The sequence below is a fragment of the Neptuniibacter pectenicola genome (assembly GCF_001597735.1).
Lineage (GTDB): Bacteria > Pseudomonadota > Gammaproteobacteria > Pseudomonadales > Balneatricaceae > Neptuniibacter > Neptuniibacter pectenicola.
The window spans coordinates 115,038-170,862 of record NZ_LUTS01000003.1; the positions used below are offsets into that span (position 1 = coordinate 115,038).

General features: G+C 46.8%; 63 protein-coding genes (2 of these 63 only partly in view). 59 read left to right on the top strand and 4 right to left on the bottom strand.

The annotated features are described in order from the left end of the window. The 38 genes from rplK to rplQ form a co-directional block, all read left to right on the top strand. Positions 1-122, top strand: the 3' end of a protein-coding gene (rplK, locus tag A3773_RS05135) for a 50S ribosomal protein L11 (protein ID WP_067862909.1). The gene continues 313 nt to the left of window position 1, outside the view; 122 of the gene's 435 nt are visible here — the last part of the coding sequence; the start codon falls outside the window, past its left edge; it ends in the stop codon at positions 120-122. Further along, a complete protein-coding gene (gene rplA / locus A3773_RS05140; RefSeq protein ID WP_067983776.1) occupies positions 122-817 on the top strand; it encodes a 50S ribosomal protein L1 in 696 nt (231 codons plus the stop codon). The genes rplK and rplA overlap by 1 nt, the downstream gene beginning before the upstream one ends. Before the next feature lie 210 nt (positions 818-1,027). Continuing rightward, positions 1,028-1,522, top strand: coding sequence for a 50S ribosomal protein L10 (gene rplJ, locus A3773_RS05145; RefSeq protein ID WP_067983778.1), 495 nt, complete (start codon positions 1,028-1,030; stop codon positions 1,520-1,522). Positions 1,523-1,590: 68 nt separating this feature from the next. Beyond that, entirely contained in the window at positions 1,591-1,965 is a 375-nt protein-coding gene (gene rplL / locus A3773_RS05150) for a 50S ribosomal protein L7/L12 (protein WP_067862899.1), read from the top strand. A gap of 168 nt (positions 1,966-2,133) precedes the next feature. After that, positions 2,134-6,234, top strand: coding sequence for a DNA-directed RNA polymerase subunit beta (rpoB, locus tag A3773_RS05155; protein WP_067983780.1), 4,101 nt, complete (start codon positions 2,134-2,136; stop codon positions 6,232-6,234). A 76-nt stretch (positions 6,235-6,310) separates the two neighbouring features. Further along, positions 6,311-10,537 carry a DNA-directed RNA polymerase subunit beta' gene (gene rpoC, locus A3773_RS05160; protein ID WP_067983782.1) on the top strand — a complete coding sequence of 1,409 codons (4,227 nt, stop codon included), beginning with the start codon at positions 6,311-6,313 and terminating at the stop codon, positions 10,535-10,537. A 143-nt stretch (positions 10,538-10,680) separates the two neighbouring features. Then, positions 10,681-11,055 (top strand): 30S ribosomal protein S12, encoded by a 375-nt coding sequence (gene rpsL / locus A3773_RS05165; protein WP_067862891.1) that lies wholly within the window; start codon positions 10,681-10,683, stop codon positions 11,053-11,055. Between the two features lie 124 nt (positions 11,056-11,179). Beyond that, positions 11,180-11,650: a 30S ribosomal protein S7 gene (rpsG, locus tag A3773_RS05170; RefSeq protein WP_067983784.1), complete on the top strand. Its 471-nt coding sequence runs from the start codon at positions 11,180-11,182 to the stop codon at positions 11,648-11,650. Positions 11,651-11,668: 18 nt separating this feature from the next. Continuing rightward, entirely contained in the window at positions 11,669-13,762 is a 2,094-nt protein-coding gene (fusA, locus tag A3773_RS05175) for an elongation factor G (protein ID WP_067983786.1), read from the top strand. A gap of 39 nt (positions 13,763-13,801) precedes the next feature. Then, positions 13,802-15,025, top strand: a complete 1,224-nt coding sequence (gene tuf, locus A3773_RS05180; RefSeq protein WP_067983773.1) for an elongation factor Tu — start codon at positions 13,802-13,804, stop codon at positions 15,023-15,025. 218 nt (positions 15,026-15,243) lie between these two features. Beyond that, positions 15,244-15,555, top strand: a complete 312-nt coding sequence (rpsJ, locus tag A3773_RS05185) for a 30S ribosomal protein S10 (RefSeq protein WP_067984205.1) — start codon at positions 15,244-15,246, stop codon at positions 15,553-15,555. A gap of 119 nt (positions 15,556-15,674) precedes the next feature. Next, positions 15,675-16,313 (top strand): 50S ribosomal protein L3, encoded by a 639-nt coding sequence (rplC, locus tag A3773_RS05190; RefSeq protein WP_067983789.1) that lies wholly within the window; start codon positions 15,675-15,677, stop codon positions 16,311-16,313. An 11-nt stretch (positions 16,314-16,324) separates the two neighbouring features. Further along, on the top strand, positions 16,325-16,930 hold the full coding sequence (rplD, locus tag A3773_RS05195; RefSeq protein ID WP_067983791.1) for a 50S ribosomal protein L4: 606 nt from the start codon (positions 16,325-16,327) through the stop codon (positions 16,928-16,930). Beyond that, a complete protein-coding gene (gene rplW / locus A3773_RS05200; protein WP_067862875.1) occupies positions 16,927-17,223 on the top strand; it encodes a 50S ribosomal protein L23 in 297 nt (98 codons plus the stop codon). The genes rplD and rplW overlap by 4 nt, the downstream gene beginning before the upstream one ends. 15 nt (positions 17,224-17,238) lie before the next feature. Beyond that, the gene (gene rplB / locus A3773_RS05205) at positions 17,239-18,066 is read left to right on the top strand and encodes a 50S ribosomal protein L2 (protein WP_067983793.1); all 828 of its coding nucleotides are present in this window, start codon (positions 17,239-17,241) and stop codon (positions 18,064-18,066) included. 12 nt (positions 18,067-18,078) lie between these two features. Beyond that, positions 18,079-18,354, top strand: a complete 276-nt coding sequence (gene rpsS, locus A3773_RS05210; protein ID WP_067862871.1) for a 30S ribosomal protein S19 — start codon at positions 18,079-18,081, stop codon at positions 18,352-18,354. 8 nt (positions 18,355-18,362) lie between these two features. Continuing rightward, the gene (gene rplV, locus A3773_RS05215) at positions 18,363-18,695 is read left to right on the top strand and encodes a 50S ribosomal protein L22 (protein ID WP_425461972.1); all 333 of its coding nucleotides are present in this window, start codon (positions 18,363-18,365) and stop codon (positions 18,693-18,695) included. A gap of 23 nt (positions 18,696-18,718) precedes the next feature. Beyond that, on the top strand, positions 18,719-19,399 hold the full coding sequence (gene rpsC, locus A3773_RS05220) for a 30S ribosomal protein S3 (RefSeq protein WP_067983795.1): 681 nt from the start codon (positions 18,719-18,721) through the stop codon (positions 19,397-19,399). Positions 19,400-19,410: 11 nt separating this feature from the next. Then, positions 19,411-19,824: a 50S ribosomal protein L16 gene (rplP, locus tag A3773_RS05225; protein ID WP_067862864.1), complete on the top strand. Its 414-nt coding sequence runs from the start codon at positions 19,411-19,413 to the stop codon at positions 19,822-19,824. After that, positions 19,824-20,015 (top strand): 50S ribosomal protein L29, encoded by a 192-nt coding sequence (rpmC, locus tag A3773_RS05230; RefSeq protein ID WP_067862863.1) that lies wholly within the window; start codon positions 19,824-19,826, stop codon positions 20,013-20,015. The genes rplP and rpmC overlap by 1 nt, the downstream gene beginning before the upstream one ends. Positions 20,016-20,017: 2 nt before the next feature. Next, positions 20,018-20,281, top strand: a complete 264-nt coding sequence (gene rpsQ / locus A3773_RS05235; RefSeq protein ID WP_067862856.1) for a 30S ribosomal protein S17 — start codon at positions 20,018-20,020, stop codon at positions 20,279-20,281. A 74-nt stretch (positions 20,282-20,355) separates the two neighbouring features. Beyond that, positions 20,356-20,724, top strand: a complete 369-nt coding sequence (gene rplN / locus A3773_RS05240; RefSeq protein WP_067983797.1) for a 50S ribosomal protein L14 — start codon at positions 20,356-20,358, stop codon at positions 20,722-20,724. A 102-nt stretch (positions 20,725-20,826) separates the two neighbouring features. Next, positions 20,827-21,141 (top strand): 50S ribosomal protein L24, encoded by a 315-nt coding sequence (gene rplX, locus A3773_RS05245; protein ID WP_067862852.1) that lies wholly within the window; start codon positions 20,827-20,829, stop codon positions 21,139-21,141. A gap of 14 nt (positions 21,142-21,155) precedes the next feature. After that, positions 21,156-21,695, top strand: a complete 540-nt coding sequence (gene rplE / locus A3773_RS05250; protein WP_067983799.1) for a 50S ribosomal protein L5 — start codon at positions 21,156-21,158, stop codon at positions 21,693-21,695. Between the two features lie 12 nt (positions 21,696-21,707). After that, positions 21,708-22,013 (top strand): 30S ribosomal protein S14, encoded by a 306-nt coding sequence (gene rpsN / locus A3773_RS05255; protein WP_067983802.1) that lies wholly within the window; start codon positions 21,708-21,710, stop codon positions 22,011-22,013. A gap of 83 nt (positions 22,014-22,096) precedes the next feature. Continuing rightward, positions 22,097-22,489, top strand: a complete 393-nt coding sequence (rpsH, locus tag A3773_RS05260) for a 30S ribosomal protein S8 (RefSeq protein ID WP_067983804.1) — start codon at positions 22,097-22,099, stop codon at positions 22,487-22,489. 11 nt (positions 22,490-22,500) lie between these two features. Beyond that, complete coding sequence (gene rplF / locus A3773_RS05265) at positions 22,501-23,034, top strand: 50S ribosomal protein L6 (RefSeq protein ID WP_067983806.1); 534 nt, start codon at positions 22,501-22,503, stop codon at positions 23,032-23,034. 13 nt (positions 23,035-23,047) lie between these two features. After that, complete coding sequence (rplR, locus tag A3773_RS05270; RefSeq protein ID WP_067983808.1) at positions 23,048-23,398, top strand: 50S ribosomal protein L18; 351 nt, start codon at positions 23,048-23,050, stop codon at positions 23,396-23,398. Between the two features lie 11 nt (positions 23,399-23,409). Then, on the top strand, positions 23,410-23,910 hold the full coding sequence (rpsE, locus tag A3773_RS05275) for a 30S ribosomal protein S5 (protein ID WP_067983810.1): 501 nt from the start codon (positions 23,410-23,412) through the stop codon (positions 23,908-23,910). Positions 23,911-23,916: 6 nt separating this feature from the next. Beyond that, positions 23,917-24,096, top strand: a complete 180-nt coding sequence (rpmD, locus tag A3773_RS05280) for a 50S ribosomal protein L30 (RefSeq protein WP_067983812.1) — start codon at positions 23,917-23,919, stop codon at positions 24,094-24,096. 16 nt (positions 24,097-24,112) lie between these two features. Further along, positions 24,113-24,547 (top strand): 50S ribosomal protein L15, encoded by a 435-nt coding sequence (gene rplO, locus A3773_RS05285; RefSeq protein WP_067983814.1) that lies wholly within the window; start codon positions 24,113-24,115, stop codon positions 24,545-24,547. Further along, entirely contained in the window at positions 24,548-25,876 is a 1,329-nt protein-coding gene (gene secY, locus A3773_RS05290) for a preprotein translocase subunit SecY (protein ID WP_067983816.1), read from the top strand. It begins immediately after the preceding gene. A 21-nt stretch (positions 25,877-25,897) separates the two neighbouring features. Next, on the top strand, positions 25,898-26,014 hold the full coding sequence (rpmJ, locus tag A3773_RS17525) for a 50S ribosomal protein L36 (RefSeq protein ID WP_007021200.1): 117 nt from the start codon (positions 25,898-25,900) through the stop codon (positions 26,012-26,014). Between the two features lie 155 nt (positions 26,015-26,169). After that, positions 26,170-26,526: a 30S ribosomal protein S13 gene (rpsM, locus tag A3773_RS05295; protein WP_067862833.1), complete on the top strand. Its 357-nt coding sequence runs from the start codon at positions 26,170-26,172 to the stop codon at positions 26,524-26,526. A gap of 25 nt (positions 26,527-26,551) precedes the next feature. Next, the gene (gene rpsK, locus A3773_RS05300; RefSeq protein ID WP_067862832.1) at positions 26,552-26,941 is read left to right on the top strand and encodes a 30S ribosomal protein S11; all 390 of its coding nucleotides are present in this window, start codon (positions 26,552-26,554) and stop codon (positions 26,939-26,941) included. A 15-nt stretch (positions 26,942-26,956) separates the two neighbouring features. After that, positions 26,957-27,577 carry a 30S ribosomal protein S4 gene (rpsD, locus tag A3773_RS05305; RefSeq protein ID WP_067862831.1) on the top strand — a complete coding sequence of 207 codons (621 nt, stop codon included), beginning with the start codon at positions 26,957-26,959 and terminating at the stop codon, positions 27,575-27,577. Between the two features lie 24 nt (positions 27,578-27,601). Beyond that, positions 27,602-28,606, top strand: a complete 1,005-nt coding sequence (locus A3773_RS05310; RefSeq protein WP_067983818.1) for a DNA-directed RNA polymerase subunit alpha — start codon at positions 27,602-27,604, stop codon at positions 28,604-28,606. Positions 28,607-28,644: 38 nt separating this feature from the next. Further along, entirely contained in the window at positions 28,645-29,028 is a 384-nt protein-coding gene (gene rplQ, locus A3773_RS05315) for a 50S ribosomal protein L17 (protein WP_067983819.1), read from the top strand. A 130-nt stretch (positions 29,029-29,158) separates the two neighbouring features. On the opposite strand, the gene uvrA is transcribed toward rplQ, so the two are convergent. Continuing rightward, entirely contained in the window at positions 29,159-31,981 is a 2,823-nt protein-coding gene (gene uvrA, locus A3773_RS05320; RefSeq protein ID WP_067983821.1) for an excinuclease ABC subunit UvrA, read from the bottom strand. Positions 31,982-32,273: 292 nt separating this feature from the next. On the opposite strand from uvrA, the gene ssb reads away from it, so the two are divergent. The 13 genes from ssb (at position 32,274) to rfbD (ending at position 47,159) form a co-directional block, all read left to right on the top strand. Then, positions 32,274-32,819, top strand: a complete 546-nt coding sequence (ssb, locus tag A3773_RS05325; RefSeq protein WP_067983823.1) for a single-stranded DNA-binding protein — start codon at positions 32,274-32,276, stop codon at positions 32,817-32,819. A gap of 462 nt (positions 32,820-33,281) precedes the next feature. Then, entirely contained in the window at positions 33,282-35,024 is a 1,743-nt protein-coding gene (locus tag A3773_RS05330) for a sensor histidine kinase (RefSeq protein ID WP_067983825.1), read from the top strand. Positions 35,025-35,030: 6 nt separating this feature from the next. Further along, positions 35,031-36,386, top strand: a complete 1,356-nt coding sequence (locus A3773_RS05335) for a sigma-54-dependent transcriptional regulator (protein ID WP_067983826.1) — start codon at positions 35,031-35,033, stop codon at positions 36,384-36,386. Then, the gene (locus tag A3773_RS05340) at positions 36,383-37,621 is read left to right on the top strand and encodes an ABC transporter substrate-binding protein (protein ID WP_067983828.1); all 1,239 of its coding nucleotides are present in this window, start codon (positions 36,383-36,385) and stop codon (positions 37,619-37,621) included. The genes A3773_RS05335 and A3773_RS05340 overlap by 4 nt, the downstream gene beginning before the upstream one ends. Positions 37,622-37,954: 333 nt before the next feature. Next, the gene (locus A3773_RS05345; RefSeq protein WP_067983830.1) at positions 37,955-39,244 is read left to right on the top strand and encodes an ABC transporter substrate-binding protein; all 1,290 of its coding nucleotides are present in this window, start codon (positions 37,955-37,957) and stop codon (positions 39,242-39,244) included. Between the two features lie 76 nt (positions 39,245-39,320). Then, positions 39,321-40,217: a branched-chain amino acid ABC transporter permease gene (locus A3773_RS05350; protein WP_067983832.1), complete on the top strand. Its 897-nt coding sequence runs from the start codon at positions 39,321-39,323 to the stop codon at positions 40,215-40,217. Position 40,218: 1 nt separating this feature from the next. Then, complete coding sequence (locus tag A3773_RS05355; protein ID WP_067983834.1) at positions 40,219-41,157, top strand: branched-chain amino acid ABC transporter permease; 939 nt, start codon at positions 40,219-40,221, stop codon at positions 41,155-41,157. After that, a complete protein-coding gene (locus tag A3773_RS05360; protein ID WP_067983836.1) occupies positions 41,154-41,936 on the top strand; it encodes an ABC transporter ATP-binding protein in 783 nt (260 codons plus the stop codon). The genes A3773_RS05355 and A3773_RS05360 overlap by 4 nt, the downstream gene beginning before the upstream one ends. Further along, entirely contained in the window at positions 41,929-42,588 is a 660-nt protein-coding gene (locus A3773_RS05365; RefSeq protein ID WP_067983838.1) for an ATP-binding cassette domain-containing protein, read from the top strand. Before A3773_RS05360 ends, A3773_RS05365 begins: the two co-directional genes overlap by 8 nt. Beyond that, entirely contained in the window at positions 42,585-43,745 is a 1,161-nt protein-coding gene (locus tag A3773_RS05370) for an iron-containing alcohol dehydrogenase (protein ID WP_067983840.1), read from the top strand. Before A3773_RS05365 ends, A3773_RS05370 begins: the two co-directional genes overlap by 4 nt. A 7-nt stretch (positions 43,746-43,752) precedes the next feature. After that, complete coding sequence (locus A3773_RS05375) at positions 43,753-44,190, top strand: acyl-CoA thioesterase (protein ID WP_067983842.1); 438 nt, start codon at positions 43,753-43,755, stop codon at positions 44,188-44,190. A gap of 10 nt (positions 44,191-44,200) precedes the next feature. Further along, a complete protein-coding gene (locus tag A3773_RS05380) occupies positions 44,201-45,655 on the top strand; it encodes an NAD-dependent succinate-semialdehyde dehydrogenase (RefSeq protein WP_067983844.1) in 1,455 nt (484 codons plus the stop codon). 586 nt (positions 45,656-46,241) lie between these two features. Beyond that, positions 46,242-47,159 (top strand): dTDP-4-dehydrorhamnose reductase, encoded by a 918-nt coding sequence (gene rfbD / locus A3773_RS05385; protein WP_067983846.1) that lies wholly within the window; start codon positions 46,242-46,244, stop codon positions 47,157-47,159. A 3-nt stretch (positions 47,160-47,162) separates the two neighbouring features. On the opposite strand, the gene A3773_RS05390 is transcribed toward rfbD, so the two are convergent. Beyond that, a complete protein-coding gene (locus tag A3773_RS05390; protein WP_067983848.1) occupies positions 47,163-47,540 on the bottom strand; it encodes a SirB2 family protein in 378 nt (125 codons plus the stop codon). A gap of 176 nt (positions 47,541-47,716) precedes the next feature. On the opposite strand from A3773_RS05390, the gene moaA reads away from it, so the two are divergent. The 7 genes from moaA (at position 47,717) to A3773_RS05425 (ending at position 53,210) form a co-directional block, all read left to right on the top strand. Continuing rightward, the gene (moaA, locus tag A3773_RS05395) at positions 47,717-48,721 is read left to right on the top strand and encodes a GTP 3',8-cyclase MoaA (RefSeq protein WP_067983850.1); all 1,005 of its coding nucleotides are present in this window, start codon (positions 47,717-47,719) and stop codon (positions 48,719-48,721) included. Positions 48,722-48,764: 43 nt separating this feature from the next. Continuing rightward, entirely contained in the window at positions 48,765-49,307 is a 543-nt protein-coding gene (gene moaB / locus A3773_RS05400; RefSeq protein ID WP_067983853.1) for a molybdenum cofactor biosynthesis protein B, read from the top strand. Between the two features lie 8 nt (positions 49,308-49,315). Then, positions 49,316-50,533, top strand: a complete 1,218-nt coding sequence (locus tag A3773_RS05405; RefSeq protein ID WP_067983855.1) for a molybdopterin molybdotransferase MoeA — start codon at positions 49,316-49,318, stop codon at positions 50,531-50,533. Positions 50,534-50,622: 89 nt separating this feature from the next. Next, positions 50,623-51,732 (top strand): 1-acyl-sn-glycerol-3-phosphate acyltransferase, encoded by a 1,110-nt coding sequence (locus A3773_RS05410; RefSeq protein ID WP_067983857.1) that lies wholly within the window; start codon positions 50,623-50,625, stop codon positions 51,730-51,732. Positions 51,733-51,734: 2 nt separating this feature from the next. Continuing rightward, positions 51,735-52,223: a cyclic pyranopterin monophosphate synthase MoaC gene (gene moaC / locus A3773_RS05415; RefSeq protein WP_067983859.1), complete on the top strand. Its 489-nt coding sequence runs from the start codon at positions 51,735-51,737 to the stop codon at positions 52,221-52,223. Then, positions 52,217-52,468 carry a molybdopterin converting factor subunit 1 gene (gene moaD / locus A3773_RS05420; protein WP_067983861.1) on the top strand — a complete coding sequence of 84 codons (252 nt, stop codon included), beginning with the start codon at positions 52,217-52,219 and terminating at the stop codon, positions 52,466-52,468. The genes moaC and moaD overlap by 7 nt, the downstream gene beginning before the upstream one ends. A gap of 1 nt (position 52,469) precedes the next feature. Then, on the top strand, positions 52,470-53,210 hold the full coding sequence (locus A3773_RS05425; protein WP_067983863.1) for a lysophospholipid acyltransferase family protein: 741 nt from the start codon (positions 52,470-52,472) through the stop codon (positions 53,208-53,210). A 67-nt stretch (positions 53,211-53,277) separates the two neighbouring features. Here A3773_RS05425 and fabB read toward each other — a convergent pair whose 3' ends face one another. Continuing rightward, positions 53,278-54,495, bottom strand: a complete 1,218-nt coding sequence (fabB, locus tag A3773_RS05430) for a beta-ketoacyl-ACP synthase I (RefSeq protein WP_067983865.1) — start codon at positions 54,493-54,495, stop codon at positions 53,278-53,280. Positions 54,496-54,623: 128 nt separating this feature from the next. Next, positions 54,624-55,139 (bottom strand): 3-hydroxyacyl-[acyl-carrier-protein] dehydratase FabA, encoded by a 516-nt coding sequence (gene fabA / locus A3773_RS05435; RefSeq protein WP_067983867.1) that lies wholly within the window; start codon positions 55,137-55,139, stop codon positions 54,624-54,626. Positions 55,140-55,268: 129 nt separating this feature from the next. On the opposite strand from fabA, the gene A3773_RS05440 reads away from it, so the two are divergent. Continuing rightward, a protein-coding gene (locus tag A3773_RS05440; RefSeq protein WP_067983868.1) for a thiopurine S-methyltransferase crosses the window boundary here: on the top strand, positions 55,269-55,825 show its 5' portion. The gene runs 82 nt beyond the window's last position; 557 of the gene's 639 nt are visible here — the first part of the coding sequence; it begins with the start codon at positions 55,269-55,271; its stop codon lies off the right edge, out of view.

A 55,825-nucleotide genomic window follows, 5' to 3' on the forward strand; every position in this document is an offset into this window, starting at 1 on the left:
AGTTGGAAGAGATCGCTACTGTTAAAATGCCAGACCTTACAGCTGCAGATATGGATGCGGCTTGCCGTACTATTGCTGGTACAGCGCGTAGCATGGGTCTACTTACAGAGGTGGATGAGTAATGGCTAAGCTAACTAAACGTCAAAAGCTAATCGCTGAGAAAGTAGAAGCGGGTAAAGCGTACTCTATCGAAGACGCTGTTTCTCTATTGTCTGAACTATCTACTGTAAAGTTCAAAGAAACGGTTGATATCGCTGTAAACCTAGGCGTTGATCCACGTAAATCTGATCAGGTTGTTCGTGGCTCAACTGTATTGCCAAATGGTACAGGTAATGATGTTCGCGTTGCAGTATTTGCTCAAGGTGAAAATGCTGAGAAAGCAAAAGAAGCCGGTGCAGATGTTGTTGGTTTTGAAGATCTTGCTGAAAGAATTAAAGGCGGCGATCTTGATTTTGGTGTTGTTATTGCGACACCTGATGCGATGCGTGTTGTTGGTCAGCTTGGACAGGTTCTTGGTCCTCGTGGCCTAATGCCTAACCCGAAAGTTGGCACAGTAACACCTGATGTTGCGACAGCAGTTAAAAATGCTAAAGCAGGTCAAGTTCGTTTCCGTACTGATAAAAACGGTATCATCCATGCTGGCGTTGGTAAGGCTGATTTTGAAGCCGCTTCTATCAAGCAAAACGTTGAAGCATTGATTGCAGATTTGAAGAAGCTGAAACCTTCTGCTGCAAAAGGTGTATATCTTAAGAAAGTAGTCCTGTCCACTACAATGGGTCCAGGCTTACTTGTTGATCAGACTTCTTTAGAAGTTTAATCAATGAAAGGTTTTTTGAGGGTCTTCTGTGGCTGTAATGCAGAGACGAAGGCCGTCAAAGACCGCAGGTGATGAAGGTAACTTTATCTTAATGGGCTAACCAGCCTGCGCAGACGGTGAGATTCTGAATTTGAATCAAACCACCGTACTCGGAATCCCCATTATTTGGGGGGTTGGTAACAAGTCGAAAGACTACTCCAGGAGTAAATCGTGGCATTAGGACTCGAAGATAAAAAAGCGATCGTCGCTGAAGTCCAAGAAGCTGCTAACAATGCTTTGTCTGCTGTTGTTGCGGATTCCCGCGGCGTTGAAGTGGGCGATATGACTGCATTGCGTAAAGAAGCGCGTGAAAATGGCGTATGGCTTAAAGTCGTACGTAACACGCTTGCTAGACGCGCAGTTGAAGGCACTGATTACGCATGCTTGCAGGACACGTTTAAAGGTCCAAGTATTCTTGCTTTTTCTACAGAGCATCCGGGCGCTGGCGCTCGTATTCTGCAGAACTTTGCTAAAGGCAATGATAACTTTGAACTGAAAGCGGCTGCATTTGAAGGTGAAGTAGTAGATATCGCAATGTTGGCAAGCTTGCCTACATATGACGAAGCTATTGCTAAGTTGATGATGTGCATGAAAGAAGCTGCTGCTGGCAAACTTGTCCGCACTATTGCAGCTGTTCGCGACCAGAAAGAAGAACAGGCAGCGTAAGTTTATACGTCTCCTTTTCATACAAGTTTTAATGGGCCTATGGGCTTACAAATATCAGGAATTAGAAAATGTCTCTGACTAACGAAGATATCCTAAACGCAATTGCTGAAATGTCTGTTAAAGATGTTGTTGTTCTTATCGAAGCAATGGAAGAAAAATTCGGTGTAACTGCAGCTGCTGCTGTTGTTGCGGGTGGTGCTGCAGGCGGTGACGCTGGCGCTGCTGAAGAGAAAACTGAATTTGATGTTATCCTAACTGCTGTTGGCGATAAGAAAGTTAACGTAATCAAAGCAGTTCGTGCTGCTACAGGTCTTGGCTTGAAAGAAGCTAAAGGCATCGTTGATGGCGCTCCTGCTGCTGTTAAAGAAGGCGTTAGCAAAGAAGAAGCTGAAGAACTTCAGAAAGCACTGGAAGAAGCTGGCGCTTCTGTTGAAGTTAAGTAATTACTTCAATGCTAATTCGAGCAGTTTTCTGTTCGAGGTGCTGATGGCTGGTGGCAAAATGCCACCGGCCTTTTTCCGTTATTTATAGACAGCAAATAAATAGCGGTAACACAGTCCGAAACGGGTTTCGGTCTGCTTATAATTTGGTGCACTTGCTGGGGAACACTGATGGCTTATTCATACACTGAAAAGAAACGCATCCGTAAGGACTTCGGTAAATTACCGCAAGTAATGGATGTGCCTTACTTGCTAGCAATACAGCTCGACTCCTATAAAAAGTTTTTGCAGACAGGAGTTGAAGCAGCGGATCGTTTGGATGCTGGTCTGCATGCAGCATTTAACTCTGTCTTCCCAATCGTGTCCTATTCTGGAAATGCATCTCTAGAATATGTGGGCTACCGTCTGGGTGAGCCTGTATTTGACGTTAAAGAGTGTCAAATACGCGGTATTACGTATGCAGCTCCACTGCGCGTTAAAGTTCGCTTGGTTATTTATGATCGCGAATCCAGCAATAAAGCTGTAAAAGATATTAAAGAGCAAGAAGTCTACATGGGCGAAATGCCTTTGATGACAGATAACGGTACATTTGTTGTAAACGGGACTGAGCGAGTAATCGTTTCACAGCTTCACCGTTCACCGGGTGTATTCTTTGATCATGATAAAGGTAAGACTCACTCTTCTGGGAAGCTGCTTTATTCTGCGCGTATTATTCCTTACCGTGGTTCATGGTTAGATTTTGAATTTGATCCAAAAGATAGCTTATTTGTTCGTATTGACCGTCGCCGTAAATTACCAGCAACTATTTTGTTGCGTGCGTTAGGCTACCAGACTGAAGAAATCCTTGATATTTTCTTCGAAAATACGACGTGGTCACTAGACAGCGAAACAATCAAAATGCATTTGATTGCCGACCGTCTACGTGGTGAGACGCTTTCTTTTGAAGTAAAAGATGCGAAAGGCAATGTTGTTGTTGAAGCCGGCCGCCGTATTACGCCACGTCACATTCGTCAGATGGCGAAAGTGGGCATGGAACAGCTTGAAGTACCTATGGAGTATCTTGTAGGTAAAGCGATTGCACGCGATGTTGTTGATCCTACAACCGGTGAGTTGATCTGTGGTAGTAATGCTGAGATTACAGAGGAATTGGTTGAGCAACTGCGCGCTGCTAATATCACTACCTTTGAAACGTTATACACCAACGAACTGGATTGTGGTCCGTTTGTTTCTGATACGCTACGTAATGATCCGACACGTAACCAGTTAGAAGCTCTGGTAGAAATCTACCGTATGATGCGTCCTGGTGAGCCGCCAACAAAAGAATCGGCTGAAGCGTTATTTGAAAACTTATTCTTCAGCGAAGATCGTTATGATCTATCTGCTGTAGGTCGTATGAAGTTCAACCGTCGTCTCGGTCGTGATGAGGTTGAAGGTTCTGGTGTCTTAGATAAAGAAGATATCCTTGAGGTGATGAAAACCTTAATCGATATCCGTAATGGTAAAGGCACGGTAGATGATATCGATCATCTAGGTAATCGCCGTATTCGTTCTGTCGGTGAGATGGCAGAGAACCAGTTCCGTGTTGGTCTTGTTCGTGTAGAACGTGCCGTTCGTGAACGTTTAAGCATGGCTGAATCCGATAACCTAATGCCACAAGATCTAATTAATGCTAAGCCTGTGGCTGCAGCGATTAAAGAGTTCTTTGGTTCTTCTCAGTTATCGCAGTTTATGGATCAGAACAACCCGTTGTCTGAAGTTACCCATAAGCGCCGTGTTTCTGCATTAGGTCCAGGTGGTCTAACACGTGAGCGTGCTGGCTTTGAAGTACGTGACGTACATCCGACACATTATGGTCGTGTATGTCCGATCGAAACACCAGAGGGTCCAAACATCGGTTTGATCAACTCTTTGGCAACGTTTGCGCGTACCAATGATTACGGTTTCCTTGAAACACCGTACCGTCGTGTTATTGACAGTAAAGTAACCGATGAGCTGGATTACCTATCTGCGATTGAAGAGAACACCTTCGTTATCGCACAGGCATCCGCAACTATGGATGAAGAGGGTCGCTTACTTGATGAGTTGGTTACTGTTCGTCACTTGAACGAAACAACGGTTATGCAGCCAGAAAAAGTACAGTACATGGACGTGTCACCACGTCAGGTTGTATCTGTGGCGGCTTCATTGATTCCGTTCCTTGAACACGATGATGCTAACCGTGCCTTGATGGGTTCGAACATGCAACGTCAGGCAGTACCAACGCTACGTGCGGATAAGCCGCTTGTAGGTACAGGTATTGAACGTAACGTTGCACAGGACTCTGGTGTTTGTGTTGTTGCGCGTCGTGGTGGTGTTATTGAGTCTGTTGATGCGAGCCGTATTGTGGTGCGTGTTAATGATGATGAAGTGACCGCTGGTGATGCAGGTGTAGATATCTACAACCTGACCAAATATACCCGCTCAAACCAAAATACATGTATCAATCAGCGTTCTATCGTGAGCCCTGGTGATCAGGTTGCTATTGGCGATGTTATGGCTGATGGTCCATCTGTAGATATGGGTGAGCTGGCGTTAGGTCAGAACATGCGCATCGCATTTATGCCTTGGAATGGTTATAACTTCGAGGATTCCATCCTCATCTCTGAACGTGTTGTTCAGGAAGATCGTTTTACAACGATCCATATTCAAGAACTTACCTGTGTTGCTCGTGACACTAAGTTGGGTTCTGAAGAGATTACATCGGATATCCCTAACGTAGGTGAATCTGCGCTGGCTAAGCTTGATGAAGCGGGTATCGTTCATATCGGTGCTGAAGTAGGCCCAGGTGATATTCTTGTTGGTAAAGTAACGCCGAAAGGTGAAAGCCAGCTGACACCAGAAGAGAAGCTACTAAGAGCGATCTTCGGTGAGAAAGCGTCCGATGTTAAAGATACATCTCTACGTGTTAAGACGGGTACGGTTGGTAAAGTTATCGACGTACAAGTATTTACACGTGATGGCGTTCAAAAGGATGAGCGTGCACTAGCGATTGAAAAATCTGAGCTAGATGCCATCCGTAAAGACCTTTATGAAGAGCTACGTATTGTTGAGCAAGCAACCTTTGAGCGTTTAGGTAAAGTGCTTATTGGGTTGAAAGCTGACGGTGGCGCAGGCCTTCAGAAGGGTGAAGAGATTACGGCTGAATTCTTAGCGGGCTTGTCGAAATCAGATTGGTTCAATATCCGCGTTTCAGATGAAGCTGCAGCTGAACAGATTGAATTGGCTGAGAAGCAGTTAGAAGAGCGTAAAGAGTCGCTAGACAAGCGCTTTGAAGACAAAAAGAACAAGCTACAGACAGGCGATGATCTTGCGCCGGGTGTCCTGAAAATTGTTAAGGTTTATGTGGCAACTAAGCGCCGCGTACAGCCAGGTGACAAGATGGCAGGGCGTCATGGTAACAAGGGTGTAATCTCTGTAATCATGCCTGTTGAAGATATGCCTTATGATGAAAACGGCGAGCCAGTCGATATCGTACTGAACCCGCTAGGTGTACCGTCACGTATGAACGTTGGTCAGGTACTAGAGACGCATATGGGTATGGCTGCTAAAGGTCTGGGTCGTCGCATCAATGAGATGCTAGATCAAGAGCGTGAGCGTGCTGAAACGGTTAAAGAGATTCGTGAGTTCTTACATAAGATCTATAACGCTGATTTAGGTGCGGGCATTAACAGCCGTACTGAAGATCTAGATAGCTTTACGGATGAAGAGATCCTTGAACTGGCTAAAAACCTTTGCGGTGGTGTTCCACTGGCAACGCCTGCATTTGATGGCGCTAAAGAGGTTGAGCTTAAGTCGTTGCTACGTTTAGCGGGCTTAAGTGATACAGGTCAGACAACATTGTTTGATGGCCGTACAGGTAATCAGTTTGATCGCCCTGTAACCGTTGGTTACATGTATATGCTGAAATTGAACCATTTGGTTGATGATAAGATGCATGCGCGTTCAACTGGCTCCTATAGCCTTGTTACTCAGCAGCCGCTGGGTGGTAAAGCTCAGTTCGGTGGTCAGCGATTCGGTGAGATGGAGGTGTGGGCACTGGAAGCTTATGGTGCTGCATATACGCTTCAAGAGATGCTCACAGTTAAGTCCGATGACGTGAATGGTCGTACCAAAATGTATAAAAACATTGTGGATGGCGATCATCGTATGGAGCCGGGTATGCCGGAGTCCTTCAACGTACTTATTAAAGAGATTCGCTCTCTGGGTATCGACATCGAGCTCGAATCCGAATAAGCACAAAACTGTACACCAGGCGGGGGTCGCTCATTAGAGCGGCCTTAAGCAAGAACTCCGTTAGGAGCTTGAAAGAATGAAAGATCTGCTGAATCTGCTTAAAACACAGGGTCAATCTGAAGAGTTTGACTCGATCAAGATCACTCTGGCTTCCCCTGAGATGATCCGTTCATGGTCTTATGGTGAAGTTAAAAAGCCGGAAACCATTAACTACCGTACCTTCAAGCCTGAGCGCGAAGGTTTGTTCTGTGCCAAAATTTTTGGTCCAGTAAAAGATTACGAATGCTTATGCGGCAAGTACAAGCGCATGAAGCACCGTGGTGTTATCTGTGAGAAGTGTGGCGTAGAAGTTACACTGGCTAAAGTTCGTCGTGAGCGTATGGCACACATCGAATTAGCTTCTCCTGTTGCCCACATTTGGTTCCTTAAATCACTTCCGTCCCGTATCGGCCTGATGCTTGATATGACGCTACGTGATATTGAACGTGTTCTATACTTCGAGTCTTTCGTTGTTATCGATCCAGGTATGACTACGCTTGAGCGTGGCCAGATGTTGAACGATGAGCAATATTTTGAAGCACTTGAAGAGTTTGGCGATGACTTTGATGCCCGTATGGGTGCTGAGGCGGTACGTGAATTACTTTCTTCAATCGAACTGAAAGAAGAAGTTGAACGTCTACGCGAAGAGTTGCCGCAGACAAGCTCTGAAACAAAAATTAAGAAGCTGTCTAAGCGTCTTAAATTGTTAGAAGCGTTTTACAAATCAGGTAACAAACCTGAGTGGATGATTCTTGAAGTACTGCCGGTTCTTCCGCCAGATCTTCGTCCATTGGTACCACTAGATGGTGGCCGTTTTGCAACGTCCGATCTAAACGATCTATACCGTCGTGTTATCAACCGTAACAACCGTCTTAAGCGTCTATTAGATCTGAATGCTCCAGATATCATCGTGCGTAACGAAAAACGTATGTTGCAAGAATCTGTTGATGCGTTACTTGATAACGGTCGTCGCGGTCGTGCTATTACCGGTTCTAACAAACGTCCTCTTAAATCTTTGGCTGATATGATCAAAGGTAAGCAGGGTCGTTTCCGTCAGAACCTATTGGGTAAACGTGTCGATTACTCTGGCCGTTCTGTAATCGTGGTAGGTCCATACCTGCGTTTGCATCAGTGTGGTCTTCCTAAGAAGATGGCACTTGAGCTATTTAAGCCTTTCATCTTCTCTAAATTAGAGCTTCGTGGTCATGCAACAACGATCAAAGCTGCTAAGAAGATGGTTGAGCGCGAAGAAGCTTTGGTATGGGATATCTTGGATGAAGTTATCCGTGAGCATCCAGTACTGCTTAACCGTGCACCAACACTTCACCGTTTGGGTATTCAGGCGTTTGAACCTGTACTGATCGAAGGTAAAGCGATACAGCTGCATCCATTAGTATGTGCGGCTTACAACGCCGACTTCGATGGTGACCAGATGGCGGTACACGTACCGTTAACAATTGAAGCACAACTAGAAGCACGTGCTTTAATGATGTCTACCAATAACGTGTTATCTCCAGCTAACGGCGAGCCGATTATTGTACCATCGCAGGACGTTGTATTGGGTCTGTACTACATGACTCGTGAACGTGTTAATGCGAAAGGCGAAGGCATGGTTTTCGCTGATATTGATGAGATCGCGCGTGCTCAAGGCGCAGGTGAACTTGACCTTCAAGCGGGCATTAAAGTCCGTATTACGGAAACGATCCGTGATATCGAAGGTAACGTTGAAGTTATCACTGAAATAAAAGAGACAACCGCTGGTCGAGCGTTATTATTTGCCATCGTTCCAGACGGCCTTCCGTATGAGCTGGTTAACCAGCCAATGAAGAAGAAAGCAATATCGCGCCTATTGAACGAAGCGTATCGTCGCTGTGGTCTAAAAGATACGGTTATCTTTGCTGACCAATTGATGTACATGGGCTTCCGTCAAGCAACCATGTCTGGCGTATCAATCGGTGTAAACGATTTCGAAATCCCTGCAGAAAAAGCGCTTATTATCGAAGAAGCGGAAGCAGAAGTTGTTGATATTGAACGTCAGTTCGCTGATGGTTTGGTAACGCAGGGCGAGAAATACAACAAAGTTATCGATATCTGGTCTCGTGCTAACGAATTGTTGGCTAAGAAGATGATGGATAACTTGAAGACTGAGCCTGTTATTACTAAAGATGGCGAAGAGTCAGAGCAAGAGTCATTTAACTCTGTTTATATGATGGCCGACTCCGGTGCCCGTGGTAGTGCAGCTCAGATTCGTCAGCTAGCAGGTATGCGTGGTTTGATGGCTAAGCCAGATGGCTCCATCATCGAAACGCCGATCACTGCGAACTTCCGTGAAGGTTTGAACGTACTTCAGTACTTCATCTCAACCCATGGTGCGCGTAAAGGTCTAGCGGATACAGCACTGAAAACAGCAAACTCGGGTTACTTGACACGTCGTTTGGTTGACGTTGCTCAGGATGTGGTCATCACAGAAGCTGATTGTGGCACAGAGGAAGGTGTTTCTATGATTCCTCTGATCGAAGGCGGCGACGTTGTTGTTGCGCTGGCTGATCGTGTGTTGGGTCGTGTTGTTGCTAAAGATGTACTTGATCCAGCGGGTAAGGATGTTCTTATCGAAGCGGGCACGTTGATTGATGAAGCGTGGAAGCATCGTTTAGAGAATGAAGATATCTATTCATCTATTGATGAGATTATCGTACGTAGTGCGATCTCGTGTCGTACACGTCACGGTATCTGTGCCAGCTGTTATGGTCGTGACCTTGGTCGTGGTCACTTGGTTAATCCAGGTGAAGCGGTTGGTGTTATTGCGGCACAATCCATTGGTGAGCCGGGTACACAGCTTACCATGCGTACGTTCCATATCGGTGGTGCGGCATCTCGAGCTGCAGCAGTCGATAGCATCCAAGTTAAGAACGGCGGTGAAATTCGTCTACATGACCTTAAGTTTGTTGAACGTCCAGATGGCGCTTTAGTTGCAACATCACGTTCTGGTGAACTAGGTGTGACTGATGAGCACGGTCGTGAGCGTGAGCGTTACAAGCTTCCATACGGTTCTGTTATCAAAGTTAAAGATGGCAGCAAAGTTGAAGCAGGCGATATCGTTGCTAACTGGGATCCACATACTCACCCAATTGTCTCTGAAGTAGCTGGTCGTGTTGAGCTATCAGGTATGGATGACGGTATTACTGTTAAGAGTCAGACTGATGAATTAACCGGTTTGTCTACAACAGAGGTACTGGATAACAAAGATCGCCCAGCGGCAGGTAAAGATATCCGCCCAATGATCAAGTTATTGGATGCTAAAGGTAATGATGTAATGCACCCGGGTACAGATTCTGCTGCGCAGTATCTATTACCCGCGAAAGCGATCATGAACTTAAGCAATGGTTCTGAGGTTCAGGTAGGTGATGTACTGGCTCGTATCCCGCAGGAAGGTTCTGTGAACAAGGATATCACCGGTGGTCTACCACGTGTTGCTGACTTATTTGAAGCACGTAAGCCAAAAGAATCCTCTATCTTAGCTGAAGTATCAGGTATCATCGGCTTCGGTAAAGAAACTAAAGGCAAAAAGCGTTTAGTTATCTCGCCAAGCGATGCTGAGCCACACGAAACAATGATCCAGAAATGGCGTAATTTGAACGTCTTCGAGGGTGAGCAAGTGAATAAAGGTGAGGTTATCTCTGATGGCCCATCTAATCCACATGACATCTTGCGTATTCTGGGTGTTGAAGAGCTGGCTAAATACATCACCAGCGAGATTCAAGATGTATACCGTCTGCAGGGTGTAGGTATCAACGATAAGCACATCGAAGTTATTGTTCGTCAGATGTTGCGTAAAGTTGAAATCGTCTCCTCAGGTGACTCAAGCTTTATTACAGGTGATCAGGTTGAATACCAAGCGGTATTGGCTGAGAACGAAGAGCTTGAAGCAGCAGGTAAGATTCCTGCTAAGTATGACCGTGTGTTGCTAGGTATTACTAAAGCATCACTGGCTACTGAATCCTTCATCTCTGCCGCGTCCTTCCAGGAAACAACGCGTGTATTGACTGAGGGTGCAGTAACAGGCAAGCAAGACTTCTTGCGCGGCCTGAAAGAAAACGTCGTAGTAGGTCGTCTGATCCCAGCGGGTTCAGGTTTGGCTTACCACGAAGAACGCAAACGCAAACGTGCTCAGCCTGCTGAAGGTGAAAGTACGACTGTGAGCGCAGAAGAGGTGCAACAAGCACTAACTGAAGCGCTAAATGCGTCAATGCCAGACGCTGAATAACTATTTTTTCATTTTTATTGAATAAATAGTACTCAGTGTTTGACTGTTGGGGCCGGAATTTATTAAAATTCCGGCCCCTTTGTGGTTGGATTGAAAAATATCCAATTTTTATGGTGTTAAATCAAAACGTGGAGTTTGCTTAAATGGCAACGATTAACCAGTTGGTACGTAAACCGCGTAAACGCAAAGTTCAGCCTAGCGATGTTCGCGCATTGCAGGCTTGTCCTCAGCGTCGTGGCGTATGTACCCGTGTTTACACCACTACTCCGAAAAAACCGAACTCAGCATTACGTAAAGTATGTCGTGTTCGTTTGACCAACGGCTTCGAGGTTGCTTCCTACATTGGTGGTGAAGGTCACAACCTGCAGGAGCATAGTGTTGTTCTAATTCGTGGTGGTCGTGTTAAGGACCTTCCAGGTGTTCGCTACCATACGGTACGTGGTGCACTGGACTGCTCAGGTGTTAGTGAGCGTAAGCAAGGCCGTTCTAAGTACGGTGCTAAGCGTCCGAAATCTTAATCGTAGTCCCTGCGGCGCAGCTTTCTTGTAAGACTAAGAAGCTAAACCGGATACACGGTAAGAGTAAGGCCAAGTTTACATACTTGGAAAACCTGAAGACCTTTTAATGAATTGAGGGCTTATCATGCCTAGAAGACGCGTCGCTGCAAAGCGCGAAATACTACCGGATCCTAAGTTCGGTAACATTGTTCTTGCTAAATTTATCAACCATGTAATGGTTAGCGGTAAGAAATCTGTTGCTGAGAAAATTGTTTACGGTGCATTGGATAAAATCCAAGAGCGCACGGACAAGGATCCATTGGAAATTTTTGAAAAAGCACTGGAAGCGATCCAGCCATCGGTTGAGGTTAAATCTCGCCGTGTAGGTGGTGCAACTTACCAGGTGCCTGTAGAAGTGCGTCCTGCTCGTCGTATGGCGCTTGCTATGCGTTGGGCGGTTGACTCTGCACGTGGTCGTGGTGAGAAATCCATGGCACTGCGTTTGGCAGGTGAGCTTGTTGATGCTTCTGAAGGTCGCGGTGCGGCTGTTAAGAAACGTGAAGACGTGCATCGCATGGCTGAAGCGAACAAAGCGTTCGCTCACTACCGCTTCTAAAAAACTGAGGACTAAGTTGTGGCTCGTAAGACTCCAATATCACGTTATCGCAACATCGGTATCTGCGCACATGTGGATGCCGGTAAAACGACGACTACGGAGCGTGTTCTGTTTTACACCGGTCTTTCTCATAAGATTGGTGAGGTGCATGACGGTGCTGCAACTATGGACTGGATGGAGCAGGAGCAGGAGCGTGGTATTACTATCACGTCTGCTGCAACGACTTGCTTCTGGAAGGGCATGAGCCAGCAATTCGAAGATCATCGAATTAACATCATTGATACGCCGGGACACGTTGACTTCACGATTGAAGTTGAGCGTTCGTTGCGCGTATTGGATGGTGCTGTTGTTGTGCTTTGTGCCTCTTCCGGTGTTCAGCCTCAAACCGAGACGGTTTGGCGTCAGGCCAATAAGTATGAAGTGCCACGTATGGTGTTCGTCAACAAGATGGATCGCCTAGGTGCAGATTTCTTTATGGTGGTTGATCAGCTAAAGGAACGTCTTGGGGCTAACGCTATACCTATCAATATTCCGATCGGTACGGAAGAAGATTTTGTTGGTGTAGTCGATCTGATTCGCATGAAAGCCATCATGTGGAATGAAGCAGATCAAGGTATGACCTATGAGCTGGAAGATATCCCAGCGAATATGCAAGAAACGGCTGATAAGCTTCATGAACAGCTAGTAGAAGCTGCTGCAGAAGCAAATGAAGAATTAATGGATAAATACCTTGAAGATGGTGATTTATCTCTGGACGAATTAAAGCAGGGTTTACGCTCACGTACGCTTGATAACGATATTGTTCTTATGTTGGCAGGTTCAGCATTTAAGAATAAGGGCGTTCAGGCGATGTTAGATGCGGTCATTGAGTTCATGCCATCTCCAATCGAAGTTAAAGCGATTGAGGGTGTATTGGATGATAAAGATGAAACTCCTGCTGCACGTCATGCTGACGATGATGCGCCTTTCTCGGCCTTGGCTTTTAAAATTGCCACTGACCCGTTTGTAGGTACGTTGACATTTGTTCGTGTGTATTCGGGTGTTCTTAAGTCAGGTGACGGGGTTTATAACTCAGTCAAAGGCAAAAAAGAGCGCGTGGGTCGTATGGTACAGATGCATGCCAACAACCGTGAAGAGATTAAAGAGGTGCGTGCGGGTGATATCGCCGCGCTTATCGGCATGAAAGATGTTACAACAGGCGATACTTTATGTGACGGCGATAATCGTATTATCCTCGAACGTATGGAGTTTCCTGCGCCGGTTATTTCGGTTGCAGTTGAGCCTAGGTCTCAAGCTGACCAAGAGAAGATGGGTGTTGCCTTAGGTAAATTGGCGCAAGAAGACCCTTCTTTTAAAGTTGAGACGGATAAAGAAACTGGCCAGACCATTATTTCAGGTATGGGCGAGTTGCATCTTGATATTCTTGTGGATCGAATGAAGCGAGAGTTTAAAGTTGAAGCGAATATCGGTAAGCCTCAAGTGGCCTACCGTGAGAAGATTCGTAAGTCGGTTGATGCGAACCATAAGTTTATTCGTCAATCGGGCGGACGTGGTCAATACGGTCATGTAGTGGTTGAGTTTAGCCCTTCTGAGAATGAAGGTTTAGAGTTTATCAATGAGATCGTGGGTGGCGCGATCCCAAGAGAATTTATACCGGCAATAGAGAAAGGTATTGAAGAGCAGATGCATAATGGTGTCATTGCTGGATATCCTTTGATGGGGCTTAAGGCTCGACTCTATGATGGTTCATTTCATGATGTTGACTCTAACGAGATGGCGTTTAAAATTGCGGCCTCTCAGGCGTTGAAAAAGTTTGCACAGGAAGCCGATCCTTGCTTGCTAGAGCCTGTTATGAAAGTAGAAGTAGTAACCCCTGAAGATTATATGGGTGACGTGATGGGCGATCTTAATCGTCGTCGTGGCCTAGTTCAGGGTATGGAAGATAGTTCTTCGGGTAAGATTGTTAATGCGCTTGTGCCGTTGGGTGAAATGTTTGGTTATGCAACCGACCTTCGTTCAGCAACACAAGGTCGTGCAACTTACTCGATGGAGTTTTACGAATATGGTGAGGCGCCCAAAAAGGTCGCTGATGCTGTAATTAACTTTACTTAATTATTTATTTGCCAATGATGGCTTATAGAGGAAATAGACGTGGCTAAAGAACAATTTGAACGTTCAAAACCGCATGTTAACGTTGGTACAATCGGCCACGTTGACCACGGTAAAACTACACTTACTGCTGCTCTAACTCGCGTATGCGCTGAGGTTTGGGGTGGTGCTGCTGTTGCTTTTGATGGTATCGATAATGCTCCAGAAGAGCGTGAGCGTGGTATCACAATTGCGACTTCACACGTAGAGTATGATTCTCCAGCGCGTCATTACGCACACGTTGACTGCCCAGGACACGCGGATTATGTGAAAAACATGATCACAGGTGCGGCGCAGATGGATGGTGCTATCTTGGTATGTGGCGCGACTGATGGCCCTATGCCACAGACACGTGAGCACATCCTACTATCTCGTCAGGTAGGTGTACCTTTCATCGTAGTATTCTTGAACAAAGCTGACCTTCTTGCAGAAGATTGTGGCGGTGCTGATTCTGAAGAATACGAAGAGATGCTTGAATTGGTTGAAATGGAGCTACGTGAGCTTCTAGACCAGTACGACTTCCCAGGTGATGACACACCAATCATCGCGGGTTCTGCGCTAATGGCATTGAACGGCGAAGATGAAAACGAACTAGGCACAACAGCGGTTAAGAAACTAGTTGAAACACTAGACTCTTACATCCCTGAGCCAGAGCGTGCAATCGACGGTGCATTCATCATGCCTATCGAGGACGTATTCTCTATCCAGGGTCGTGGTACTGTAGTAACAGGTCGTGTAGAGCGCGGTATTATCAACACAGGTTCTGAAGTTGAGATCGTTGGTATTCGTGAAACACAGACAACGACTTGTACAGGTGTTGAAATGTTCCGTAAGCTGCTTGACGAAGGTCGTGCAGGTGAGAACATTGGTGCACTTCTACGTGGTACTAAGCGTGAAGATGTTGAACGTGGTCAGGTTCTAGCTGCTCCAGGTTCTATCACACCGCATACTCGTTTCGAAGGCGAAGTGTACGTACTATCCAAAGAAGAGGGTGGCCGTCATACACCTTTCTTTAAAGGCTACCGTCCACAGTTCTACTTCCGTACAACGGATATTACAGGTGCATGTGAGCTTCCAGAAGGCGTTGAGATGGTAATGCCAGGTGATAACATTCAGATGGATGTTACCCTAATCAACCCAATCGCGATGGAAGAAGGTCTACGTTTTGCGATCCGTGAAGGCGGTCGTACAGTAGGCGCAGGCGTTGTATCTAAAATTATTGAGTAATATCTCTTTAATTTAGGGAAAGCCCTCCTTGGAGGGCTTTTTTTTGCTTAATAGTAATTTGAGGCGGTCTTAATAGGGCGCTGTCTGATTATTGAGCAAATAAATGGTTGCTGGTATTGACCTAAGGGTTTTGTATCAGTAGAATTTGCGTCCCCCTTATAGTAGGGGGAGGTCGGCATTGTGCCGTAAATAAAATTTTTTGGAAATGTGTGATCGAAATGCAGAATCAGAAAATTCGTATTCGTCTGAAAGCCTTTGATCATCGCTTGATCGACTCTTCTGCGCAGGAAATCGTAGATACTGCAAAGAGAACTGGCGCTCAAGTACGTGGTCCGATCCCACTTCCTACCCGCAAAGAACGTTTTACAGTTCTGATTTCACCTCACGTGAACAAAGATGCACGTGATCAATATGAAATCCGTACTCATAAGCGTGTTCTAGACATCGTTGAGCCAACTGAAAAAACAGTTGATGCTCTAATGAAGCTAGATCTTGCAGCGGGTGTTGAAGTGCAGATCAGCCTTGGCTAAAGGCAACTGCGCAGAATTAATATTTATTAATGAAGCGCTTTATTAGTGTGGAATGCTCTGGAAAGGGCAGCCGTAGTGGGTAACAGCCCCGTACACAACTGGCAAGAGGTTTTAAAGAAATGTCTGTAGGTTTAATCGGACGTAAAGCGGGTATGACTCGTGTCTTCACTGAAGACGGCGTATCCGTGCCAGTCACCGTCATCGAAGTGGAACCGAACCGTGTTACTTCTGTTAAAACAGAAGAAACTGACGGCTATGCAGCAGTGCAGGTTACTACTGGTTCTAAGAAGGCTAACAGCCTGACTAAACCAGAAGCTGGTACCTTTGCAAAAGCTGGTGTAGAAGCTGGACGCGGTTTATGGGAGTTCCGCCTGTCGGGTGGCGACGAAGTCAACGTTGGCGATGAGCTGACTGTTGCGCGCTTCGAAGCTGGTCAGAAAGTAGATGTCACGGGTCAATCCAAAGGTAAAGGTTTCCAAGGCGGCGTTAAGCGTTGGAACTTCTCCATGCAGGATGCGACTCACGGTAACTCACTTTCTCACCGTGCTCCGGGTTCAATTGGTCAATGTCAAACTCCTGGTCGTGTTTGGAAAGGCAAAAAGATGGCAGGGCAGATGGGTAATGTTCAGGTAACTGTTCAGACCCTTGAAGTTGTGCGTGTTGATGCTGAACGTAACCTGTTATTGATCAAGGGTGCTGTTCCAGGCGCTACTGGCGGTGACGTAATCGTTAAACTAGCTGTTAAAGCTGGCGCCTAAGGGGGTTTGAAATGAATCTGAATTTAGCTGGAGCTAACGGTTCGGTAGAAGTTTCCGACCTGGCTTTTGGTAAAGAATTCAACGAAACGCTAGTCCATCAAGTAGTTACTGCTTATATGGCTGGCGGTCGTCAAGGTACTAAAGCTCAGAAAAACCGTTCTGCGGTTTCTGGTGGCGGTGCTAAACCATGGCGTCAAAAAGGTACAGGCCGTGCGCGTGCGGGGACAAGTCGTTCTCCAATCTGGCGTGCCGGTGGTGTAACTTTCGCGGCTCAGCCGCGCGACCATTCTCAGAAAGTTAACAAGAAAATGTACCGCGCTGCTATGCGTTGCATCTTCTCTGAGTTGGTTCGTCAAGATCGCCTGGTTGTGGTTGAAGATTTCGCAGTGGAATCTCCAAAAACAAAACAGTTTGTGGCTAAGCTTAATGAGCTTGAGCTGACTAACGCGCTGCTGGTTACTGCAGACGTAGAACAGAATTTGTTCCTAGCTGCACGCAACGTTCCACATGTGGATGTTCGTGACGCGCAAGGAGTTGATCCAGTTTCACTGGTTGGCTTCGATAAGGTACTTGTTACTGTTGCTGCTCTGAAGAAAATCGAGGAGAAGTTGTCATGAAACAGGAACGCATTTATCAAGTGCTGCTGGGTCCGCACATCTCCGAGAAGGCTACTATTGTAGCGGATGGTTCTCAGCAGGTTGTTTTTCGTGTAGCAAAAGACGCTACTAAACCAGAAATCAAAACGGCAGTTGAAGAATTGTTTGACGTTAAAGTTAAAGGCGTCAACGTTCTTAATGCTAAGGGTAAGACCAAGCGCACGCAGCGTGGTCTTGGCAAGCGTAGCGATGTGCGTAAAGCATACGTTGCTCTAGCTGATGGCTCTGAGATTGATTTCTTGGGTGGCGAGTAAAAGAGGGTTTGAAAAATGGCAGTGACTAAAACTAAGCCGACCTCTGCTGGACGCCGTCATGTAGTGACAGTGACTAACTCTGAGCTACACAAGGGCAAGCCGCATGCAGCTCTTGTTGAGAAGAAGAGCAAAAGTGGTGGTCGTAACCACCATGGTCGCATCACTACTCGTCATATTGGCGGTGGCCACAAGCAGCAGTATCGTGTTATTGATTTTCGTCGTAATAAAGACGGTATTCCAGCGACAATTGAGCGCTTGGAATACGACCCGAACCGTTCTGCACATATCGCACTAGTTGTGTATGCAGATGGTGAGCGTCGTTATATCATCGCACCAAAAGGTGTTTCTGCAGGCGCTAAGATTATTTCTGGCGATTCTGTAGATATTAAACCAGGTAATACTATGCCGCTTCGCAACGTACCAGTGGGTTCTGTAATCCATTGTGTAGAGTTGAAGCCAGGTAAAGGTGCTCAGATCGCTCGTTCTGCGGGTACATCTGCACAGCTAGTGGCACGTGAAGGTGCTTACGCTACTCTTCGTCTACGTTCTGGCGAAATGCGTAAAGTCCTTGTTGAGTGTCGCGCTACCTTGGGTGAAGTGAGCAACAGTGAGCATTCCTTGCGTCAGCTTGGTAAAGCTGGTGCTACGCGCTGGCGTGGTGTTCGTCCTACCGTACGTGGTGTTGCGATGAACCCAGTTGATCACCCACATGGTGGTGGTGAAGGTCGTACTTCCGGTGGTCGTCACCCAGTGTCGCCATGGGGTGTTCCGACTAAGGGTTATAAAACTCGTAAGAACAAGCGTACTGACAAGTTAATTGTACGCCGTCGTAACGCTAAGTAAGAGGATACAGCTGTGCCACGTTCACTGAAGAAAGGTCCATTTATCGACCTTCACCTGTTGAAAAAGGTAGAAGCTGCGATTGAAAGCAACGAGCGTCGTCCAATCAAAACTTGGTCTCGTCGTTCTACGATTTTTCCAAATTTCGTAGGTCTTACAATTGCAGTACACAACGGCCGTCAGCATGTTCCGGTATTCGTTACCGAAGACATGGTTGGTCATAAACTGGGCGAGTTTGCCGTGACACGTACATACCGTGGTCACGTAGCAGACAAAAAAGCCAAGCGATAAGGAGTTAGATGATGGAAGTTGCCGCTAAGCATATGGGCGCCCGCATCTCCGCACAGAAAGCACGTCTGGTCGTTGACCAGATCCGTGGTAAATCTGTAGGTGAAGCTCTGAACATCCTGGCGTTTAGTCCTAAAAAAGGTGCGGATCTTGTCAAGAAAGTACTCGAGTCAGCTATTGCTAACGCAGAGCATAACGACGGTGCAGATATTGACGAACTACGCGTTTCTACAGTTTTTGTTGATGAAGCAATGACTATGAAACGTATTAAGCCGCGTGCGAAAGGTCGCGCTGATCGAATTTTGAAGCGCTCCTGTCACATCACTGTTAAAGTGGCCGACTGAGCTGACAGCTAGGAGAGTTCGTTATGGGTCAGAAAGTACATCCGACCGGTATTCGTCTCGGGATTGTTAAAGATCACACGTCTGTGTGGTATGCCGACAAGAACGAATACGCAAGCAAACTGCTAAATGATCTAGAAGTACGCGAGTACCTAGACAAGCAGCTTGAGAAGGCATCTGTGAGCCGCATCGAAATTGAGCGTCCTGCACAGAATGCAAAAATTACTATTCATACTGCTCGTCCGGGCATTGTGATTGGTAAAAAAGGCGAAGATGTTGAGAAGCTACGTAATACTGTATCAGAGATGATGGGTGTTCCGGTGCATATCAATATCGAAGAAATTCGTAAGCCAGAGCTAGACGCACGCTTGGTAGCCCAAGGTGTTGCTAGTCAGCTAGAGCGTCGTGTTATGTTCCGTCGTGCTATGAAGCGCGCCGTGCAGAATGCAATGCGTCTTGGTGCCAAAGGCATTAAGATTCAGCTGGGTGGTCGTCTAGGTGGTGCCGAAATTGCTCGTAGTGAGTGGTATCGTGAAGGCCGTGTGCCATTGCACACATTGCGTGCTGATATCGATTACGCTACATATGAAGCGCACACTACATACGGTGTGATCGGCGTTAAAGTCTGGATCTTCAAAGGCGAGATTCTTGGTGGCATCGAACAGGTGCGTGCTGAGAAGAATGCGCCCAAGAAGAAAGGTAAGTGAGGTAGACGTCGATGCTACAACCTAAACGTCTTAAGTTCCGCAAGATGATGAAAGGTCGCAACCGCGGCCTAGCACAACGCGGTAGCACTGTAAGTTTTGGTGAGTTTGCACTGAAAGCGACCGGTCGTGGTCGTATCACTGCACGTCAGATCGAAGCAGCGCGTCGTACCATGACACGTCATGTTAAGCGTGGTGGTAAAATCTGGATTCGTGTATTCCCAGATAAACCCATCTCTAAGAAACCGCTTGAAGTACGTATGGGTAAAGGTAAGGGTGCAGTTGAGTATTGGGTTGCTCAGATTAAGCCTGGTAAGGTTCTGTTCGAAATGAGCGGTGTACCTGAACAGCTTGCTTCTGAAGCATTCACACTTGCTGCTGCTAAATTGCCTGTTGCTACAACCATTGTTAAGCGGACGGTGATGTAATGAAAGCAATTGAACTACGTGAAAAGTCCGTTGATGAGCTTCAGCAGGAGTTATTAGGTCTTCTAAAAGAGCAGTTTAATCTGCGCATGCAGAAGTCTACTGGCCAGCTAGCACAGAACCACCTTTTAGGTCAGGTTCGTCGTGACATTGCTCGTGTGAAGACAATACTCAACGAAAAGGCAGGTAACTAAGTATGAGCGCCGAAAAACGTACTCGAACTGTTACTGGTCGCGTTGTTAGCGACAAGATGGATAAAACCATCACAGTTCTGGTTGAGCGCAAAGAGAAGCATCCGATTTACGGAAAATTCATGAAGCGCTCTTCTAAACTGCATGCTCACGATGAGAAAAATGAGTGTAAGCAAGGTGACTTAGTTACTGTTGCAGAAACTCGTCCTCTGTCCAAGAATAAATCTTGGGCGCTTGTTCGTATTGAAGAGCGTGCAGCAAAGGTGTAAACTATTGCGCCTTTGCTCCATTAAGCCGGCCCGTCCGTTTAACGGACGGCCTCTAAATGTTTATGGAGTAGACCATGATTCAGACTGAATCTATGCTTGACGTCGCTGATAACAGCGGTGCTAAGCGAGTACAGTGTATTAAGGTCCTTGGTGGTTCTCACCGCCGCTATGCTTCTGTAGGTGACATTATTAAAGTCACTGTTAAAGAAGCGATTCCTCGCGGTAAAGTGAAGAAAGGCCAAGTACTTAACGCCGTAGTGGTACGTACCCGTAAAGGTGTTCGTCGTTCTGATGGCTCAGTAATCCGCTTTGACACAAACTCAGCGGTTTTATTGAACGCAAATGACGCGCCTATCGGTACTCGTATCTTTGGCCCAGTGACGCGTGAACTTCGAAATGAGAAGTTCATGAAAATCATTTCCCTGGCGCCTGAAGTGCTATAAAGATTGAACAATAAACTGTTCAATTTATGTAAAAACGCTAACACTGAGAAGTGTTGGCGTTTTTGAGCATGAGAGGGTAGCAGGAAGCGATATAGGTATAATATGCGCAAAATTAAACGTGACGATGAAGTAATTGTCATCGCAGGAAAAGACAAGGGCAAGCGTGGCACAGTCATGCGCGTTCTGGACGACCGCTTGGTCGTTTCTGGTATCAACATGGTGAAGAAGCACACTAAGCCTAACCCAATGTTGGGCAAAGCTGGCGGCATCGTTGAGAAAGAAGCGGCAATTGCTGTTTCTAACGTAGCTATCTTCAACCCGCAGACTGGTAAGGGCGATCGTGTAGGCTTCAAGATTCTTGAAGACGGCACTAAATCTCGCATCTTCAAGTCTACCGGCGAAATCATTGGCGGATAAGGGGAGCTGATATCATGTCTAGATTAAAAGCGCTTTATAATGATTCCGTTAAGCAGCAGCTTAAAGATGAGCTGAACTGCCCTAACGTAATGGCTGTACCACGTTTGACCAAAATCACCCTGAACATGGGTGTTGGTGAAGCACTAGGTGACAAAAAACAGTTGGAAAATGCTGTTGCAGATATGACTGCAATTGCAGGTCAGAAACCTGTTGTTTGTCTTGCACGTAAATCTATCGCGGGCTTTAAAGTTCGTGAAGGTTGGCCGATCGGCTGCAAAGTTACTTTACGCGGCGAGCGTATGTGGGAATTTTTAGACCGTTTGGTTGATATTTCTATCCCTCGTGTACGTGACTTCCGTGGCTTGAATCCGAAATCTTTCGATGGTCGTGGCAATTACAGCATGGGTGTTAAAGAGCAGATTATCTTCCCTGAGATCGAGTTCGACAAGGTGGATAAAATGCGTGGTATGGATATTACTATCACGACTACTGCTAAGAATAACGATGAGGGTCGCGCCCTGTTGGCTGCCCTGAACTTCCCGTTCCGTAAGTGATAGGCAAACATCATGGCTAAAGAATCTATGAAGGCACGCGAAGACAAGCGTGCAAAACTTGTTGCTAAGTTCGCTGAAAAACGTGCTGAACTTAAAGCAGTTATTAGTAACCCTAATTCATCAGAAGATGAGATTTGGGATGCAGCGATGGCACTTCAGAAGTTGCCACGCGATTCCAGTGCATCTCGTCAGCGTCGTCGCTGTCAAGTGACCGGCCGTCCACACGGTGTATACCGTAAATTTGGATTGTGTCGTGTTAAGTTGCGTGAAGCAGCAATGCGTGGTGATGTTCCAGGTTTGAAAAAGGCTAGCTGGTAACCACCAGTTAGTAAAATGGTAAGCGCAATGGTCTGGCCCTCTTGAGGGTACCGCATTGTGCTGCACAATGAGGAAGTAAATGCATGAGCATGCAAGATACTCTAGCGGATATGTTTACTCGTATTCGCAACGGTCATATGGCTGAAAAGCAGGCCGTATCTATGCCGTCTTCCAAAGTAAAAGTATCTGTTGCCGAAGTTCTTAAAGAAGAAGGTTACATCACTGACTACTCTGTAGAAGGTGAAGTAAAACCGGTTCTGAACATCGAGCTTAAATACTTTGAAGGAAAGCCGGTAATTGAAGAGATTAAACGTGTAAGTCGTCCAGGTTTGCGTATCTATAAGAACGCATCAGAGTTGCCAAAGGTTTCTGCTGGTCTGGGTGTAGCGATTATCTCTACAAGTAAAGGTGTCATGGCTGACCGCGCTGCACGTAGTGCTGGTGTGGGTGGCGAAGTAATCTGCACGGTATTCTAAGAGGTATTTCAATGTCACGTATTGCGAAAAGCCCCGTAGTTGTACCTGCAGGTGTTGAAGTTAAGGTTGACGGTCAGTCCGTTAACGTTAAAGGTAAGAATGGTCAGCTTTCTTTAGACGTTCATCCTTCTGTTTCCGTTTCTCAAGAAGAAAGCGGGCTGAAGTTTGCAGCTAAAGAAGGTACTAAGCTGTCTCTTGCTCTGTCTGGTACTACTCGCTCACTAGTAAACAACATGGTTATTGGTGTGACTGAAGGTTTCAAAAAGACTCTTCAGCTTCAAGGTGTTGGTTATCGTGCTGCCGCTAAAGGCAAAACGCTTAATCTTAGCCTTGGTTTCTCACATCCAATCGATTACGAACTACCGGAAGGTATTTCTGCTGAGACGCCTAACGTTACTACGATCATATTGTCAGGTGCTGACAAACAGGTCCTAGGTCAGGCTGCAGCTGAAATTCGCGCGTTCCGTCCACCAGAGCCTTATAAAGGTAAAGGTGTTCGTTATGCTGATGAGTATGTTCGTCGTAAAGAAGCGAAGAAAAAGTAAATAGGGCAGGGTTATGAACACTAAGAAACAATCTCGTATTCGTCGTGCTCGCCGCTCCCGTCTGAAAATGCGTGAGTTAGGTGCAACACGTTTGTGTGTTACACGCACACCGCGTCATATCTACGCTCAGGTTATCTCTGCAGATGGTGGTAAAGTCCTTGCGGCAGCCTCTACCGTAGAAAAAGATCTACGCGAGACTACTGGCGGTAATGTTGCGGCTGCTGAAACGGTTGGTACGCTAATCGCTCAGCGCGCTAAAGAAGCTGGTGTATCTAAAGTAGCTTTCGATCGTTCTGGTTACCAGTATCACGGTCGTGTTAAAGCTTTGGCTGATGCAGCCCGCGAAGGCGGCCTGGAATTCTAAAGGGATCGAATATGTCAAATCATGAACAGAAAGACGGCGATCTGCAGGAAAAGCTGGTTCAGGTTAACCGCGTCGCTAAAGTAGTAAAAGGTGGTCGTATCTTCGGCTTTACCGCACTAACGGTTGTTGGTGATGGTAAAGGTCGTGTAGGTTTCGGTCGTGGTAAGGCTCGTGAAGTTCCCGCTGCTATTCAAAAAGCAATGGAACAGGCTCGTCGTAACATGGTTTCAGTTGAACTGAACGGCGACACGTTGCAGTACCCAATTAAAGCACGTCATGGTGCTTCTAAAGTTTACATGCAGCCTGCTTCTCAGGGTACTGGTGTTATCGCAGGTGGTGCGATGCGTGCAGTTCTTGAATTGGCGGGTGTCCATAACGTACTTGCTAAGTGCTACGGTTCTACTAATCCGGTAAACGTTGTTCGTGCGACTGTTAAAGGTCTATCAACAATGAAATCACCTGAAGATGTAGCCGCTAAGCGTGGTAAGTCCGTAGAAGACATTCTGGGGTAATCGACAATGGCTAAAACTGTAAAAGTAACATTGGTACGTAGCCCTATCGGTACCCTTCCTAACCACAAATTGTGCGTTAAGGGTCTTGGGCTGCGCCGTATTGGACACACAGTTGAAGTAGAAGATACTCCATCTGTCCGTGGCATGATAAACAAAGTTAACTACATGGTTCGTGTAGAAGACTAATAAGGGAGTTCACAACATGCGTCTGAACACTCTAAGTCCAGCAGACGGTTCACGTAAGGCACCTAAACGTGTTGGTCGTGGTATTGGTTCTGGTCTGGGTAAGACTTGTGGCCGTGGTCACAAAGGTCAGAAATCCCGCTCTGGCGGATCTGTAAAACCGGGTTTTGAAGGCGGTCAGATGCCTTTGCAGCGTCGTCTGCCAAAATTTGGTTTTACTTCTCGTATTGCTCGCTATGTTACTGAGATTCGTCTTGGTGAGCTGGCTAAAATCGAGTCAGAAGTAATTGATCTTGAAGCTTTGAAAGCTGCAGATATCATCAAGCAGGAAATTAAAACTGCTAAAGTGATTCTGTCTGGTGAGATCACGAAGGCTGTCACCGTTAAAGGTCTTAAAGTGACTAAAGGTGCACAGGCTGCTATCGAAGCTGCTGGCGGTAAAGTCGAGGCGTAAATGGCTAAGAAAGGACCAATACCGGCTGGAGTACAAAATGGACTAGGTGAGCTTAAGTCTCGTCTATTATTCGTTTTGATTGCGATTGTGGTATACCGTATCGGGGCTCATATCCCGGTTCCAGGTATTAACCCTGATCGCCTAGCCGCTTTATTTGATCAGAATCAGGGCACAATCCTGAGTCTCTTTAACATGTTCTCCGGCGGCGCGCTGGAGAGAATGAGTATTTTGGCACTAGGTATTATGCCGTATATCTCTGCATCGATTATTATGCAGTTGATGACGGTGGTAAGCCCTACGCTTGCTCAGTTGAAGAAGGAAGGAGAGGCTGGTCGTCGTAAGATCAACCAGTACACTCGCTACGGTACTGTGATACTTGCAACCGTTCAGTCATTTGGTATGGCCGTAGGGCTTGCCAATCAAGGAATAGCATTCACTGCTGACATAAGCTTCTATTTTGTTGCTGTTGTTACATTGGTTGCGGGTGCAGTTTTCTTGATGTGGTTAGGTGAGCAAGTGACAGAGCGTGGTATCGGCAACGGTATTTCTATTCTGATCTTTGCTGGTATTGTGGCTGGATTGCCTAGTGCAATCGGTCAAGCCTTTGAGGCAGCGCGTCAGGGTGATTTAAACATCCTTGCGCTGTTAGCTATCGCTTTTATGGCGGTTGCTACTGTTGGTTTTGTAGTGTTTATGGAGCGAGGACAACGTCGCATCACCATAAATTACGCCAAACGCCAACAAGGTAACCGTGTATTTGCGGCTCAAACTAGTCACCTTCCACTAAAAGTGAATATGGCTGGTGTGATTCCGCCGATTTTTGCCTCGAGTATATTGCTTTTCCCTGCTTCCATGGGCCAATGGTTTGGTCAAGGTGAAGGTATGGATTGGCTGCAGAATGTTGCTTTAGCGCTTGGCCCAGGCCAGCCGCTTTACATTTTGTTGTTCTCGGTTGCAATTATATTCTTCTGTTACTTCTATACAGCGATTGTTTTCAATCCTAAAGATGTAGCAGATAACCTGAAAAAATCAGGTGCTTTTATTCCGGGTATTCGTCCAGGTGAACAGTCCGCACGGTATATTGATACGGTGTTAGGGCGATTGACTTTGTTTGGCGCGCTTTACATTACTGCGGTGTCTTTGATGCCTCAGTTCCTTGTAGTAGCCGCTAATGTACCGTTTTATTTCGGTGGCACCTCGCTCTTGATCGTGGTTGTCGTCGTGATGGACTTTATGGCGCAGGTTCAATCTCATCTGATGTCCCATCAGTACGAGTCCCTGATGAAGAAATCTAATCTCAAAGGTGGTAGCGCAGGAAACTCGCGCTAAAGGCCACAACTGGAGTAGATCATGAAAGTACGTGCATCTGTTAAGAAGATCTGTCGTAACTGTAAAATCGTTCGTCGTAACGGTTCAGTTCGCGTGATCTGTAAAGTAGAGCCGCGTCACAAACAGCGTCAGGGTTAATCTTAAGATTAACTGCTGATTTGGGCGCAGAAGGCGCAAAACACTTGATTTAATTTTAGTCAGTGTGTATTATTGCGCGCCTTCTGCGAACAGAACATATATTTTATTGGTGTATGTAAATAAATACATGCGCCTTTTTTTAACGGAGTAATAGAATGGCCCGTATAGCTGGCGTCAACATTCCTGACAATAAGCATGCGGTAATTTCTCTGACTTACATTTACGGTATTGGCCGCACGACTGCCTCCAGCATTCTTGAAGCATCTGGTATTACACCAACTGTTAAAATTGCTGATTTGTCCGATGAACAATTGGACGTCATTCGTGGAGAAGTTGCTAAGTTGACTGTTGAAGGCGATCTGCGTCGCGAAGTGTCCATGAGCATCAAACGTTTGATGGATCTTGGTTGTTTCCGCGGAATTCGCCACCGTCGTAACCTTCCGGTTCGCGGTCAGCGTAGTAAGACTAACGCGCGTACTCGAAAAGGCCCGCGTAAGCCGATCCGTAAATAAGTGGTAAGCGATAGGAATTCCCAATATGGCAAAGCCAGGTAATCGCACACGCAAAAAAGTGAAGAAGCAGGTTGCGGATGGGTTCGCCCATATTCATGCTTCTTTCAACAATACGATCATTACAATTACTGATCGCCAGGGTAATGCTCTTTCTTGGGCAACTGCAGGTGGCTCCGGCTTCCGCGGTTCTCGTAAGAGTACCCCATTCGCTGCTCAGGTTGCTGCTGAGCGCGCTGGACAGGCTGCACTTGAGTATGGCCTGAAAAACCTCGACGTATTTGTGAAGGGTCCTGGACCCGGCCGAGAATCTGCAGTTCGTGCACTGAACTCATGTGGCTACAAAATCGCAAATATAACGGATGTGACGCCTATACCACACAATGGTTGTCGTCCTCCGAAGAAACGTCGCGTTTAACCTGGAGACGGTAATATGGCTCGTTATCTTGGACCTAAGTGCAAACTGTCTCGCCGGGAAGGTACAGACCTTTTCCTGAAGAGCGGTGTTCGTGCACTGGACAGCAAGTGTAAAGCTGAGACTGTCCCTGGTGTTCACGGCGCACGTCGTGGTCGGTTATCCGACTATGGCTTGCAGTTACGTGAAAAACAGAAAGTTCGTCGTATGTACGGCGTTCTGGAACGTCAGTTCCGTAGTTATTATAAAGAAGCGGCTCGTCGTAGTGGTGCAACAGGTGAAAACTTGCTGCAGCTACTAGAAGGCCGTTTGGACAACGTTGTTTATCGTATGGGATTTGGTGCTACTCGCGCTGAAGCTCGTCAGATCGTTTCTCATCGTTCGATCACTGTTAATGGCCAGGTTGTGAACATTGCATCCTACCAAGTTAAAGCAGGTGATGTTGTTGCAGTTCGTGAAAAAGCTAAAGCTCAGTTGCGTATTAAAAACGCACTTGAATTAGCTGGCCAACGTACAGCAATAGAATGGGTTGAAGTAGACGCTGCTAAAATGGAAGGGACTTATAAAGCCACTCCAGAGCGTTCTGATCTATCTGCAGATATCAACGAGCAGCTTATTGTTGAGCTGTACTCGAAGTAATTTTAACTTTAATTTGGTGGAAATATGCAGCGTTCGGTAAATGAGTTTCTAAGTCCACGTCATATCGACGTACAAGAAATCAGCAAAACGCGTGCTAAGGTGACTCTTGAGCCACTTGAGCGTGGATTTGGCCATACGCTGGGCAGTGCATTACGACGTATTCTTCTATCTTCTATGCCGGGTTGTGCCGTAACTGAAGTGGAAATTGAAGGCGTATTGCATGAGTACAGCACAATTGAAGGTGTTCAGGAAGATGTGATTGAAATCCTCCTGAACCTTAAAGGGGTTTCTGTGTTGTTGCACAACAACGACGAAGTTACCCTGACTCTGAGCAAATCTGAAGCAGGTCCTGTGACTGCGGGTGATATTCAACTGAATCAGGATGTTGAAATTGCTAATCCGGACCATGTGATTGCTCACCTAAATGAAGGTGCGAGTCTTAACATGCAGCTGACTATTGGACGTGGCCGTGGCTATGTTCCAGCAGACTCTCGTGTTTCTGAAGAAGAAGAGACTCGTGCAATCGGTCGTCTACAGCTGGATGCTACATTCAGCCCTGTACGTCGCGTTTCCTACGTAGTAGAAAGCGCACGTGTAGAGCAGCGTACTGACTTGGATAAACTGGTAATCGACATCGAATCTAACGGTACGATCGATCCAGAAGAAGCTATCCGTCGCGCAGCTACTATCTTGCAGCAGCAATTGATTGTATTTGTTGACCTTGAAGATGGGGCTGATCAAGCTAAGGATGTACCAGAAGAGCCGGAAATTGATCCAATTCTTCTGCGTCCAGTAGATGATCTGGAGTTGACTGTACGTTCCGCCAACTGTCTGAAAGCAGAGCAGATTTACTATATCGGTGATCTGATTCAGCGCACAGAAGTTGAGCTGCTTAAGACTCCGAATTTAGGTAAGAAGTCGCTGACAGAAATTAAAGACGTTTTGGCATCAAAGGGCTTGTCCCTTGGTATGCGTCTTGAGAACTGGCCACCGGCTAGCCTTAAGAACGACGATAAAGTCGCTTCCTGATTCGGCGATAAAACTGACTAGTTTGGTAGGTATTTATCATGCGTCATCGTAAATCTGGTCGTAAGTTAGGTCGTACCAGTGCGCACCGCAAAGCCATGTTTAAAAACATGTCAGTTTCTTTGTTTGAGCACGAGTTGATTCGTACAACTCTGCCTAAAGCGAAAGAACTGCGCGGCTATGCTGAGCCACTGATTACTCTAGCTAAAAACGACACTGTTGCGAACCGCCGTTTGGCATTCGCACGTACTGGCAGCAAAGTTGCTGTTGGTAAACTGTTCAATGAACTAGGCCCGCGTTACAGCGCTCGTCCTGGCGGTTATGTTCGCATTCTTAAATGCGGCTTCCGTCCTGGTGACAACGCTCCGATGGCTTACGTTGAGCTAGTTGACCGTCCTGAAGCAACTGCTGCGGATGAGTCATAAGATTAAGTTTTCTTGATCAAAAAAAACCCGGCTTCGGCCGGGTTTTTTATTGTCTGTCATTTAGTTAGTGCCGGTTTAACATCGCTATTCGTTGTAAAACGCCCGTAGGCGTTCTACTGTCGCTAGGCTGTTAGTTAAGCATCTCTTTTAAGAAATGCCCTGTGTAGGAACGTTCATTGTTGGCGACCTCTTCTGGTGTGCCTTCTGCAATAATGCAGCCCCCCTTGATACCGCCTTCAGGCCCTAAATCAACGATCCAGTCTGCTGTCTTGATCACATCGAGGTTGTGCTCAATTACAACGATTGTATTGCCGTGATCCCTCAAGCGATTTAATACGTTGAGTAACTGCTGAATATCGTAGAAATGTAGACCTGTTGTAGGTTCATCTAAAATATACAGCGTTTGGCCTGTGTCCCGTTTAGAGAGCTCTTTAGCTAGCTTAATACGTTGTGCTTCACCACCTGACAGTGTGGTTGCTGCCTGTCCTAAACGTATGTAAGACAGGCCGACATCGATTAGTGTTTGTAGGCGACGGGCAAGGGCGGGAATCGCATCAAAAAAGGTGCGAGCATCCTCTACGGTGAGGTCGAGTACTTCATGTATGTTCTTGCCTTTGTATTTTACTTCGAGGGTTTCGCGGTTATAGCGTTTACCTTTACAGACATCACAAGGTACATAAATATCAGGCAGAAAGTGCATTTCTACTTTTATAACCCCATCACCCTGACACGCTTCGCAGCGTCCGCCTTTAACGTTAAAGCTAAATCGCCCCGGCTTATAACCGCGTGACCGTGCTTCTTGGGTACCGGCAAATAGCTCCCGTACCGGTGTAAAAATACCGGTATAGGTTGCGGGGTTTGAGCGAGGTGTACGGCCTATAGGGCTTTGATCAATGTCGATGACCTTATCAAAATTCTGAAGCCCTTTGATCGCTTTATGGGGCGCGGGATCGAGTGTTGTTGCTCGGTTAAGTTCAGTTGCCGCAATAGGGTAGAGGGTGTTGTTTATTAACGTAGATTTTCCTGACCCAGAAACCCCTGTGATACAGGTCAGCAGACCTACCGGCAGGGTTAGGTTTACGTCATTTAAGTTATTTCCGGTCGCGCCTTCTAGCTCAAGCACTTTGTCTGGGTTGTAGGCGCAGCGTTTTTCTGGGATGGCAATTTTTCTAACGCCGCTCAAGTACTGTCCAGTAATTGAAGCAGGGTTATTCATCACGTCATCGGGCTTACCTTGTGCGATAATTTCACCGCCGTGTACACCGGCACCTGGGCCTACATCAATCACATAGTCTGCCAGTCTTATCGCGTCTTCATCGTGCTCTACCACAATGACAGTATTACCAAGATCCCTAAGGTGAATGAGTGTTTTAAGTAGGCGTTCGTTATCCCGTTGATGAAGTCCAATGGATGGCTCATCTAAAATATACATCACGCCCACGAGGCCCGCGCCAATCTGGCTGGCCAGTCGAATACGCTGTGCTTCACCACCTGAGAGTGTGTCTGCATTACGGTCTAAAGAGAGGTATTCCAGCCCCACATTGACCAAGAAGCTCAGACGCTCCCGAATCTCTTTAAGTATCTTGTCTGCGATTTCACCTTGCTTCCCTACGAGCTCTAGCTGATTGAAGTAATCTAAGCTGTCGCCAATGGGGCGGGTGACAATTTGCGGCAAGGTATGCTCATCAATAAAGACGTGGCGTGCTTCTCTTCTAAGTCGGCTACCCTGACATGAAGAGCATGGCTGCATGTTGAGATATTTAGCTAAATCTTCACGTACCGTATCAGACTCGGTCTCTTTATAGCGGCGTTGCAGGTTGTTGAGTACGCCTTCAAATGGGTGGGCTTTATTAATAATATCGCCGCGGTCATTTAAGTATTTAAACGTAACCGTTTCAGCCCCTGTCCCTTCTAAGATTAGATCTTGGTGTTCCGGTTTAAGCTGTTTGAAGGGCGTATCCATATCAAAGCCGTACTGTTCCGCCACCGCTTTAAGCTGCTGAAAATAGTAAAGGCTCCTTCTATCCCACCCCCTGATCGCGCCTTCCGACAGGGTTAGGCTGCTATCGTGTACGACTTTGCTTTTATCGAAATACTGTTTTACACCTAATCCGTCACAGCTTGGGCATGCGCCGTGGGGATTGTTAAACGAGAACAGCCTAGGCTCTAGTTCTTGTATGCTGTGCCCACAGGTTGGACAGGCGAAGCGAGCAGAGAAGATGAGCTCATCACTGGGGTCATCCATGTTGGCTACTTTTGCAATGCCATCGGTTAAGTTGAGTGCAGTTTCAAACGACTCAGATAAGCGGGTTTGCAGGTCTGGGCGTACCTTAAAGCGGTCAATGACCACTTCAATGTCATGTTTTTTGTTTTTATCTAATTCAGGCGCTGAATCAAGATCGACAACAATGCCGTCGATACGTGCGCGGATAAAGCCTTCGGCGCGTAGGTTGCTAATGGTATGTAGTTGCTCCCCTTTTCTGCCTTGAACAACGGGCGCTAACAGCATCAGTTTAGTGCCCTCTTCCTTTTCAAGGACTTGGTCCACCATCTGGCTAATGGTTTGAGCCGCCAAAGGAAGGTTGTGGTCAGGGCAGCGTGGCTCACCGGCTCGGGCAAAGAGTAGGCGTAAGTAATCGTAAATCTCGGTGATTGTCCCTACGGTTGAACGCGGGTTATGGGAGGTTGATTTCTGTTCAATAGAAATCGCAGGCGAGAGTCCCTCGATATGGTCAACATCGGGTTTTTCCATCATCGATAAAAACTGACGGGCATAGGTCGAAAGGGACTCGACATACCTACGCTGCCCCTCTGCATATAGAGTATCGAAAGCAAGAGAAGACTTACCGGAACCTGAAAGGCCAGTGATCACGATTAACTTATCGCGCGGTATTTCAAGATCAATGTTTTTCAGGTTATGGGTGCGAGCACCGCGGACCAGAATCTTATCCATGTATACGCCTGTTTCTATTCAGTGAATCAGTAACGGTGATAACGCCTGCTACTGTGAGCTATTTTAGCTACATCTTACGAGATTTTTACTCAATTGGTTCATAACTTAAGGGTGAGCAAACGTATCATTATAAAGACTTTTGCGGTCGCCTGAAGCTCTATCTTTAGTTCTATTCAGATAGATAAATTATGATTAGCTTTAACTATGGGAGTTCAACTGATCGCGTGGTAAGCTTTGCTGTTATATGCGTAGCTTTTAGCATCTGACGCGAACAAAGATTTTGGAGAGAAAAATGGCACGTGGTGTTAACAAAGTGATTTTGGTCGGCAATCTGGGCGGAGACCCAGAGGTACGTTATATGCCTAATGGCAATGCAGTGACTAACGTAACTATAGCAACGTCGGACTCTTGGAAAGATAAACAGACGGGACAGCAGCAGGAGCGCACAGAGTGGCACCGTGTTGTCTTTTTTAACCGTTTAGCCGAAATCGCCGGCGAGTACATGCGCAAAGGCGGCAAAGTTTATGTAGAAGGTGCTTTGCGGACGCGTAAATGGCAGGACCAAAGTGGTGCTGATCGTTACACGACTGAGATTGTCGCGAGCGAAATGCAGCTACTTGATAGCCGCGGCGCGGGTGATGGTGGTTATCAGCAGCCACAGCAGGGTGGTTATGCGCCTCAGCAGTCCGCTCCAGCCCCTCAGCAATCTGCACCGCAGCCTCAATATGCACCTCAGCAAGCAGCTAAACCTGCACAACGCCCTGCAGCGCCAGCGCCGCAACCGGCACCGCAAGCTGCACCTGGCTTTGATGATTTTGATGACGATATTCCGTTTTAAAAAATACCACAGATCATAATGTAAAGAATGTCCTTGAGAGCCCCATTGATTGGGGCTTTCCTGTTTGTTTAATAGTATAACGCGCCCACTCGTAGGGAACGGTTTGTACGTAACTGATGTTTACATTATGTTACAGCGGGCCAACCACTTCACTTGTAAACGGATTGTTACGGGGTCTATTGACCCGCTCGGATTCGTTGCTATCTTCCATGACGCTTAATTATTTTTACGAATTATGGTCTGCCGTCATTCTACTTATCTTGTTCTTTGTCGACGGCTACACGCTGTTTTTGCGTGAGCGGTTTCCGCTCAGGTGGGTGAGCTAATGTGATCGGTTAACGCTCATTTTGTGAGTATGCGCTATGATTAACCCAGTGTTTTGCTCTGTTTATGGCATGGTTCTATTCTTGCTACCATCTTTTACACGTAGAGATTATCTTGTCCTAATAATAGGGTTTGCCTTTGAGTCATGATCATTCAGTTGTTCGGCATATAAGATCACAGGAAAGTGATACTGCCGTTGATGTCGACGTTGTACCGTATGGCACGTCAAAAAATCGCTTGGCCTCCAAATATTTATGGCTCTCCCTATTAGTCGCCTTAATACCTTTAATTGGCTTTGCGAGTTTGTACGATTCCTATTTCTCCCAGTTGGTAACCCGTCTGACCGAAGAGCAGCTTGCGACACGCGTGGCCGCCACACAAAATGAGTTTCGTGTATTTATCCGTGAACGGAAATTTGAGCTGCTAGCGCTGGCGGACCAGTTTGATAATCCCAATTTATTTGTGCCTTCCGGTCGACAAAAAATCTCCTCCGAACTAGAGAGTCTATTGCGCTTACAGGTGGATGCGAGAAGTGTGTACGGTGTCGTTTTTTTTGATGAAAAGGGCGAGGTTGTATGGACCTTTCCTGAAGAGCGGCAAGCGGCGCTAACGGGGCTGGAAAGTATATCCGAGTTTGAAGGAACGGAGCTTATTGGCCCTTCACCTTTCTCCATCGAGCAGCCCTCGGGGGTTGTTTTACGAATCGCTGAACATCTGGCTCCGCGCTCGGGCCGTAAGGGGAGTATCGGTTTTTTTCTAAGGTTTAATTCATTAACAGAGATTTTGCAGGGGTTGGACCAAGGGACTGCCTTTCGTGTGCTCCTTCAAGCGGGTGATGGGCAGGCGTACGATGTGGTTGGTCAGCCGGTTACAATGACGAAGGTTGCTACCCAGCGCTTTAGTTTACTGCCGGGTTGGTCGTTACTGGTCATGCAGGATCGTGAGTTGGTGATGTCGCCTGTTGAAAGGATGCGTTATTGGCTGATTATTTTAATGATCTTTACGGTTGCCGGGTTGTTTTGGCTACATATGAGTATTTCTCGCCGGTTGAATCGACAAGTTGAGAGCCTAATTGATAGCGTTGAAAAGGTGGCACTGGGTAACTTAGAAACGCCGGTTGCCAATGTTCAAGGGGTTGAGATGCTGCGCCTTAGGCAGGCGATCGAACGGATGCGGCGTCAACTGAAAACGTTTATTCGATCGACCTTGGCCATAGAGCGACAAGCAACGCTCGGTCAGTTAGCTGCAGGGTTGGCGCACGATATACGTAACCCACTCACCACTATCCGTACGACGGTGGCCGCTTTGGCTCGGCGAGAAACAAATCCAGAGAATAAAGAGATGATGGGGCTGGTTGAAGAGGAGATCGATCGCGTTAATGATGTGCTCGAAAACCTCCTTAACTTTGCCCGCCCTCGTGACCCGTTAGCCAGTAAAATTGACGCAAAAGAGTTGCTGAATGGGATCGTTGCTTTAGTGGGAGCATCGGCCCGTAATCAAAGTATTGAGTTGCGTGTGACGTGTGCATCCTCCCTCGCTTTTTGGGCGGATGAAGGGCATGTCAGGCAAGTATTAATGAACCTGTTACTGAATGCGCTTGAGGCGATGTCTGTTCAAGGCCGTTTGATTCAATTGGATGCATGTCAAAAGGGCGATGAGGTTGCGTTGTCTGTTTGTGACGATGGGCAAGGCATGCCCGAAGATATTTTGGCTCATATTATGGAGCCTTTTTACACAACCAAATCCGCCGGTACCGGCTTAGGGCTAGCAATTTGTAACACGCTGATTAAAAGTAATGGTGGGCGTATGAGCATTGATAGCATCAAGGGTAAAGGCACAACTGTTACGGTGTTTTTGCCTGTTGCAAAGGCTCAGGAGTAATTATTAATGAATAAGGCAATATCCGTTCTGGTCATTGATGATGAACGTAATTTAGTACGCAGTATTGGATTTTCACTGCGTGATGAGGGAATGCTTGTTAGCGGTGCGTATACGGGGAACGAGGGTATTGAACAAGCAAAAATATTAAGCCCCGATGTGGTGCTGTTGGACCTAGGGTTACCGGATATTTCGGGTATCAAAGTATTGGTCCAGCTGCGGGCCCAGCATCCGGATCTTCCCGTTATTATGATTTCGGCCCACGGTGATACGCGATCTGCTGTTAAAGCGGTGAAAGAGGGCGCGATTGATTACATCACTAAGCCGTTTGATATTGAAGAGCTAATCTTACTGATTCGACGCAGCACAGAACGGATTCGCATGTTGCGTGAGATCCGCTTTTTGAGAGAGAAAAACACGGAAACAGGCCCCTTAGTGGGCAGTAGTCCAGAGATGACGGCCTTACGTGATGCGATTGAGCGGGTTGGGCAAAGCTCAGGTAAAACCGTATTGATAACAGGCCCTTCTGGCACAGGAAAGGCGCTGGTTGCACGTGCTCTACATGATGTGCGCTTTACCGATGCGCCGTTTATTGAGGTCAACTGTGCGGCCCTACCGGAACAATTGATTGAAGCGGAGTTGTTTGGTGCAGAACGGGGAGCCTATACCGGGGCTAATCAACGCCGCGCAGGGCTGATTGATTTAGCCGATGGCGGTACTCTGTTTTTGGATGAGATCGGTGAGATCCCCCTTCATCTTCAAGCTAAATTACTGAGCTTTTTGGAAAATCGAAACTATCGTCCGGTGGGCGCAGGGCGTGAACGGCAGGCGAATGTGTTTGTTGTGGCGGCGACAAACTGTAATTTAAAAGCGAACGTTGAAGCCGGTACCTTTAGAGCCGATCTCTTTTATCGTTTAAATGTGTTGCCTGTTGATATTCCTGGGCTGTCTGAGCGGGATAGGGATGTCACGTTATTAGTGGCTCATTTTAGTGAGCTGTTTGCTCAGCAGGAGCATTGCGAACCTATTGAGCTGGATGAGGCGGTGCTCAATGTGCTCGAAAAATATGATTGGCCGGGTAATATTCGAGAGTTAAAAAATCTGATGGAGCGCTTAACCATCCTCTATCCGGGTCAATCTATCACGGTTGATATGCTGCCTACGGAGTTCCATGAAGGCTTCCGTGTGGCACCGACGGTTAAAGATGATTACCGCGAGTCTGTTGAGGACCATGAACGGCAATTGATTTTAGATGCGCTAAAAGAGTCGGATTGGCGTAAAGGGTTAGCGGCTGAAAAGCTGGGAATCTCACGTCATGCTCTTAAACGCAGAATACAACGGTTGGATTTGGAGAATGAGGAATGATCGTCAGGCTGATCGGCATTTTCTTATTACTATTGAATACCGTTGAGGCGGAAGAGCTGGCATTAGGTGCCTCTAAAGCAGACGCGCAAGCAACCGTGGGCTGCCTTTTTCCGATGGGCGGCCGAGGTGGTATATATGGGCAAGACAGTGTGACAGGGATCAAACTGGCTTTTGAGCACCTGAAAAAGCAGCCGCTGCCATATCCGCCTATTCGTGTTTTAGTATCTGATAGTAGCTCTAAGGCCTCTAAAGCGGCACGTCAAGTCCGTAACTTTGTGCGGAAAGATGGCGTCCGTTTCATTTGTGGCGTGGTGAATTCAGCGATTGCGTTACAGGTGGCTGAAGTGGCTGAAGAGGAGAAGGTCTTTTTTATCGGGACTGATCATGCCTCATCTAAGCTTACCCGAGGAAAAGTACGAGATTACTATTTCCGTGTCAGTAACAATGCAGAACAGTCGATGCAGGCGGCCGCGATTTACATTAAGAAAAAGTTTGCGCGAGGTCCCCGTGCTCAGCCTTTAAAGCTGGCATATATTGGGCCCGATTATGATTATGGCTATCAAGCATGGAAAGACCTTCGGGCGAGGCTGGACGCTGAAGGGGTTAACTATCAGGTTGAGACGGTACTTTGGCCAAAGCTCTATGAGCCGGATTACTCCGCTTATTTGAGAGCCTTGGTTGATAAGAAAGTCGATTTAGTTGTGAATGCCCTATGGGGCGGGGACCTGGTTGCCTTTATTCAGCAGGCCAACCAAACGACGCTTTTTGAGCATGCCCGTTTTGCTAACTTTGATACCGGTGGAAATTATGAGGTGCTATCGGCCTTAGGTGAAGATATGCCTGAAGGATTGATTCTGTCATCGAGGCACCATAATAACTGGCCACAAACGGATTATAATACGTGGTTTGTTGAACGCTTTCATGCGTTAACTGGGCGTTATCCCTCATACGCTGCGGAGGGGGCTTATGCCGGTATCTTGGCGATATCTGAAGCACTGCGCGTGGCGGGTCCTGAGGCCAGCGATCAAGCGTTACGAGATGCATTAAGTTCCCTGCATCTTAAACTGCCGGAAGATCCCGAGGGTTTCATCTCCTTTATGAACCCTCTTAATCACCAGTTGCAGCAAGTGATTGCTATAGGTGAAACGGTTCCTGATCAGCGTTTTTTGCCCGCACGGATGATGTTAGGCAATTGGATGATTTACCACCCGCAGCTGTCGAATCAGCCGGAGTAAGTAAACCTGCTCATATTGAATCGTGCAGCGATGGCTGTGCGTAGCGCTTTTGTATTCTGCACTCTCTTTAGATGAATCCTTTCCTTTGGTTGATCGCTCGCGCCTCGTTGAGGCGCTCATGCTTGAGCGGTTATCGATCAACCTACCTGTTGTTTATTTTTCTGTTTTTCTGTTTTTATTAATATTTGTCTTATAAAACAAATAGTTAGAATGTTGTTTTGTTTTTGGCATATGGTTTGCTCAACTCCTTGTCGAGTAGTGCAGTGAAGGGGCGCGAGGATGTCGCTCATTCTGCTTTTAACTATAACGATAAGAACGATAAGGCGAAAAATAATGTTGATACCATTTGCTAAAAAGTCCGCGTTAGTGGGTTTACTTGTAGCTTCTGCGGTTGCTCAGCCGGTTATTGCTGCTGATGACTATAAATTAGGTTTGGTTACTTTCCTTTCTGGTGGTGCGGCCGGACCTTTTGGTGTGCCAGCACAGAATGCTGCGAACCTTGTGCTCGAAACATTGAATGAAGGGGCGTTGCCTGCGCCGTATAACGTGAAGGGGATTAATGGTCGTACCATTAAGCCTATTTATGTCGATGAAGCTGGGGGCGCGACTAAGCAATCCTCAGAATATCGTAACTTAGTTGAACGCCAAGGTGTTGATGCGGTTGTGGGTTATATTTCGTCAGGCGATTGCCTCGCGGTGCCTGCGGTTGCTGAAGAGCTAAAAACCCTAACCGTGTTGTTTGATTGTGGTACGCCTCGTGTATTTGAAGATAACTCATTTAAATACGTTTTCCGTACAGGTCCGACAACAACCATGGATAGCGTTGCTGCGTCCTACTACATCAAAGACATTTTCCCTAATTTGAAAGCGGTGTCTGGTATTAACCAGAACTACTCGTTTGGGCATGAGTCTTGGGCTGATTTCTACGGTTCATTAAAAGGTTTGCAGTCTGATATAGTTGTGCCAACTAAGCAGTTCCCTAAAATATACGCAGGCCAGTATGGCGCAGAAATTTCTGCACTGATGGTGAACTCAGCTGATGTTATTCACTCCTCTTTCTGGGGTGGTGATATGGAAGCCTTCCTACTTCAGGGTGCTGCACGTGGTCTGTTTGAAGATCAAACTGCCTTACTGACAACGGGTGAAAGTGCGATGTACCGTTTGTCTGATCAGATTCCTGAAGGCACGATCTTAGGCGGTCGTGGTCCATTTGGTATTTACGCGCCGGATAATGCGCTGAACCGTTGGTTCCGTGATGCTTACAGCAAACGTTATGGCACTCAGCCAACGTACCCTGCTTATAAAATGGTTCAAGGTATTCTTGGTTTAAAACTTGCGACAGAACAAGCCGCGGCTAAGGTTTCTGGCCAGCCGACGACTGAAGACGTTGTGTCCGCGTTTGAGTACCTTGAATATGAAGGTCCAGGCGGCAAGGTGTCTATGAATATGGGTAAAGGCCATCAGGCAAGCATGGAAATGGTTTATGGCCGTTATGCGCTTAAAGATGGTAAACCTGCTGTAACTGATGTTCGTCGCTATGCAGCTGAATGTGTTAACCCTTCCGATGATATGCCTGCCAATGAATGGATTGAAAAAGGCATGCCTGGCGCTAAATGTAACTAAATGCGCATCCGACAAGCTGGCGTCACGCTGGCTTGTCTTTTTTTTGCCCTTTTTTTGTAAATCTGGAGCGTTGCTCATGAAATTGGTAATTGCGATGTTGATGGATGGCGTTATTTACGCCTCCTGGCTTTTTGTAATCGCAGCCGGCCTAACTCTCATCTACGGTGTGATGAGAATCCTTAATATGGCCCATGGTAGCTTTTATGCTATTGGTGCTTACGGCGGTGCCTCGCTGGTGGGGTTTTATTTAGCGGGTGGTTATCCACCGTGGGGAGCTTATTTTATGCTGCTAGGGGCTGCCCTCATTGGCGGAACCATAGTAGGACTTCTGATCGAACGTGGTCTGTTAAGGATGATGTACGGTCGTGACGAAGTGGTCATGATTTTGGTGACCTATGCGATTTTATTAATACTGGAAGATGTTATTAAGCTGATCTGGGGCGTGGATGCGTATTTTGCCTATCAGCCATATACCCTTTTAGGACGAACAAAGCTGGCCGGCTTATCGTTCGCAAATTATGACATCTTGTTGATTTTTGTATCAGCACTGATCTGTTTTGTACTTTGGTGGGGACTGAATAGAACCCGCAAAGGTAAGTTATTACAAGCGGTGATTCATGATCGTGATACCGCTGCTTTCCTCGGTATTAACGTCACACGTATGTTTACTGTCACGTTTGTCATCGGCGCTGTTTTAGGTGCGTTGGCGGGTGCATTGACGGCTCCAGGTATCTCCGTCATGCCGGGCATAGGTGTTGAAGTTATTATTTTGGCGTTTGCTGTTGTGGTAATTGGCGGCTTAGGCAGTGTAGGGGGCGCGTTACTTGGTGCCTTAATTGTTGGGCTGGCCCGCTCTGCGGCGGTACACCTTTACCCTGATGCTGAGTTGTTTGTTATTTATGGTGTGATGGGGTTAGTACTTGCGTTCCGTCCTCAGGGCCTCTTTGCCATTGCTACCGCGAGGAAAATTTAACATGAAATATGCAACGACGATGATTATAGGGGCAGGTATCGCGTTATTAGCGGCTGGCCTCTTTATGCCGGGATGGTTGACCTTTTTATTAACCTTAGCCTTCGCTAAAGGGCTTGTTGTGATGGGGCTTCTGCTGCTGATGCGCGCAGGGTTAGTCTCATTTGGTCAAGGTCTCTACTACTGCCTAGGTGCATACTGTGTTGGTATCGCTGGCGACTATTTTGAAACCCAAAATGCACTGCTATTGATCTTACTTGCGGTCGTGGTTTGTGTTGCCCTAGCGGCGGTTATTGGGCTGCTGCTATGCCGTTACAGAGATATATTTTTCGCCATGTTCTCGATGGCGTTCTCGATGATCCTTTATGGTGTGCTGGTTAAAAGCTCTGCCTTTGGTTCATCCGATGGCTTTAATGTTAAGCCGCCCTTGTTATTCGGTTGGACGCCTACAGGAGAAAGTGGCCCCTTCCTTGCCTACGGTTTAGCGGTTGTCGCGCTTGTTGGGGTGGGTATCTTTGTTTGGCGCTATCTTCGTTCCCCAATGGGTTATGCCGGTGAGGCGGTTCGTGAGAACGAAATTCGTGTCGAATACCTGGGTGCTTCGGTGCGTCGAATTATCTATACGAAATACCTGTTAGCCGCTGCAATGGCTGGACTGGGTGGTGGTATTACGGCGCTAGCGGCGGGTCACATTGATCCTGAAATGGCGTATTGGACGACCTCCGGTGAGTTTGTCTTTATTGCTTTAATGGGTGGCGTCGGTCATGCGGCGGGTCCTGTTATTGGCGCGGTGTTATTTGAGCTGCTGCGAACCTATGCATTTCAAATATCCCCTTACACATGGCAGATGATTTTAGGTATCTCGTTACTGGTCATCATTCTCTATCTACCTAAAGGTGTTTGGTCTCTGGTCGAGCGCGTAACGAAAGGTAAGCCATTATGAGTGCTTTATTAGAAACACGTTCATTGGCACGTAATTTTGGCGCTGTTACGGCGGCGGCTGATATCGATGTCACGATTAATGCAGGTGAGATTGTTGGTGTTATTGGTTCAAACGGTGCGGGTAAAACCACCTTTATCAATATGGTAACCGGCTACCTTGCGCCCAGCAGTGGTGAGATTTTATTTAAAGGTAAAAGCATTGTTGGGAAAAACCCTCGCCAAGTTATGCGTGCGGGTATCTGCCGTTCATTTCAGGTCGCACAACTGTTTCCTGAATTGACGGTGCTGGACAATGTCTTGATCGCTTACGGCATCATGAAACACAAGATCTTGCCGTTGATGAGTCCCTTAGCAACAAAAGCCAATATTCAGCAGGCGGAACAGCTGTTGGAAGAGTATGGCATTACCAGTTATATGGCTGAAACGGTTGTAACCTTGCCTCAGGGTGTTAGGAAGCTGCTTGATATCGCTTTAGCTATGTTGCGTAAACCTGAAATCTTACTACTGGATGAGCCGACTTCAGGTGTGGCCATTGACGATAAGTTTGACCTGATGGACACCGTGATGCGAGCTGTACGTAAGTCAGGTGCAGCGGTGCTGTTTGTTGAACATGATATGGAAGTGATTGCGCGTTATTCAACGCGTCTCATTGCTTTCTATGATGGTCGAGTATTAGCCGATGGTGCAGTAAGTGACGTCATGAATGATGAAAAAGTAAAAGAGCTTGTGACAGGCCACCACCTAGATATCGATTACGAACAGGAGGTGCAACATGCTTAAGTTGTCATCGATTAATACAAATATTGCCGGCACACCTATATTACGTGATGTTAATTTGGCCATTGAACCGGGTGTTCTTGTGGGTCTGATTGGTCGTAACGGTGCAGGTAAAACGACACTGATGCGGACCGTAATGGGTTTGCTTACGCCAGAGTCGGGCAGTATTACGATTGGTGGTCAGGATATGACGGACTTAGCGCCTCATTTTAGATCCCAAGCTAAAGTTGGCTACATGCCAGAGGATCGCCAGCTGGTACCTACACTAACGGTGGAGGAAAACATTCTTATACCTGCGTGGGCAAATGCGCTATCTGGTGCGGAGGCTCGTTTGGCATGGGTGTATGAGCTGATGCCGGAAGTCGAAGCGTTTGCTGGGCGCAAAGCATTACAGCTATCCGGTGGTCAGCAAAAACTGGTAGCCCTTGCGAGAGCGTTGATGACGGGGAGCCATATTCTGTTATTGGATGAACCTTTTGAGGGTGTAGCCCCCGCGTTATCACGTCGATTAGCCAGTGTTTTGCATACGTTGAAAGATGAAGGCCTGACGGTGTTGTTGTCGGAGTCAGATTACAGCCATTCGGCTGATTTGGTTGACCAGATTTACACCATAGAGCGAGGTGCTGTTGCGGCACAGGAAGGAGCGGTAAAATGAGTGATTTTGTTTTTAATTTTCCTAAACAGCTAATTTGTAAACCTGGGTCTGCTAAAGAGTTAGGTGATATTTGTCTGCGTACTATAGGTAAACGTGTTCTGGTTGTAACTGACCAAGGGATTGTGAATGCAGGCTTGTTACAGCCGGTACTCGACACACTTAAAGCGGCGGGTGTTGATGCGCTGGTTTTTGATCAGGTTCTAGCTGACCCTGCTGCATCGATCGTATTGACAGCAACCGAGCAAGCAATCTCTGCCGGTATAGATGGTGTTATTGGTTTAGGCGGTGGCTCATCAATGGATGTTGCCAAATTGGTTGCACTGCTCGCGAAAGGTGAAGAAACATTAGACGAGATCTACGGGGTTAATATGGTGAAAGGGCAGCGTTTGCCTTTGATCCAGATCCCTACGACCGCAGGTACGGGTTCAGAAGTCACGGCTGTATCGATTATTACGGTTGGCGAAGGCGAGAAAAAAGGCGTTGTATCCTCGCAATTGTTACCTGACCTAGCCTTGCTGGATGCTGAATTAACCTTAGGTTTACCATCGATGGTCACGGCGACCACCGGTGTCGATGCGATGGTGCATGCCATTGAAGCGTATACCTCGGCTAGCCCGAACCATAATCTAATTTCTGATGCTTCCGCCAAAGAGGCCTTATTGTTATTAGGCGCTAACATTGAATCTGCGGTGCACGATGGCAGTGACCTTCAGGTGCGCTCTAATATGTTATTAGGGTCCATGTTAGCGGGGCAAGCGTTCGCGAACTCTCCTGTGGCTGCGGTTCATGCCTTAGCTTATCCATTGGGTGGGATTTATCATTTACCTCATGGTTTAACTAATGCGCTAGTACTGCCCCATGTGATGCGATTTAATCAATCGGCTTGTGCTGAACAATATGCTGAATTAGCGCCGTTGGTTTTCCCTCGTTTAGCCGATATCACTGATGTTGCTGAGCGTAGTCATGCTTTTATTGAAGGGTTAGATCAGCTGAACCGTTCATTGGGAATATTACCGCGCCTACGGGATTATGATATTGAAGAATCCGCGATTACTGTTTTAGCGCAAGATGCGATGAAGCAAACACGGTTGTTGGTGAATAACCCACGTGAAGTGACGCTTGAGGATGCGACAGCTATCTACCAAGCTGCATGGTGAGGCCGGTATGTCTGATTTAAAAACATTGGAAACCCGTGCTGACTATCAGCATTTCATCACTATTCCCACCCGTTGGATGGATAATGATGTGTATGGTCACGTGAATAATGTGCAGTACTACAGTTATTTTGATACGGCGGTTAACCGCTACCTTATCGATCAAGGCGTATTGGATATTCATAAAAGCGACGTGGTCGGGCTGGTGGTTGAAACCCAATGTCGATATTACAGCAGCATCGCTTTTCCTGATGATGTGATTGCGGGTATTGCGGTGACTAAACTGGGTAACAGTTCTGTTCGATATGAAGTGGGTCTCTTTTTAGGCGATACACAGAAACCGTCGGCACAAGGGCACTTTGTTCATGTCTATGTTGATCGGGCTAGCCAAACGCCAGTCGCGCTGCCCGCAGCGTTACGTGCAACGTTACAGAAAATTGCGGTATGAGGACTTTTAAATGCAATTAAATAATCCTGCTTTATTACAACATCAGTCGTTTATTGATGGCCAGTGGTGTGACGCCAGTAACGGTGAAGTTTTTGCCGTAAAAAATCCTGCTACAGGTGATGTGATTGCCGAGGTTGCTGATCTAGGCGCAGATGAGACGACTCGTGCGATTGCGGCGGCCGAAGCTGCACGCGCTGACTGGAGTGCTTACACAGGTAAAGAGCGCAGCGCATTGCTACGTCGATGGTTTGACCTGATTATTGAAGCGCAAGATGATCTTGCGGTACTGATGACGTCAGAACAGGGTAAGCCGGTGAATGAAGCACGTGGGGAGGTCTTGTATGGCGCCTCATTTGTTGAGTGGTTTGCTGAAGAAGCGAAGCGTGTTTATGGGGATATTATTCCGCCACATGGTCGCGATAAACGTTTGTTAGTACTGAAACAGCCAATTGGTGTTGCTGCCGCCATTACGCCGTGGAACTTCCCTATTGCTATGATTACTCGCAAGGTGGCGCCAGCTCTAGCGGCGGGCTGCCCTGTAGTGATTAAGCCATCGGAATTGACGCCGCTGTCCGCGTTAGCTTTAGCGCAATTGGCACAGGAAGCGGGTTTCCCTCAAGGGGTGTTTAACGTTGTAACATCCACAAATGCACCGGCCGTGGGTAAGGTGTTGTGTGCGGATTCTCGTGTCCGTAAATTATCCTTCACGGGTTCTACTCCGGTGGGTAAATTATTGGCAGAACAGTGTGCCAGTAATGTGAAGAAGGTTTCTTTGGAGTTGGGAGGCAATGCACCTTTTATTGTCTTTGACGATGCGGATCTTGATGCGGCTATTAGCGGTGTTATTGCATCAAAATTCCGTAATGCGGGACAAACCTGTGTCTGTACTAACCGTATCTTTGTTCATGAGGCGGTTTATGATGCCTTTGCTGAGAAATTAAAGACGGCGGTACACGCCCTTGCTGTCGGTAATGGGTTTGATGAAGGGGTTGCTATTGGTCCGCTTATTGATGACCGCGCGCTGCATAAAGTTGAAAGCTTAGTTAAAGACGCGTTGGATAATGGCGCTACTCTGCTAAGTGGCGGTGAGCGTTTTGAGAGTGTGACTAATGGTTACCGTCCTACGATTTTGAGTAATGTTGATAATGCTATGCGCATTGCTCAGGAAGAGATCTTTGGTCCAGTGGCAACGTTGATTCCTTTTACTGAAGAAGCTGACGTTGTTCAGATGGCTAATGATACGCCGTTTGGATTGGCTGCTTACTTCTATTCCCGTGATATTGGACGTGTTTGGCGCGTCTCTGAAGCGCTGGAATACGGTATGGTGGGTATTAACGAAGGTATTATCTCTACAGAGGTTGCGCCGTTTGGCGGCATCAAAGAGTCAGGTTTAGGTCGTGAAGGTTCTAAGTATGGTATCGATGATTATGTCGAGATTAAATACCTTTGTATGGGTGTGAATTGATTTAACCCTATAGCTTGTACCGTCCTCATTGCTATATTTGCCCCTTCATTGGGGCTTTTTTTGTATAGGTGTCCGTTGCGTGGCTAATGGGCTATCGACTGGGTGAAGAGGCGTTGCTTTCGATAATCTTTTTCCATAAACTCGAAACATACCCATCATTTTTTGCGTCTAAATAAGGTGTTTAAAATTACCCGTGGGTAGTTTTAATACCAAGCTCAATTAATAACGCTGTTAGCTATCATCGACTGTGTCTAACATTCTGAAAAATAATAATGTTTAACTCTGCTATTGATGAGATCCGGTCGTTAATTTGCGTAAAAAACAGCCCGTTGGCATGCCGTATTTTAGTTTGAATGGTTTTGCCGAAGGGTATTTTAGTTGGTTTTTTAACGCGTGATTGTCCGTGCAATTGGTGCTTTTAAATACTTATTGGCGAATGTGTAAAGTTTCGCTAGCCTAATGAGCGGATTAAGGTATATCTTTTACATATTATCCCGTTATTTGATGGGATCGATTTTTTATATTTTATCTTCAATCTACAGTGCAGCAGTGCTTACCTAACAAGTGTGTATTGTCGAAAAAACGAATGGATCTGGAATTACTTCTTAAACCTATAAAAATTTTAATCACCGGTGCTAAAGGGCAAGTCGGCACGGATCTCACTCGCTTAGGGAAAACAGATTCATTTTTTGAAATTATCGCACTGGATAAGTCCGCGTTAGATATTACAAACGCAAAACAGATCAACGATCAGTTGACACACTATCTACCTGATTATGTGATTAACTGTGCCGCATTTGATCACGTGGATGAGGCTGAGCATAAGGCTGACTTATGTTATGCGGTGAATGCAAAAGGTGTCGAAACACTGGCACTGGCGTGTGCTGATCTATCGATCCCTATGTTTCATTTATCGACGGATTACGTATTCGATGGTCATTATGCCAGCGGATATACTGAAGATGATGAGGTTGCACCGCTTGGCGTCTATGGCGATAGTAAGTGGCAAGGTGAAGAGCTGTTGCGACAAGTTTTGCCTAAGCATTTGATTCTGCGTGTGAGCTGGCTGTTTAGTGGACAAGGGAATAATTTTGTTCTTAGAACCTTAGAGGCGGCAAGAACACAGAACGCCTTAGAAGCGGTCAGTGACCGTCGAGGCTGCCCAACATCCGCGTCCGATGTGGCCCGCGTTATTTTGGCTATGTTGAAGCAAGTTCATAATGGTGCTGACGCGTGGGGCACCTATCATTACTGTGGCGCCGAAATAACTAACCGTTATGATTTTTGTAAAGAGATCTTAATTGCGGCGGGCAATTATGAAAACTTTGAAGTAGAAACCTTAGTACCCATTTCAAGTAAAGATTATGTAACAGAAGCTCAAAGGCCTAATACGTCAGTGTTGACCTGTAAAAAGCTTTTGAGCGTCTTCGGTATACGTCAACGCCCATGGCGGCAAGAGCTACAATGGTTGATGCGTGTTATCTATAACTCGCCTAAACCATAACGCTTACCCCCAAGGGATTGGCGAGTGTGTAATGGCGACGGCTAAGATATAAGCGAAGGTAGCGGTTGCGCCAAATAGTGCGGCGAGTTTGATGAGCGGCGTTTTTCCTCTTTTTAGGGCAATAGTACCGAGTACGATATATAGGCAAAGCGCGAGTAGTTTAGCCGTCAACCAATGATCTACAAATGGGTATTTCTGTAGCAGTACTGCCAGCGCTATCGCACTAACGAGTAAGGTAGTGTCGATGATATGAGGCGCAATTTTAACCCAGCGTTTTTCCATCATTTTGGGTTTTATAAAGACCCAAAAGGCTCTCAAAAGGAAAAAGCTGATACTTAATACAATGGCTGTTAGGTGTATATGCTTTATGGCTAAATACATAATGGCGTTTGTCTTCTCTTTAATGATTTTTATATCAATAGGTTGTGAACAAAGGTGACCTAGGTTGCTCCCTTCGCATAAACGAAAGGTGCATCTGGGTTATTCACAGCTTTATTGAATTCTATGTTATTTTAGGGCTTTAAAATAAAGCTTTATGCTGTATATGCAAGAGATTCATGTCTAATAACAGAAATCAGACCACAACACTCGTTGATCGCTTTGGGCGGACTGTTGATTACATTCGCCTATCGGTCACAGACCGATGTGACTTCCGTTGTGTCTACTGCATGGCTGAGCAGATGACCTTTTTGCCCCACGCCCAAGTTTTGTCGTTAGAAGAGATTGAGCAGGTAGCGGCCGCGTTTGTTGGTTTAGGCGTCAAAAAAATCCGCCTGACCGGAGGTGAGCCACTGGTTCGCCGAGACGTTATAAAGCTCATTCGCGCGGTAGGGCAGTTAGAGGCAGAGCTCTCTATCACTACGAACGGTTCTCAGTTGTTGGCGATGGCGTCTAGCTTAAAAGAGGCGGGTGTTAATCGGTTAAATATCAGTATTGATAGCCTTAAAGACGATCGGTTTAAAGAGATGACACGTACGGGTAAATTACCCCAAGTGTTAGCCGGTATCGATGCGGCGCTTGCGGCCGGTTTTGATCGCATTAAGTTGAATGCTGTTGTCATGAAAGGCAAAAATGATGATGAGGTACTCGATCTTATTGAATATGCGCGCTTAAAAGGTGTCGATGTGAGTTTTATTGAGGAGATGCCTCTCGGCCATATCTCGGAGCATGATCGCGCAGCGGTGTATTGTTCGAGTGATGAGGTTCAGTCGATCATCAGTGAGCGTTACCCTTTGCACTCAACGACTGAGCGAACGGCAGGCCCCTCCCGTTATTACCGTATGGAGGATTCGGCAAGCCGGATCGGTTTTATCTCTCCCCATAGCCATAATTTTTGTTCTGAATGCAACCGTGTCAGAGTGACGGTTGAAGGTCGCTTACTGCTTTGCCTAGGCAATGAGCACTCCGTTGATCTGCGTGAAACTCTGCGTCAATACCCCGATGATATAGAACGCTTACAGCAGGTGATTATCGATGCGATGGACCTGAAGCCGGAAAAGCATGAGTTTGATTTGAATGACGAGCCGCAAATTGTTCGTTTTATGAATATGACGGGTGGTTAGCTTGCCCCGTCTGTAAACGTTTAGTTTTAAGGATTACTTTCTGATGTCGCATACACCTAAAGATGCTGAATTCACACCGTTGAATATTGCGGTGCTTACCGTTTCTGATACAAGAACCGTTGAGACGGATACATCGGGGCAGGTATTAATCGAGCGTTTAGAACACGCAGGGCACCACTTAGCTACACGTCACATTGTTATTGATGATGTCTATCAAATGCGTGCTGTTGTCTCTAACTGGATCGCTGATCCTGAGATTCACGTCATTATCTCAACCGGTGGTACTGGTTTTGCTGGACGAGACTCTACACCGGAAGCGATACAGCCGTTATTTGATAAAACCATTGAAGGGTTTGGCGAGCTGTTTCGTCACATTTCAGCGCAACAGATTGGGACCTCAACCATTCAGTCACGCGCAGTCGGTGGTTTGGCCAATGGCACCGTGATTTTTTGCTTGCCCGGCTCTACTGGTGCTTGTCGTACCGGGTGGGATGATGTGATTGCGGATCAGCTGGATAGCCGTCACCGACCTTGCAACTTTGTATCGATGCTTTTGACGCATCGTGCAGACAACAGCAACGGGTAGGTGAGTCTATGAAAAGCTGCGACACACAATCTGACTTGATACCGGTTGAGACGGCATTAGCTCATTTGGTCGAAAGATCGACACCGATAACAGGGGTTGAAACTATACCTGTTGCTGAGGCGCTGGGCCGTGTTCTGGCGGAATCTCCAGTTGCCTCTGTCTCCGTACCGCCGGCAGATAATAGTGGTATGGATGGCTACGCACTGAACACATCGGATCTACATAAGGGCGAAACCCAGCTTGTTATCAGTCAGCGTATTCCAGCAGGGGTTGCGCCGCAGCCGTTAACGCCAGGGAATTGTGCGCGTATTTTTACAGGGGCGGAAATTCCAGCCGGGGCTGATACGGTTGTGATGCAGGAAAATGTGAGCCTTGATGGGGATCTTGCCACGTTCCCGGATGGTGTGGCCGCGGGGGATAATATTCGACGGGCAGGTCAAGATATTAACGTAGGGGATGCGCTGCTTGCTAACGGGGTACGCCTCCAACCCGCTGATCTTGGATTACTGGCCTCCGTGGGTTTGTCTGAGGTAAGCGTTTATCGTCGCTTAAAGGTCGCTATTTTATCTACGGGTGATGAGCTGGTGGAGCCCGGCTTACCTTTAGCTGCGGGTCAAATTTATAACTCTAATCGGTACATTCTAACGGGTCTCTTGCAGGGGCTGGGTATGGATGTGGTGGATCTTGGCTGTGTAGCTGATACGCGAGAAGCAACGCTTGCTGCACTCGAAAAAGCCTCGGTTGAGGCGGATGCTATTGTAAGTACCGGCGGTGTGTCGGTAGGTGAAGAGGATCACGTTAAACATTGTGTTGAGACGTTAGGTGAGCTGGACCTGTGGAAAATCCGTATTAAGCCCGGCAAGCCGGTTGCCTATGGTCGAGTAAAAGACACCCCTTTTATCGGGTTGCCGGGTAATCCGACCTCGACACTCATTACCTTTTGTTTGTTTGCTCGGCCTTGCTTGCTGGGTTTGCAAGGGGCTACCTATCAGCCATCGGTGGTGTTACCGCTACCCGCGGGATTTGAACGTAGCCGTGCCATTCAGCGCCAAGAATATCTTCGCGTGCGCTTTGAGGGCGGGGCACTGATCCCTTATTCAAATCAGAGTTCAGGTGTACTCGCGTCGGCGAGCTGGGCGCATGGATTGGCTGTTGTGCCAGTGAATACTCAAGTGCGTTTAGGGGACCCTATTGGCTTTATCCCTTTCTCCGAATTACTAACGTAGTTTATGACTGAGATCGCTTAATTTTCCTGCAGAGTCGGCGGGAAAACGGTAAAATGTGCCTTTCATTTAAGAGTAGTGCTGAGGAACACATGGCAGACCAGCAAGATCCGTATAAAGAGATTAGACCGTTTAATGATGCCGAAGTCGCAGAGGCATTGACGCATATACTGCATGATGATGAGTTTATCTCGGCGGTAACGCGTTATCAGTTCCCGCGCTTGTCGGATCGTTTAGGCTGGTTACTAAAACCGTTTGTGCGTATCGCTCTGGCAAGAAAAGTCGGTGATGTTGCAAGTATTGCTGATTTCCAAGCCTTAGTGGCTGACTACATGAAAAAAATGATCGCCCGCAGTACTACAAAGTTAAGTTGTAGCGGTATTGATCAATTCGATCCAGACGACGCCTACCTTTTTATCTCTAATCACCGTGATATTGCGATGGACCCTGCGTTTGTAAACTGGGTTCGTTATCAATATGGAATGGATACTGTGCGTATCGCTATCGGTGATAACTTGCTGAGTAAGCCTTATGTTTCTGACATTATGCGCCTTAATAAAAGTTTCATTGTAAATCGTTCAGCCACAGGACGAGAGATGATGAAAGCACTGACGCAGCTCTCCTCCTATATTGATCACAGTATTCAAAGCGGCCATTCTATCTGGCTAGCGCAGCGTGAAGGGCGTGCTAAAGATGGTAACGACACAACAGACCCTGCGATTTTAAAGATGCTTTATATGGCGCATCGCAAGGCGAGAAGTTTCCCTGAACACGTTAAACGCTTAAATATTGTGCCCGTTTCAATCTCTTATGAATATGACCCGTGCGACTCTCTTAAAGCGAATGAGTTGTATGCAAAAGAGGTTGAAGGGAATTATGAGAAATCTAAGTTCGAAGATATTGAAAGTATCGTGAAAGGAATTACTGGCCATAAAGGACATGTCCATGTTGCCTTTGGTGATCCTATTGATGGTGACTTTGATACACCGGAAGCCTTGGCGCAGGAGATTGATCGCCAAATTATCTCTAACTACTATCTGCACCCTTCCAATTTATTGGCTGCAGGGGAAGAGGTGGATGTGACCGATGAGGCGAGAAAAGGGTTAGATGAACGGCTCAGTAACACGGTGTGCGGAGCTGAAGATATTTTGCGTAAAATGTACGCTAACCCTGTGTTAAACCAACGAAAAATTCAGGAGTAACCATGAGCCGACTGACCCATTTGGATGATCAGGGCAACGCAAACATGGTTGATGTGTCCGATAAACAGATAACCTTCCGCGAGGCGGTTGCTTATGCTGAAGTTCAGATGCGTCCTGATACGTTGGCGCTTATTACTGAAGGCGGGCATAAAAAGGGTGATGTGTTGGCGGTGGCGCGTATTGCTGGGATTCAAGCGGCAAAGCGCACCAGTGATTTGATCCCTTTATGTCACCCTTTAATGTTGAGTAAAGTGGCGCTTGAGTTAGTACCCAATGGGGAGCGAAACGTGGTTGAAATCACCGCTACCTGTAAGTTGTCGGGCCAAACCGGGGTTGAGATGGAAGCCCTTACAGCGGCTACGGTCGCGGGTCTAACAATCTATGATATGTGTAAAGCGGTTGATAAAGAGATGGTGATTAGTGCCGTTAAAGTGTTGGCTAAGTCCGGCGGAAAAAGTGGTGATTGGACGGCGGAGAAGGCGACATGCTAAAGGTGCTTTATTTTGCTAGCTTGCGAGAGCGTTTGGGGGTTGAGCAAGAGTCATTAGCACTGCCTGCGGACCGAACGGTAGCCGGTGTTATTGATGCCTTAATCAGTGCGCATGGTGATCGATGGCAGCACGCGTTAAAGGATGATCCTATTTTGACGGCGGTGAATTTAGAGATGTGCGATGTGGCCCAATCGGTCGAAGACAATGATGAGGTGGCGTTTTTTCCACCGGTAACGGGAGGCTAAAATGTCAGAGAAAAGCGCGAGCCCACTACAGTATGTTAGGGCATTCTTCTACTACCTCGGTTTTTATCCGTTGACCATTATTCACTCATCGTTGAGTTTGATTATTAGCCCCGTGCTTAATTTTCAGCAGCGCTTCAAATTTATTACCTTGATTAATTTCTTTTACATTTTTTGGTTACGTGTCTGCTGTGGTTTGGGCGTCAACGTAACGGGGCGCGAGCATCTACCCAAAACGGGTGCGTATGTGGCCGTTGCTAACCATTCAAGTGAGTGGGAAACCCTGTTTTTACAAACCTTTGTGCGGCCCCAGTGTGCGGTTTTAAAGAAAGAGCTGCTGAGCATTCCTTTTTTTGGTTGGGCGTTGGGTTTATTGAACCCTATCGCCATTGACCGTAGTCAGCGCAGAGGTGCGCTTAAACAACTACTGACAGAAGGAAAGTCGCGATTAGAAGAGGGTATTCCTGTTGTTATCTTTCCGCAGGGAACGCGTGTTCCCTGCGGTAAAATGGGTAAATTCAACAAAGGGGGCGCTATGTTAGCGCTCAGTGCAGGGGTTCCCATTGTGCCGATTATCCATAATGCCGGTATTTATTGGCCCGGAAAGAGTTTCACTAAAAAAACGGGTACTGTGCAGGTGCATGTGGGTGAGCCTATTCCCGTTGAAGGGCGGACAGTGGATGAGATTCATGCGGATATGGTGGCTTGGTTGGAAAAGCATATGAAAGAGTTAGGGCTGGTTTAATCGAGACTCCTATTCTTAGCGCATAAAAAAACCGCCATATAGGCGGTTTTTTTATGCTTGATATTAATTAGCTATCAAGTTTTTCAAATACCAATGTAGCGTTTGTGCCACCGAAGCCGAAGCTGTTGGACATGACACGTTTAAGGTCTACATTTTCTTGCTTCTCGATAGCAATCGGTAGGCCTTTTGCTTCATCGTCTAGCTCATCAATATTGGCTGAAGCTGCGATAAAGTTATTCTCCTGCATAAGCAGAGAGTAGATCGCTTCTTGAACGCCCGCCGCGCCTAAAGAGTGACCAGAAAGGGATTTAGTTGAAGTCACTGTTGGCATGCTGCTGCCAAAGGCTTCTTTCATCGCTTTAAGCTCTTGCATGTCACCTGCAGGCGTTGATGTACCGTGAGCATTGATATAATCGATGTCACCATTAACGGTTGCCATGGCTTGCTTCATGCAGCGAGCCGCACCTTCACCTGAAGGCGCAACCATGTCGTAACCATCAGACGTTGCGCCGTAGCCAACAATCTCTGCATAGATTTTAGCGCCACGTGCTTTAGCATGTTCTAGCTCTTCAACGACGAGGATGCCTGCGCCGCCAGAGATAACAAAGCCATCACGGTTAGCATCGTATGCACGTGATGCTTTTTCTGGAGTGTCATTATATTTGCTTGAAAGAGCGCCCATCGCATCAAACATTGCAGTTTGTACCCAATGAAGTTCTTCACCGCCGCCTGCAAACACCATATCTTGTTTGCCAAGCTGAATCTGCTCTACTGCATTACCTATGCAATGTGCGCTGGTGGCACATGCGGATGTGATGGAGTAGTTAACGCCTTTGATTTTAAAGGGCGTTGCAAGGCAGGCAGAAACGGTTGAGCCCATAGTACGCGTTACGCGGTATGGACCGACACGTTTTACACCTTTAGTGCGAGTGATGTCGGCAGTTTCTACGATGTTATCAGCGGATGCACCACCGGAACCTACAATTAAGCCGGTACGCTCGTTAGATACTTGAGCTTCGCTTAGGTTTGCATCAGCTATAGCTTCCTGCATAGCAATATAAGTGTATGCAGCTGCATCACCCATAAAACGTAGCAGTTTGCGATCGATTTTATCAGTAAAATCAATATCGATGCTGCCGGCTACTTGGCTACGGAAACCGCGCTCTTTGTAATCTTCCTGGAATTTAATACCAGAACGACCCTGCTGCAGTGATTCCAGAACAGTTTCTTTGCCTGTACCCAGACAAGAAACAATTCCCATACCGGTAACAACAACGCGACGCATATGCTTCTCTCTCTTATTCTAAATTGAGGTGCTTATTTTCCGTGAATCGACAGCGTTTGGCTACCTGATTTATCAAAAAACTCGACGAAAAATAGGAGAAGACCCTTATGTTTAAGGGTCTATTCTGATTAGAAATTGTCAGTTGAGGTGAATAAACCTACCCGCAGATTTTTTGCAGTGTAGATTTCACGTCCATCAACGGACATGCTGCCGTCAGCAATACCCATAACCAGCTTACGTTCAATAACGCGTTTAAGCTGAATGCGGTACGTTACTTTTTTGGCTGTCGGCAGTACTTGGCCAAAGAATTTAACCTCACCAGATCCAAGTGCTCGTCCACGACCAGGATTGCCTTTCCAGCCAAGGAAAAAGCCAACAATCTGCCACATGGCGTCAAGTCCTAGGCATCCAGGCATGACCGGATCTTCTTCAAAATGACAGCCGAAGAACCAAAGGTCAGGGTTAATATCCAGTTCAGCGATAATTTCGCCTTTACCGAATTCGCCACCATCTTCGGTGATTTCCAGGATGCGATCCATCATTAGCATGTTGCCAATAGGAAGACGTGCATTACCTGGTCCAAACATCTCGCCGTGGCCGCAAGAAAGCAGCTCGTCACGATTAAAAGAGGAAGGTCTTGTCATTAGCTTCTGTTTATCCGGAAGTTTATAAGTAAAAATATCGCGTGATTATACAGACTTGATCGGCTTGAGGCACGATCTGTGTCATATTTATTGAGCAAAAAGCTTACGACTTAAGGTGTAAATGGGCTTATGGAGCATGATTTTTGGCATAACCGCTGGGCTGAGCAGCGAATTGGCTTTCATCAGCAAACGATAAATAGTTACCTAAAAACGTTCTTTCATCAGCTTGAATTGAGTGACGGGGAGCAGGTTTTTGTCCCATTATGTGGCAAAAGCTCGGATATGGTGTGGCTGCGGGAGCAAGATTGTGAGGTGTTAGGGGTCGAATTAAGTGACACCGCATGTGCTGCTTTCTTTGCTGAAAATGCGATTGATGTGGCGGGTGTTATTGAGGGGGATTTTACCGTTAGAGAGGTTGATTTTATTCGGCTGATGGGTGGTGACTTTTTTCAGCTCACCGCGCAGGCCTTAAAAAAGGTGGCCGCTGTCTATGATCGCGCAGCGCTGGTTGCTTTGCCTCGCCACATGCGTGCCCAGTATGCGCACAGGCTGTCGGCACTTTTGCCGCCAGGGGTGAAAATGTTATTAATTACCCTTGAGTTTGAGGGGGAGCAGGGACCTCCGTTTAGTGTGACGCCTGAGGAAGTGGATGCGCTTTTTTCTGCGCGTTTTGAGCTGAAGCGCTT

Excerpts from the sequence above, each read along its gene's own strand:
- rpmC (WP_067862863.1), top strand. The coding sequence starts at position 19,824 with ATGAAAGCAATTGAACTACGTGAAAAGTCCGTTGATGAGCTTCAGCAG.
- rplX (WP_067862852.1), top strand. The coding sequence starts at position 20,827 with ATGCGCAAAATTAAACGTGACGATGAAGTAATTGTCATCGCAGGAAAA.
- rplC (WP_067983789.1), top strand. The coding sequence starts at position 15,675 with ATGTCTGTAGGTTTAATCGGACGTAAAGCGGGTATGACTCGTGTCTTC.
- rfbD (WP_067983846.1), top strand. The coding sequence starts at position 46,242 with ATGGATCTGGAATTACTTCTTAAACCTATAAAAATTTTAATCACCGGT.
- rpsH (WP_067983804.1), top strand. The coding sequence starts at position 22,097 with ATGAGCATGCAAGATACTCTAGCGGATATGTTTACTCGTATTCGCAAC.
- rplP (WP_067862864.1), top strand. The coding sequence starts at position 19,411 with ATGCTACAACCTAAACGTCTTAAGTTCCGCAAGATGATGAAAGGTCGC.
- rplD (WP_067983791.1), top strand. The coding sequence starts at position 16,325 with ATGAATCTGAATTTAGCTGGAGCTAACGGTTCGGTAGAAGTTTCCGAC.
- rpsK (WP_067862832.1), top strand. The coding sequence starts at position 26,552 with ATGGCAAAGCCAGGTAATCGCACACGCAAAAAAGTGAAGAAGCAGGTT.
- moaB (WP_067983853.1), top strand. The coding sequence starts at position 48,765 with ATGTCGCATACACCTAAAGATGCTGAATTCACACCGTTGAATATTGCG.
- rplW (WP_067862875.1), top strand. The coding sequence starts at position 16,927 with ATGAAACAGGAACGCATTTATCAAGTGCTGCTGGGTCCGCACATCTCC.
- A3773_RS05360 (WP_067983836.1), top strand. The coding sequence starts at position 41,154 with ATGAGTGCTTTATTAGAAACACGTTCATTGGCACGTAATTTTGGCGCT.
- rplR (WP_067983808.1), top strand. The coding sequence starts at position 23,048 with ATGAACACTAAGAAACAATCTCGTATTCGTCGTGCTCGCCGCTCCCGT.
- rpsC (WP_067983795.1), top strand. The coding sequence starts at position 18,719 with ATGGGTCAGAAAGTACATCCGACCGGTATTCGTCTCGGGATTGTTAAA.
- rplL (WP_067862899.1), top strand. The coding sequence starts at position 1,591 with ATGTCTCTGACTAACGAAGATATCCTAAACGCAATTGCTGAAATGTCT.
- rpmJ (WP_007021200.1), top strand. The coding sequence starts at position 25,898 with ATGAAAGTACGTGCATCTGTTAAGAAGATCTGTCGTAACTGTAAAATC.
- A3773_RS05350 (WP_067983832.1), top strand. The coding sequence starts at position 39,321 with ATGAAATTGGTAATTGCGATGTTGATGGATGGCGTTATTTACGCCTCC.
- A3773_RS05375 (WP_067983842.1), top strand. The coding sequence starts at position 43,753 with ATGTCTGATTTAAAAACATTGGAAACCCGTGCTGACTATCAGCATTTC.
- rplV (WP_425461972.1), top strand. The coding sequence starts at position 18,363 with ATGATGGAAGTTGCCGCTAAGCATATGGGCGCCCGCATCTCCGCACAG.
- rplO (WP_067983814.1), top strand. The coding sequence starts at position 24,113 with ATGCGTCTGAACACTCTAAGTCCAGCAGACGGTTCACGTAAGGCACCT.
- rpmD (WP_067983812.1), top strand. The coding sequence starts at position 23,917 with ATGGCTAAAACTGTAAAAGTAACATTGGTACGTAGCCCTATCGGTACC.
- rplA (WP_067983776.1), top strand. The coding sequence starts at position 122 with ATGGCTAAGCTAACTAAACGTCAAAAGCTAATCGCTGAGAAAGTAGAA.
- A3773_RS05405 (WP_067983855.1), top strand. The coding sequence starts at position 49,316 with ATGAAAAGCTGCGACACACAATCTGACTTGATACCGGTTGAGACGGCA.
- A3773_RS05390 (WP_067983848.1), bottom strand. The coding sequence starts at position 47,540 with ATGTATTTAGCCATAAAGCATATACACCTAACAGCCATTGTATTAAGT.
- rpsE (WP_067983810.1), top strand. The coding sequence starts at position 23,410 with ATGTCAAATCATGAACAGAAAGACGGCGATCTGCAGGAAAAGCTGGTT.
- rpoC (WP_067983782.1), top strand. The coding sequence starts at position 6,311 with ATGAAAGATCTGCTGAATCTGCTTAAAACACAGGGTCAATCTGAAGAG.
- rpsJ (WP_067984205.1), top strand. The coding sequence starts at position 15,244 with ATGCAGAATCAGAAAATTCGTATTCGTCTGAAAGCCTTTGATCATCGC.
- uvrA (WP_067983821.1), bottom strand. The coding sequence starts at position 31,981 with ATGGATAAGATTCTGGTCCGCGGTGCTCGCACCCATAACCTGAAAAAC.
- A3773_RS05345 (WP_067983830.1), top strand. The coding sequence starts at position 37,955 with ATGTTGATACCATTTGCTAAAAAGTCCGCGTTAGTGGGTTTACTTGTA.
- rpsQ (WP_067862856.1), top strand. The coding sequence starts at position 20,018 with ATGAGCGCCGAAAAACGTACTCGAACTGTTACTGGTCGCGTTGTTAGC.
- rplB (WP_067983793.1), top strand. The coding sequence starts at position 17,239 with ATGGCAGTGACTAAAACTAAGCCGACCTCTGCTGGACGCCGTCATGTA.
- A3773_RS05425 (WP_067983863.1), top strand. The coding sequence starts at position 52,470 with ATGTCAGAGAAAAGCGCGAGCCCACTACAGTATGTTAGGGCATTCTTC.
- rpoB (WP_067983780.1), top strand. The coding sequence starts at position 2,134 with ATGGCTTATTCATACACTGAAAAGAAACGCATCCGTAAGGACTTCGGT.
- A3773_RS05365 (WP_067983838.1), top strand. The coding sequence starts at position 41,929 with ATGCTTAAGTTGTCATCGATTAATACAAATATTGCCGGCACACCTATA.
- moaA (WP_067983850.1), top strand. The coding sequence starts at position 47,717 with ATGTCTAATAACAGAAATCAGACCACAACACTCGTTGATCGCTTTGGG.
- A3773_RS05340 (WP_067983828.1), top strand. The coding sequence starts at position 36,383 with ATGATCGTCAGGCTGATCGGCATTTTCTTATTACTATTGAATACCGTT.
- rplQ (WP_067983819.1), top strand. The coding sequence starts at position 28,645 with ATGCGTCATCGTAAATCTGGTCGTAAGTTAGGTCGTACCAGTGCGCAC.
- A3773_RS05310 (WP_067983818.1), top strand. The coding sequence starts at position 27,602 with ATGCAGCGTTCGGTAAATGAGTTTCTAAGTCCACGTCATATCGACGTA.
- rplN (WP_067983797.1), top strand. The coding sequence starts at position 20,356 with ATGATTCAGACTGAATCTATGCTTGACGTCGCTGATAACAGCGGTGCT.
- rpsL (WP_067862891.1), top strand. The coding sequence starts at position 10,681 with ATGGCAACGATTAACCAGTTGGTACGTAAACCGCGTAAACGCAAAGTT.
- fabA (WP_067983867.1), bottom strand. The coding sequence starts at position 55,139 with ATGACAAGACCTTCCTCTTTTAATCGTGACGAGCTGCTTTCTTGCGGC.
- rpsD (WP_067862831.1), top strand. The coding sequence starts at position 26,957 with ATGGCTCGTTATCTTGGACCTAAGTGCAAACTGTCTCGCCGGGAAGGT.
- rpsM (WP_067862833.1), top strand. The coding sequence starts at position 26,170 with ATGGCCCGTATAGCTGGCGTCAACATTCCTGACAATAAGCATGCGGTA.
- ssb (WP_067983823.1), top strand. The coding sequence starts at position 32,274 with ATGGCACGTGGTGTTAACAAAGTGATTTTGGTCGGCAATCTGGGCGGA.
- moaD (WP_067983861.1), top strand. The coding sequence starts at position 52,217 with ATGCTAAAGGTGCTTTATTTTGCTAGCTTGCGAGAGCGTTTGGGGGTT.
- rpsG (WP_067983784.1), top strand. The coding sequence starts at position 11,180 with ATGCCTAGAAGACGCGTCGCTGCAAAGCGCGAAATACTACCGGATCCT.
- A3773_RS05335 (WP_067983826.1), top strand. The coding sequence starts at position 35,031 with ATGAATAAGGCAATATCCGTTCTGGTCATTGATGATGAACGTAATTTA.
- A3773_RS05370 (WP_067983840.1), top strand. The coding sequence starts at position 42,585 with ATGAGTGATTTTGTTTTTAATTTTCCTAAACAGCTAATTTGTAAACCT.
- rplF (WP_067983806.1), top strand. The coding sequence starts at position 22,501 with ATGTCACGTATTGCGAAAAGCCCCGTAGTTGTACCTGCAGGTGTTGAA.
- A3773_RS05380 (WP_067983844.1), top strand. The coding sequence starts at position 44,201 with ATGCAATTAAATAATCCTGCTTTATTACAACATCAGTCGTTTATTGAT.
- moaC (WP_067983859.1), top strand. The coding sequence starts at position 51,735 with ATGAGCCGACTGACCCATTTGGATGATCAGGGCAACGCAAACATGGTT.
- rpsN (WP_067983802.1), top strand. The coding sequence starts at position 21,708 with ATGGCTAAAGAATCTATGAAGGCACGCGAAGACAAGCGTGCAAAACTT.
- secY (WP_067983816.1), top strand. The coding sequence starts at position 24,548 with ATGGCTAAGAAAGGACCAATACCGGCTGGAGTACAAAATGGACTAGGT.
- A3773_RS05355 (WP_067983834.1), top strand. The coding sequence starts at position 40,219 with ATGAAATATGCAACGACGATGATTATAGGGGCAGGTATCGCGTTATTA.
- rplE (WP_067983799.1), top strand. The coding sequence starts at position 21,156 with ATGTCTAGATTAAAAGCGCTTTATAATGATTCCGTTAAGCAGCAGCTT.
- A3773_RS05410 (WP_067983857.1), top strand. The coding sequence starts at position 50,623 with ATGGCAGACCAGCAAGATCCGTATAAAGAGATTAGACCGTTTAATGAT.
- fabB (WP_067983865.1), bottom strand. The coding sequence starts at position 54,495 with ATGCGTCGCGTTGTTGTTACCGGTATGGGAATTGTTTCTTGTCTGGGT.